At 65.9% G+C, this 57,671-nt stretch carries 44 protein-coding genes (1 of these 44 running past the window's edge); 27 read left to right on the top strand and 17 right to left on the bottom strand.

The window, feature by feature from the left end; all coding sequences use genetic code 11:
• Nucleotides 1–19 precede the first annotated feature (19 nt).
• The 11 genes from oxlT (at nt 20) to AABA86_RS16320 (ending at nt 14,365) form a co-directional block, all read left to right on the top strand.
• The gene (oxlT, locus tag AABA86_RS16270; protein WP_338307519.1) at nt 20–1,354 is read left to right on the top strand and encodes an oxalate/formate MFS antiporter; all 1,335 of its coding nucleotides are present in this window, start codon (nt 20–22) and stop codon (nt 1,352–1,354) included.
• Nucleotides 1,355–1,531: 177 nt separating this feature from the next.
• Nucleotides 1,532–1,960: a CBS domain-containing protein gene (locus tag AABA86_RS16275; protein WP_212248494.1), complete on the top strand. Its 429-nt coding sequence runs from the start codon at nt 1,532–1,534 to the stop codon at nt 1,958–1,960.
• 105 nt (nt 1,961–2,065) lie between these two features.
• Complete coding sequence (locus tag AABA86_RS16280; RefSeq protein ID WP_212248493.1) at nt 2,066–3,085, top strand: 2-dehydropantoate 2-reductase; 1,020 nt, start codon at nt 2,066–2,068, stop codon at nt 3,083–3,085.
• 11 nt (nt 3,086–3,096) lie between these two features.
• Complete coding sequence (locus AABA86_RS16285) at nt 3,097–3,870, top strand: fumarylacetoacetate hydrolase family protein (RefSeq protein WP_445083469.1); 774 nt, start codon at nt 3,097–3,099, stop codon at nt 3,868–3,870.
• A 619-nt stretch (nt 3,871–4,489) separates the two neighbouring features.
• Nucleotides 4,490–5,896 carry a hypothetical protein gene (locus AABA86_RS16290; protein WP_338307521.1) on the top strand — a complete coding sequence of 469 codons (1,407 nt, stop codon included), beginning with the start codon at nt 4,490–4,492 and terminating at the stop codon, nt 5,894–5,896.
• Nucleotides 5,897–6,164: 268 nt separating this feature from the next.
• Nucleotides 6,165–6,362 (top strand): hypothetical protein, encoded by a 198-nt coding sequence (locus AABA86_RS16295; protein ID WP_018315845.1) that lies wholly within the window; start codon nt 6,165–6,167, stop codon nt 6,360–6,362.
• A 57-nt stretch (nt 6,363–6,419) separates the two neighbouring features.
• Nucleotides 6,420–7,070, top strand: coding sequence for a hypothetical protein (locus AABA86_RS16300; protein WP_338307522.1), 651 nt, complete (start codon nt 6,420–6,422; stop codon nt 7,068–7,070).
• Between the two features lie 1,139 nt (nt 7,071–8,209).
• Entirely contained in the window at nt 8,210–9,205 is a 996-nt protein-coding gene (locus AABA86_RS16305; protein ID WP_338307523.1) for an NAD(P)H-dependent flavin oxidoreductase, read from the top strand.
• 25 nt (nt 9,206–9,230) lie between these two features.
• Nucleotides 9,231–10,199, top strand: a complete 969-nt coding sequence (locus tag AABA86_RS16310; protein WP_338307524.1) for a quinone oxidoreductase family protein — start codon at nt 9,231–9,233, stop codon at nt 10,197–10,199.
• Nucleotides 10,200–10,434: 235 nt separating this feature from the next.
• Nucleotides 10,435–11,808 (top strand): cation-efflux pump, encoded by a 1,374-nt coding sequence (locus tag AABA86_RS16315; RefSeq protein ID WP_338307525.1) that lies wholly within the window; start codon nt 10,435–10,437, stop codon nt 11,806–11,808.
• A 226-nt stretch (nt 11,809–12,034) separates the two neighbouring features.
• Complete coding sequence (locus tag AABA86_RS16320) at nt 12,035–14,365, top strand: PAS domain-containing sensor histidine kinase (RefSeq protein ID WP_212248485.1); 2,331 nt, start codon at nt 12,035–12,037, stop codon at nt 14,363–14,365.
• Between the two features lie 3 nt (nt 14,366–14,368).
• Here the strand turns inward: AABA86_RS16320 and AABA86_RS16325 are convergent, their stop codons facing one another.
• Nucleotides 14,369–15,262 carry a LysR family transcriptional regulator gene (locus AABA86_RS16325; protein ID WP_028143020.1) on the bottom strand — a complete coding sequence of 298 codons (894 nt, stop codon included), beginning with the start codon at nt 15,260–15,262 and terminating at the stop codon, nt 14,369–14,371.
• A 224-nt stretch (nt 15,263–15,486) separates the two neighbouring features.
• On the opposite strand from AABA86_RS16325, the gene AABA86_RS16330 reads away from it, so the two are divergent.
• From AABA86_RS16330 to AABA86_RS16350, 5 genes are read left to right on the top strand one after another with little or no spacing between them, the layout of a single operon-like run.
• Entirely contained in the window at nt 15,487–15,963 is a 477-nt protein-coding gene (locus AABA86_RS16330) for a formate dehydrogenase subunit gamma (protein WP_338307526.1), read from the top strand.
• On the top strand, nt 15,960–17,516 hold the full coding sequence (locus AABA86_RS16335; protein WP_338307527.1) for a formate dehydrogenase beta subunit: 1,557 nt from the start codon (nt 15,960–15,962) through the stop codon (nt 17,514–17,516). Before AABA86_RS16330 ends, AABA86_RS16335 begins: the two co-directional genes overlap by 4 nt.
• Before the next feature lie 9 nt (nt 17,517–17,525).
• Nucleotides 17,526–20,399, top strand: a complete 2,874-nt coding sequence (gene fdhF / locus AABA86_RS16340) for a formate dehydrogenase subunit alpha (protein ID WP_338307528.1) — start codon at nt 17,526–17,528, stop codon at nt 20,397–20,399.
• A 4-nt stretch (nt 20,400–20,403) separates the two neighbouring features.
• Entirely contained in the window at nt 20,404–21,231 is an 828-nt protein-coding gene (gene fdhD, locus AABA86_RS16345; protein WP_338307529.1) for a formate dehydrogenase accessory sulfurtransferase FdhD, read from the top strand.
• Complete coding sequence (locus AABA86_RS16350; protein ID WP_212248480.1) at nt 21,221–21,451, top strand: formate dehydrogenase subunit delta; 231 nt, start codon at nt 21,221–21,223, stop codon at nt 21,449–21,451. The genes fdhD and AABA86_RS16350 overlap by 11 nt, the downstream gene beginning before the upstream one ends.
• Here the strand turns inward: AABA86_RS16350 and AABA86_RS16355 are convergent.
• From AABA86_RS16355 to AABA86_RS16420, 14 genes are all read right to left on the bottom strand, one after another.
• Nucleotides 21,426–24,395 carry a bifunctional [glutamine synthetase] adenylyltransferase/[glutamine synthetase]-adenylyl-L-tyrosine phosphorylase gene (locus tag AABA86_RS16355; protein ID WP_338307530.1) on the bottom strand — a complete coding sequence of 990 codons (2,970 nt, stop codon included), beginning with the start codon at nt 24,393–24,395 and terminating at the stop codon, nt 21,426–21,428. The two genes, AABA86_RS16350 and AABA86_RS16355, sit on opposite strands and share 26 nt — an antisense overlap.
• Complete coding sequence (locus tag AABA86_RS16360) at nt 24,392–25,852, bottom strand: sensor histidine kinase (RefSeq protein WP_338307531.1); 1,461 nt, start codon at nt 25,850–25,852, stop codon at nt 24,392–24,394. Before AABA86_RS16360 ends, AABA86_RS16355 begins: the two co-directional genes overlap by 4 nt.
• Nucleotides 25,836–26,516 carry a response regulator transcription factor gene (locus tag AABA86_RS16365; protein ID WP_212248477.1) on the bottom strand — a complete coding sequence of 227 codons (681 nt, stop codon included), beginning with the start codon at nt 26,514–26,516 and terminating at the stop codon, nt 25,836–25,838. Before AABA86_RS16365 ends, AABA86_RS16360 begins: the two co-directional genes overlap by 17 nt.
• Before the next feature lie 274 nt (nt 26,517–26,790).
• Nucleotides 26,791–28,368, bottom strand: coding sequence for a Do family serine endopeptidase (locus AABA86_RS16370; protein ID WP_212248476.1), 1,578 nt, complete (start codon nt 28,366–28,368; stop codon nt 26,791–26,793).
• Between the two features lie 221 nt (nt 28,369–28,589).
• Nucleotides 28,590–29,933 carry a methyl-accepting chemotaxis protein gene (locus AABA86_RS16375; RefSeq protein ID WP_212248475.1) on the bottom strand — a complete coding sequence of 448 codons (1,344 nt, stop codon included), beginning with the start codon at nt 29,931–29,933 and terminating at the stop codon, nt 28,590–28,592.
• 129 nt (nt 29,934–30,062) lie between these two features.
• Entirely contained in the window at nt 30,063–30,545 is a 483-nt protein-coding gene (locus tag AABA86_RS16380) for a cytochrome c-type biogenesis protein (RefSeq protein WP_212248474.1), read from the bottom strand.
• A 4-nt stretch (nt 30,546–30,549) separates the two neighbouring features.
• Nucleotides 30,550–32,532 (bottom strand): heme lyase CcmF/NrfE family subunit, encoded by a 1,983-nt coding sequence (locus AABA86_RS16385; RefSeq protein WP_338307532.1) that lies wholly within the window; start codon nt 32,530–32,532, stop codon nt 30,550–30,552.
• Nucleotides 32,529–33,056: a cytochrome c maturation protein CcmE gene (gene ccmE / locus AABA86_RS16390; RefSeq protein ID WP_028143008.1), complete on the bottom strand. Its 528-nt coding sequence runs from the start codon at nt 33,054–33,056 to the stop codon at nt 32,529–32,531. The genes AABA86_RS16385 and ccmE overlap by 4 nt, the downstream gene beginning before the upstream one ends.
• Nucleotides 33,057–33,093: 37 nt before the next feature.
• On the bottom strand, nt 33,094–34,203 hold the full coding sequence (gene ccmI / locus AABA86_RS16395) for a c-type cytochrome biogenesis protein CcmI (RefSeq protein WP_338307533.1): 1,110 nt from the start codon (nt 34,201–34,203) through the stop codon (nt 33,094–33,096).
• A 131-nt stretch (nt 34,204–34,334) separates the two neighbouring features.
• Entirely contained in the window at nt 34,335–34,604 is a 270-nt protein-coding gene (locus AABA86_RS16400; protein WP_212248470.1) for a hypothetical protein, read from the bottom strand.
• A 100-nt stretch (nt 34,605–34,704) separates the two neighbouring features.
• Complete coding sequence (locus tag AABA86_RS16405) at nt 34,705–36,105, bottom strand: hypothetical protein (RefSeq protein ID WP_338307534.1); 1,401 nt, start codon at nt 36,103–36,105, stop codon at nt 34,705–34,707.
• A 160-nt stretch (nt 36,106–36,265) separates the two neighbouring features.
• Nucleotides 36,266–37,642 carry a sensor histidine kinase gene (locus tag AABA86_RS16410; RefSeq protein ID WP_212248468.1) on the bottom strand — a complete coding sequence of 459 codons (1,377 nt, stop codon included), beginning with the start codon at nt 37,640–37,642 and terminating at the stop codon, nt 36,266–36,268.
• 94 nt (nt 37,643–37,736) lie between these two features.
• Nucleotides 37,737–38,402, bottom strand: a complete 666-nt coding sequence (locus AABA86_RS16415; protein WP_018315821.1) for a response regulator transcription factor — start codon at nt 38,400–38,402, stop codon at nt 37,737–37,739.
• Between the two features lie 232 nt (nt 38,403–38,634).
• The gene (locus tag AABA86_RS16420; protein WP_162848634.1) at nt 38,635–38,790 is read right to left on the bottom strand and encodes a hypothetical protein; all 156 of its coding nucleotides are present in this window, start codon (nt 38,788–38,790) and stop codon (nt 38,635–38,637) included.
• Nucleotides 38,791–39,026: 236 nt separating this feature from the next.
• On the opposite strand from AABA86_RS16420, the gene ku reads away from it, so the two are divergent.
• The 10 genes from ku to AABA86_RS16470 all read left to right on the top strand — a co-directional run bounded on the left by ku (nt 39,027) and on the right by AABA86_RS16470 (nt 53,695).
• Complete coding sequence (ku, locus tag AABA86_RS16425) at nt 39,027–40,022, top strand: non-homologous end joining protein Ku (protein WP_338307535.1); 996 nt, start codon at nt 39,027–39,029, stop codon at nt 40,020–40,022.
• Nucleotides 40,023–40,079: 57 nt separating this feature from the next.
• A complete protein-coding gene (locus tag AABA86_RS16430; RefSeq protein ID WP_212248466.1) occupies nt 40,080–40,316 on the top strand; it encodes a hypothetical protein in 237 nt (78 codons plus the stop codon).
• Nucleotides 40,317–40,605: 289 nt separating this feature from the next.
• Nucleotides 40,606–40,770, top strand: coding sequence for a Flp family type IVb pilin (locus AABA86_RS16435; RefSeq protein WP_212248465.1), 165 nt, complete (start codon nt 40,606–40,608; stop codon nt 40,768–40,770).
• Between the two features lie 215 nt (nt 40,771–40,985).
• Nucleotides 40,986–42,524, top strand: coding sequence for a thymidine phosphorylase family protein (locus AABA86_RS16440; RefSeq protein ID WP_338307536.1), 1,539 nt, complete (start codon nt 40,986–40,988; stop codon nt 42,522–42,524).
• Complete coding sequence (locus AABA86_RS16445; RefSeq protein ID WP_338307537.1) at nt 42,521–43,441, top strand: ribose-phosphate pyrophosphokinase; 921 nt, start codon at nt 42,521–42,523, stop codon at nt 43,439–43,441. Before AABA86_RS16440 ends, AABA86_RS16445 begins: the two co-directional genes overlap by 4 nt.
• Nucleotides 43,438–45,033 (top strand): MBL fold metallo-hydrolase, encoded by a 1,596-nt coding sequence (locus tag AABA86_RS16450; RefSeq protein ID WP_338307538.1) that lies wholly within the window; start codon nt 43,438–43,440, stop codon nt 45,031–45,033. Before AABA86_RS16445 ends, AABA86_RS16450 begins: the two co-directional genes overlap by 4 nt.
• A gap of 902 nt (nt 45,034–45,935) precedes the next feature.
• Complete coding sequence (locus AABA86_RS16455; protein WP_338307539.1) at nt 45,936–46,463, top strand: hypothetical protein; 528 nt, start codon at nt 45,936–45,938, stop codon at nt 46,461–46,463.
• A gap of 201 nt (nt 46,464–46,664) precedes the next feature.
• The gene (locus AABA86_RS16460) at nt 46,665–48,320 is read left to right on the top strand and encodes a thiamine pyrophosphate-requiring protein (RefSeq protein ID WP_338307730.1); all 1,656 of its coding nucleotides are present in this window, start codon (nt 46,665–46,667) and stop codon (nt 48,318–48,320) included.
• Nucleotides 48,321–48,406: 86 nt separating this feature from the next.
• Nucleotides 48,407–51,967, top strand: coding sequence for a GAF domain-containing sensor histidine kinase (locus tag AABA86_RS16465; protein ID WP_338307540.1), 3,561 nt, complete (start codon nt 48,407–48,409; stop codon nt 51,965–51,967).
• 27 nt (nt 51,968–51,994) lie between these two features.
• On the top strand, nt 51,995–53,695 hold the full coding sequence (locus AABA86_RS16470) for an alpha/beta hydrolase (RefSeq protein WP_338307541.1): 1,701 nt from the start codon (nt 51,995–51,997) through the stop codon (nt 53,693–53,695).
• 4 nt (nt 53,696–53,699) lie between these two features.
• Here the strand turns inward: AABA86_RS16470 and AABA86_RS16475 are convergent, their stop codons facing one another.
• Entirely contained in the window at nt 53,700–55,283 is a 1,584-nt protein-coding gene (locus AABA86_RS16475; RefSeq protein WP_212251512.1) for an MDR family MFS transporter, read from the bottom strand.
• A 156-nt stretch (nt 55,284–55,439) separates the two neighbouring features.
• The gene (locus tag AABA86_RS16480; RefSeq protein ID WP_212251510.1) at nt 55,440–55,955 is read right to left on the bottom strand and encodes a YcgN family cysteine cluster protein; all 516 of its coding nucleotides are present in this window, start codon (nt 55,953–55,955) and stop codon (nt 55,440–55,442) included.
• 294 nt (nt 55,956–56,249) lie between these two features.
• Between AABA86_RS16480 and AABA86_RS16485 the strand changes: the two genes are divergently transcribed.
• A protein-coding gene (locus tag AABA86_RS16485; protein ID WP_338307542.1) for a transglycosylase domain-containing protein crosses the window boundary here: on the top strand, nt 56,250–57,671 show its 5' portion. 867 nt of this gene lie beyond the right edge of the window; 1,422 of the gene's 2,289 nt are visible here — the first part of the coding sequence; it begins with the start codon at nt 56,250–56,252; the stop codon falls past the right edge of the window.

The following is a 57,671-nucleotide window of genomic DNA, read 5'->3' on the forward strand; positions in this document are numbered from 1 at the left end:
GCGCGTTGGGAGGTTCTTGATGATTTCCAGCACGGACGGCGCCGTCACGGCCGCGCCTCTTCGCACCGGGTTCCGTTGGCTCCAGCTCGTCATGGGCATCGTCTGCATGGCGATGATCGCCAACCTGCAATATGGCTGGACGCTGTTCGTCGATCCGATCGATGCGGCCCATCACTGGGGACGCGCCGCGATCCAGCTTGCCTTCACGGTCTTCGTCGTCACCGAGACCTGGCTGGTGCCGATCGAGGCCTGGTTCGTCGACAAATACGGCCCGCGCATCGTCGTCATGTTCGGCGGCGTGATGATCGCACTGTCCTGGATTCTCAACTCCTATGCCGACAGCCTCACCTTGCTGTACGCGGCCGCGATCATCGGCGGCATGGGTGCGGGCGCGGTGTACGGCACCTGCGTCGGCAACGCGCTGAAATGGTTTCCCGACCGCCGCGGCCTTGCCGCCGGCGCGACGGCCGCAGGCTTCGGCGCGGGCGCCGCGCTCACCATCGTGCCGATCGCGACCATGATCGCAGCGAGCGGCTATCAGCACGCGTTCTTCACCTTCGGCATCGGCCAGGGCGTGATCGTGTTCGTGCTCGCCTTCTTCATCCAGCCGCCGCGGCTCTCGATCCCGCCGAAGAAGAAGCAGCTCAACCTGCCGCAGACCAAGATCGACTTCACCCCGCCGCAGGTGCTGCGCAGCCCTATTTTCTGGGTGATGTATCTCGTCTTCGTCATGGTCGCATCCGGCGGCCTGATGACCGCGGCGCAGATCGGCCCGATCGCGCACGACTTCAAGATCGCCGATACCCCGGTCACGCTGGCCGGATTCCAGATGGCGGCACTGACCTTCGCGATCTCGCTGGACCGCATCCTCGACGGTTTCGGACGCCCCTTCTTCGGCTGGGTCTCCGACACGATCGGCCGCGAGCACACCATGTTCATCGCCTTCGGCACCGCGGCGCTGATGCTGCTGACGCTGTCGGCTTACGGTCATGTCCCGGTCGTGTTCGTGCTCGCGACCGCGGTGTATTTCGGCGTGTTCGGCGAGATCTACTCGCTGTTCCCCGCGACCTGCGGCGACACCTTCGGCTCGAAATTCGCGACCACCAACAACGGCATGCTCTACACCGCGAAGGGCACCGCCTCCCTGCTCGTCCCGCTCGCCAGCGTGATCTCGGCGACCTACGGCTGGAAGGCCGTGTTCGTGGTCGCGGTCGCCTTGAACGCGACGGCGGCGCTGACGGCATTGTTCGTGATCAAGCCGATGCGCCGTTCCTTCATCCTCGGCAAGGAAGCCGAGAGCGCGGGCACAGCAACCGGCAGGGCCGAGACCACTGCAAAGACCGAGACGGCGTAGCCGCCACTGACATTGCAGGGATCAACAAGGGGGCGCAGCGATGCGCCCCTTTTCTTTTCGTACCCCTCAAACGTCAGCATTGCTGTCGCAAGATTTTTCGGATCACCCAAACCAGCGCTTGACGATTGGCATTATGTATACCACACTTCTCCCAACATTCACCCCAGGGAGGTTGCAATGCTGGTCGGAGACATTCTGCGCAAGAAGACGCCGCGCGTTGTCACGGTGCGGATGAACGAAACGGTGGGTATCGCCGCCAAGCTGATGCGCGCCAACAACATCAGCGCTCTCGTGGTCAAGGACGTGGTCCGCTCCGAGGGTAACACCGCGGTCGGCATGTTCACCGAGCGCGACGTGGTGCGCGCCGTCGCCGAGCACGGCACGAATGCCGTCAACGTCAAGGTCTCGCAGCTCGTCTCGGTGCAGCAGCTGGTGTCCTGCACCTCGAGCGACACGATCGAGCACGTCCGCCATTTGATGAACCGGCATCACATCCGCCATTTGCCTGTCATCGACGATTACAGCCTCGTCTCCGTCATCAGCATGCGCGACATCGCAGCTGCCGTGGACGAAGCCATCAACGGCACGCCGCAAGCCGCAGCCTAAAGCGACGACCCTTCCCCTGTGACTACCGGCCCCGGCTCGGATTCTTCCGAGCCGGACCGGATCTTTCGTCCCAAGTTCCGGCTTCGGCTCCTTCGCGAGGACTTCATGAAGATCTGCATCTACGGCGCCGGCGCGATCGGCGGATATCTCGGGGTTCAGCTTGCGCGCGCAGGCGCCGATGTCAGCCTCATCGCGCGCGGCGCGCACCTTGCCGCAATGCGCGAGCGCGGCCTGACGCTGCTCGCGGGCGAGGAGACGCACATCGTGCATCCGCGCTGCACCGACGATCCCGCCGAGCTCGGCGTGCAGGACTACATCATCATCACGCTGAAGGCGCACTCGATCACCGGTGTGATCGAGAAGATGCAGCCGCTGCTCGGCCCTCACACCCGCATCGTCACCGCCGTCAACGGCATCCCCTATTGGTACTTCTACAAGCACGGCGGCCAATACGAGAATTCGACGCTGGAGAGCATCGACCCCGGCGGGCGGCAGTGGCGCGACATCGGCGCCGAGCGCGCCATCGGCTGCATCGTCTATCCCGCCACCGAGATCGAGGCGCCCGGCGTGATCCGCCACGTCTACGGCAACAACTTCCCGCTCGGCGAGCCCTCCGGCGAGATCACGAGCGACGTGCAGCGCCTTGCCGATCTGTTCGTCGCGGCCGGCCTGAAGGCGCCGGTGCTCGACCGCATCCGCGACGAGATCTGGCTCAAGCTGTGGGGCAATGTCTGCTTCAACCCGATCAGCGCCCTGACCCATGCAACGCTCGACGTGATCTGCACCGATCCGTCCACGCGCGCGCTGTCGCGCGCGATCATGGTGGAGACGCAAGGCATCGCCGAGACCTTCGGCGTCAAATTCCGCGTCGATGTCGAGCGCCGCATCGAGGGCGCCCGCAAGGTCGGCGCGCACAAGACCTCGATGCTGCAGGATCTCGAGCGCGGCCGCCCGATGGAGATCGACCCGCTCGTCACCGTGGTGCAGGAGATGGGCCGCCTCACCGGCATCGCCACGCCCGCGCTCGATTCGGTGCTGGCGATGGTGACCCAGCGCGCCCGCATCGCCGGTCTCTATGACGGCGTCTCGACACCTTCAGATCCCCGCGCACTGGCGGTGGCGTGATGGCGGGCGAGATGAAGCAGTGGCTGCGCTTCCGGAACAATGGCGCGACCGGTTTCGGCACGCTGACGCCACCGGGCATCAGCGTGCACGAGGGCGAAATGTTCGGCCGCCATGCGGCCACCGGCAAGATTCTGGCGCTGTCGGAGGTCGAGCTGCTGGCGCCTTGCGCGCCCAGCAAGATCGTCGCGCTCTGGAATAATTTCCACGCGCTCGCGGCCAAGCTCAACCAGCCCGAGCCGCCGGAGCCGCTTTATCTGCTGAAGGCCACCACCACCATCACGGCGCCCGGCGCCGTGATCCGCCGTCCCTCTTATTACGATGGCAAGACCACCTATGAAGGCGAGCTCGGCATCGTCATCGGCAAGACCTGCGCGCGCGTCTCCCCCAGCGAAGCCAACAGCTGCATCTTCGGCTATACCTGCGTCAACGACATCACCGCCAACGACATCCTGACCAGCGACCCCACCTTCCCGCAATGGGCCCGCGCCAAGGGCATCGACGATTACGGCCCGTTCGGCCCGGTCATCGCAACCGGCCTCGATCCGGCCAAGCTGACCGTCCGCACCATCCTCAACGGCGCAGAGCGGCAGAATTACCCGATCTCCGACATGATCTTCTCGGCGCAGGAGCTGGTCAGCAGGATCTCCCACGACATGACCCTGCTCCCCGGCGACCTCATCGCCGTCGGCACCTCGGTCGGCGTCGGCGTGATGAAGGAGCCCGTGAACACGGTCACCGTCGCGATCGACGGCATCGGCGAGCTCACCAACGAGTTTCGGCTGTAGCTGCAAACACCATCCCGAAGCCCGGATGAGCGAAGCGATATCCGGGACGGCTCTTCGCTGTGGTCCCGCATGTCGCTCCGCTCATGCGGGCGACTGACTTATTCTCGCTGCAGCGCGGCAAAATTGATCCGGCGCAAATTGCGCCGGCACGGCCGCCTTATCCTTCCCGGCAATCCATTTCTGACGCCAGGGAGGACACCATGACGAATGCAAGTAATGCACTTTTGTGGACGGCTCTGTACTTCGCTCTCGCGTTCGGTGCGATCTTCGCGGTCTGGTTCGCCGACAAGATGCGCTCGAACTTCCTCGGGAAATAGCGCACGGCGCCGCAGCCCGGATGAGCCAAGCGACATCCGGGACGACTCTTCGCATGGTCCCGCATGTCGCTCCGCTCATGCGGGCTACTAACGCTGCTCGATCCGTCGTGGCCGGGCATGACGCGTGTGCGGGAACGTCTGTCCGGGAAAACCCGGCACTCCTCGCGCCGTCCACCCATCGGCCAATGCAACCAGCCGTGGATCACGCCGCCCGAAACAGCCCACAAGTCTGCCCGCCCCTTGCGCTCGGTTCCGCTCTTGGCAATCATGGCGAAAATGTGCGCCGGCGTGTGGAATTCACGATGTGGCTGTTTTTCCTGGTTGCCTGGTTCGGCCTGTTGGCCATCGTCGCGGTCGTCGCCCAGCAGGCGTTCGGTCACGACATCAGTCACCTGCCCGCCTGGTTCGCGGGCCTGCCGGTGCCGCAGCGCATCGCGACCGGAATATTCCCCGCCCTCGCGCTGACCCTGATCGGCGCTTCGGCCTGGCGGCTGTCGCGCCAGGATCGCAGCCTGAAGACGCTGCGGGACCGGCTCAAGAAGACCCGCGAGGACGTCGTCGTCGCCCACGCCCTGCAAAACCATCTCGACGCGACCGTCCAGCACCTGATCGAGAGCGACCCAAGGGAGGCGGTCTCCGCGCTGCACGACAAGCTGGGCGAGACCGAGCGGCGCGCGCTGCTCCAGCAGGGCCGCAACCAAGCCACCGACATGCACGACCAGCTCGCCGAAATCCGCAGCCGCCAGCAGCACCTGCGCGACATGGTCGGCAAGGTCGCCGAGCAGCGCCGTGCGGTCGAGCCCGTCTTCACCGAGATCCGCGACCGTCAGAATCAGCTCGAACGCTCCCTGCACGATCTCGAGACCGACGACCGCAAGAACAATCTCGCCGATCGGCAGAGGGACATCGCGCGCGACGTGGCGGCGCTTCTAGGGCGGGTGAACGGCGTCCAGGAGACATTTGCGACCCTCAACCAGTACAAGGAGGATCTGGCGAAATCCCACGCCGAGCTGGTGCCGCTGCGGTCAACCGACGCCGGCATCAACGCCCTGATCGGCGAGCTCAGCCTCAGCCACGAGCGCCTTGCCAAGACCATCGACGAGCTCGAGACCGGCGGCGAGACGCCGCTTCCCACCCGCGTCGAGACGCTGTCGAAGAACAAGATCGAGATCGAGCAGCGCCTCGCCCGCATCGACGACAGCTTCAACATTCTGAAAAGCATCCGGCTCGACTTCGAGGAGCTCGGCCAGCGCCAGGCGCAGCTCGAACGCTCGCTCGCCGATGTCGAGACGGACGCCGACGGCAAGACCCTTGCCGACCGCCAGAACGCGCTGAACGATTTCGTCCTGCAGTCGCGCCAGCGCCTCGGCGCCCTGCAGGAGACGCTGGCGACGCTGAACGCCTTCAAGACGGAGCTGTCGAAGTCGCAGGCCGACCTCGTCCCGTTGAAGGCGCCGGTGTTCGGCATCGAGGCCCTGATCGCGGACGTCGGTGCCACCCGCGATCTCCTCGCCAAAACCGTCGGCGAGATCGAGACGAATGGCGACGTCACCCTCGCCTCGCGCGTCGATGCGCTGACCCAAAGCAAACGCGAGGTCGAAGACCGCCTCGCCCGCATCTTCGACAATTTCAACGCACTCGATGCCTTGCGCAAGGACATCGGTGGCATTTTCGCGACGATCAGGAATAGTTTGAACCGGATCGGGTGAAGGCCTTCTTGTAGGATGGGTAGTGCGCAGCGAAACCCATCACATCTCCTCGCGCAAACGGCCGATGGGGTTCGCTTCGCTCTACCCATCCTGCGAGCTGCGAGCCCTCCGAAACATCCAGACACATCACATCTGCGCGCGTCAGACATATGCCGCCAACATGTCCCCTGCGCGCCGCAACTTGGACGCATTCGGACGTCCATCTCTGAGGCGTGTCTGGGGGCACGGCATGGCCGTGTTTGGACCAAACCTTCTAGGGGTATCAGCTGTGAAGAAGATTGTAATTGCTCTGGGTGCCACGCTTGCTCTGGTGACGGCTGCGAACGCTGCGGACCTGCCGCGCCGCCAGCCGGTACCTGTCTATCCGGCCGAGCAGGCGCCGATCGGCAAGATGCCGATTGGCAAGAGCCCGGTTGGAAAGGCCCCGATCGGCAAGGCGCCGGGCCCGGTCGCTGCGCGCTACTGACGCGCAACAAACCAAGCGCAAAACTGGCGTAAGCGGCCGACAGTCGAGGGGCACAGCGTGACGAACAAACCTGATCGATCGGGACCCTGCATCCTTGCGGGGTTCGCCCTCGCAGCCATGATCGCCTGTACGACGCCCTCGGCCTCGGCCCACGAAGCGAACAAGCGCGTTGCCGATGCCAACGCGCTTGCCACGACCGACACCACATCACGACCTCAGCCGCAATCGGCGCGGCGCTCCGTCGCGCGCGCGGAGAAGGGTCCCTATTACGTCGACTTCCGCGCCCGCACGGCCGCGAGCTGGGGCCACGCCTTCGTCTGGTACGGCAAGACCAGCGAGAAGGCGGTCGAGGTCGCAGGGCTGACGCCGGCCGGCGACACGCTCGCCTACGTGCTCGGCCACGTCACCTTCGTGCCGTCGGAGACCGGCGCGAGCTACGGCGATCTCGATCCGGAATATCTGACCGCGAACTATCGCGTCTACCTGAACGAGGCCGACGCCAAGCGCGTGTTCGCCTACATCAAGAAACTGCAGGCGAACTCGCCGGTCTGGAACGCCGAGACCATGAACTGCACCGGCTTCATCGGCGACATCGCCGAGTACATGGGCTTGAAGGTCCCGTATCGCTGGCAGCGTCCGGAAAACTTCGTCAACCGCCTCAAGGAAATGAACGGCGGCCGCCAGATCGTGCGGCTGTCGGCGGAGTAGCTGTCCGTTCCATACTCGGTGTCATTGCCCGCCTTGTGCGCGCTTGCGCACTGGAGCGGGCAATCCAGTATTCCAGAGGCAGCGAGGCAGGGGCGAGAAGCCGCGGCGTACTGGATGCCCCGCCTTCGCGGGGCATGACGGTCGAGTTTGAAGAAGCACCCTCGCCCGTCGGGCAAAACACCCGGACAAATTCCTCCACCCACCTGTCAAGCCCAGCCACATCAAATATTCCGCTTTACCGAACTTCTGATTTACCGTACAAGCAAGCCACCCTGGCCCGAGACAAGGGGCGGATCGCGATCGTCACGAACCGCGGGCCGGGGTGCGATGGACGCGACGGCGTCGGGCGCGAGCAGCATTGCAGGGCGGGAAACCGTGAGCAAAGCGCTTTCCGCGCATACGACCCGGCGCCGACAGCGTCTTCGCATGGCTTCGGGCGTGAGCACACGCCAGCACTCGAAGTCCCAGCGAAGACGTGCGCGGACGGTCAAGTCGTGTGGTCCTGACGCCCGGGGTCTGTGCGTCAAGTCCTGCGGTGATGTGGCGACCAACCGGTGCGCGCATCAATCACCCGCAAGGCGACGGGGGCAATAGTGCATCGCTCCCCGGGGAGAGCACGAAGTACGCCGTAAACCATCGCGCAGGGAAGGCCGGGCGTTCGGCTCACCTGTGGTCCACCCCGTGTGCATCTTCGTAGCGCACGGACTTACGGGTGCCAGCCGGCGCCCGGCCTTCCCTGCGCCCTTGTCTTTCATGAGGGCAACGCGACGACGCAAAGCTCGGGCGGAAGATGCCGCGAGAGCGCGAAGGTGTGTCCACTGTTTGAAGAACCGGATCGAGGTTATCCGTGCCCCGGACGCAGCGCAGCGTCCCTTCGACGGTGCGCTGCAGAGCCGGGGCCCATCTTTCAGAGCCCTCGCTGAGCATGGGTCCCGGCTCTGCGCAGCAACGTGAAGGACGTTGCAGCGCGTCCGGGACACGAGCCCCCCAAATTATCCGCCCCACGGAATCCTCCCTCTCCCTGCATGCTCGCCCCGCCCCCACCGCACGCCCCGCTGATAGACTTTTGCCACCCCCGGCGGCATCCTTCCGCCATCACCGACAATAGAGCCTGCGGGCCACCGAGGGGGAAACACAGCATGTTGCAGACGCGGTTCACGAAACTCGTCGGCGTCGAGCACCCGATCGTCCAGGGCGGCATGCAATGGGTCGGGCGCGCCGAGCTGGTCGCCGCCGTTGCCAATGCCGGCGCGCTCGGCTTCATCACCGCACTGACCCAGCCGACGCCGGAGGATCTGACCAAGGAGATCGCGCGCTGCCGCGACCTCACCGACAAGCCGTTCGGCGTCAACCTCACCATCCTGCCCGCGATCAAGCCGCCGCCTTATGCCGAATACCGCGCGGCCATCATCGAGAGCGGCATCAAGGTGGTCGAGACCGCCGGCAACAAGCCGCAGGAGCATGTCGACGAGTTCAGGAAGCACGGCGTCAAGGTCGTGCACAAATGCACCAGCGTCCGCCACGCGCTCTCGGCCGAGCGCATGGGCGTCGACGCCATCTCGATCGACGGCTTCGAATGCGCCGGCCATCCCGGCGAGGACGACACGCCCGGCCTGATCCTGATCCCCGCCGCCGCCAACAAGGTCAAGATCCCGATGATCGCCTCGGGCGGCTTTGCCGATGCCCGCGGTCTCGTCGCAGCGCTGGCGCTGGGCGCCGACGGCATCAACATGGGCACGCGCTTCATGGCGACCAGGGAGAGCCCGATCCACCAGTCCATCAAGGAGAAGATCGTCGCCAATGACGAGCGCGAGACCGAGCTGATCTTCCGCACCATGCGCAACACCTCGCGCGTCGCCAAGAACGAGATCTCGACCAAGGTCGTCGCGATGGAGAAGGAAGGCGCGAAGTTCGAGGACATCCGCGAGCTGGTCGCGGGTGCCCGCGGCAAGATGGTCTATGCGACCGGGAATTCCGACGAAGGCATCTGGTCGGCCGGCCAGGTGCAGGGCCTGATCCAGGACATCCCGAGCTGCGCCGAACTCATCTCCCGCATCGTGCGCGAGGCGGAGGCGATCATCCGCAGCCGGCTCGAAGGCATGATCGTTCATCCGAATGCGCAAGCTGCGGAATAGTCACTGCAAGAAGCGAGAGCGATTCATGAAAGCTTACGTCTACGGTCCTGACGGCGCTCGGATTTCCGACGTCGCTCAACCAAAGCCCAAAGGCACGCAGGTGCTGGTCAAGGTCCGCGCCTGCGGCCTCAATCGCGCCGACACCGGCATGCGCAGGGGGCACGCCCACGGCGCGGCCGGCGGCGCCGGCACCGTGCTCGGCATGGAATGGGCCGGCGAGGTCGCCGAGCTCGGGCCGGATGCCAAGGGCGTGAAAATCGGCGACCGCATCATGGGCTCGGGCGGCGCTGCGTTTGCCGAGTACACGCTGGCCGATCACGGCCGGCTGTTCCGCGCACCCTCGAACATGAATTTCGAGGAAGCCGCCACCCTGCCCGTCGCGCTCGCGACCATGCACAACGCCGTCGTCACCGTCGGCGGCGTGCAGGCAGGCCAGAGCGTGCTGATCCAGGGCGCCAGCTCCGGCGTCGGCCTGATGGCGATGCAGATTGCAAAACTCAAGGGCGCCAAGCTCGTGATCGGCTCGTCGACCGATGCCACGCGCCGCGGCCGGCTGAAGGAGTACGGCGCCGACCTCGCCGTTGATTCCTCCGATCCCAAATGGGTCGACGAGGTCCTGAAGGCGACGAACGGCGAAGGCGTCGACCTCATCGTCGACCAGGTCTCGGGCAAGGTCGCGAGCCAGAACCTCGCCGCGACCAAGGTGAAGGGCCGCATCGTCAATGTCGGCCGGCTCGGCGGCACCCATGCCGATTTCAACTTCGACCTGCATGCCGCGCGCCGCATCGACTATATCGGCGTCACCTTCCGCACCCGCACCATCGAGGAAGTCCGCGAGATCTTCGAGGAGGTCAGGAAGGACATCTGGGGCGCGGTGGAATCGCGAAAACTGCAGCTGCCGATCGACAAGGTGTTCGCGTTCGACGACATCGACAAGGCGTTCGAGCACATGGAGGCGAACAAGCATCTCGGGAAGATCGTGGTGACGGTGTGAGGCATACCGCGGTCCCGTAGGGTGGGCAAAGCGGCTTGTCCGCCGTAGCTCGAAGAGCGAAGGCGGAAGCGTGCCCACGATCTGTATCCATCACTGACGAATGGTGGGCACGGCGCTTTGCGCCTCTGCCCACCCTACGAGACTAGGCACGACGCGGATTGCTCCTGCAAATCACTAGCGACTACTCCTGTGGATCATCACTTGATGTCCCGCGCTGGGCTGCTAAATCCCCGCCATGACCTCCCAGCACAGCAAAACCTCGGTCGCCGCGATCTCGATCTTCGCCAGCGGCGGCATGGCGGCGGCCAAGTTCGCGGTCGGCATCGCGATCGGCTCGCTCGCGCTGATCTCCGAGGCCCTGCACTCCTCGATCGACCTGGTCGCAACCATCATCACCTGGGCGGTGGTGCGGGTATCGGACAAGCCGGCGGACGACGAGCACCATTACGGCCATGGCAAGCTGGAGAGCATCTCCGCGCTCGGCGTCACCGCCCTGCTCTACGTGCTCGCCGGCGGCATCCTGGTCGAGTCCTATAGCCGGCTGCGCGAGGGAACCCCGCCGCCGACCATTTCGGCCGTGCCGTTCGTGGTGCTGGTGATCGACATCATCGTCAATTTCTGGCGTGCCCGCGCGCTGCACCGCGCCGCGCGGGAAACCGGGAGCCAGGCGCTTGCGGCCGATGCGCTGCACTTCGCCTCTGATGTCATGGGCTCCTTCGCCGTGATCGCGGGCCTGATCCTCGCCGCCCTCGGCTTCTGGTGGGGCGACGCCGCCGCTGCCGCCGCGGTCGCCGTGATGATCGCCCTGCTCGGCCTGCGCATGGCCGGCTCGACCGTGCAGACGCTGGTCGACCGCGCCCCGCAGGGTGCGCAGGAGAAGGCCACGGCCGCGATCCGCAGCGTCCCGGGCGTGATCGACGTCGGGCGGCTGCGCGTGCGCATGGTCGGCGCGACCACGTTCATCGACACCATCGCCAAGGTGCCGCGGACCTATCCGATCGACCGCGTCGAGGAGATCAAGCGCAGCGCGCAGGCCGCCGTGGACAAGGCGTTCGGCGATGCCGACCTCACCTTCACCGCCGTCCCCGTCGCCCGCGACAACGAGACCGTGCGCGACCGCATCATGGTGATCGCGCATAATTCGGGCCTCGCCGTCCACCACGTCACGGTGCACGATCTCGGCGGCAAGCTGATCGTCAGCATCGACCTCGAGGTCGACGCCGGCATGCAGTTAGAGGCAGCCCATGACGTCGCCAACACGCTGGAGCGGAACATCCAGGAGGAGTTCGGCGCCGACGTCGAGGTCGACGTCCATATCGAGCCGCTGGAGCCGGAACTGCCGTTCGGGGTCGATGCCGCGCCCGAACGCGTCCAGGCCATCGCCGCCGCGCTGACTGAATATGCCGCCGGCAGCGAGATCCACGACATCCACAATGTGCGCGTCCGCAACACCGACGCCGGCGAGATCGTCAACTTCCACTGCCGCGCCGCGCCGTCGATGAGCGTGATCAAGGTGCACGAGCACGTCGACGCCATCGAGCGCGCGCTGCGGCGCGCGTTCCCGAGCGTGAAGCGCGTGATCAGCCACGCCGAACCGCCGCGTGCGTGACGCAGAATGTGCGAGGAGTCACACGTTCTCGTTTCGGACTCGTCACGCACGTGAGTTTGCGGGTACTCCGCGCGCAAACTGCGCATTGGATAAGAATAAATACGCGTTAACGATTCATTGACTCTCGACACCCCGCGAAAACTGGATTCAAATCGCTGTGATTCGGAAGCGATGTGGGGCTGCTTCCGGACTTCAGTTGCAAGCTGGTTTTCAGGGGGCCGAAGGCATGTCGCGTGCAGACGCCGCGAACGCGTGCGTCCAATCCGATTCGATCAAGGGATTGGCGCAATCGATCGCGAAACCTGCCTATCATCGGCTCTTGATTGCAGAGCCGGCGCTTCGTCGCGCCGTGCCGACGCTCATCATCGCGTTCCTGATCACGATCTGCCTCGGCGCGTTCGTGCAGGTCGTCGACCAGACGCGCCAGAAGCGGCTGGTGATCCGGCACGACATCTCGGCGCTGGCCGATCTGCTCGCCGAACGCATCGACCGCCTCACCTCCGTCCGACAGGAGCGGCTCAAGAACATCGAGAGCCTGCCGGCGCTGTTGCCGGATATGATCCCGTCCTGGGGCACGGCCTCGGGCCGCCACGTCATCGTCACCTCGGCCGGCGTCGAGCGTCGTGTCCTCGCCCGCGTCCCGGTCGACAGCGACCCTTCCGGCAACGACCGCCTGCTCGACGCCATCACGACCGCACAATTGCTGGCCGCGCCGACGCGCGACGGCAACGTCTCCGACATGACGCTGCCGAGCGGCAACGCCGCGATGGCGACCTCGCGGCAGATCAAGTCGCTGCCCGGCTTCATCACCGTGATCCAGGAGCGCAACGAGCCGATCTGGGGCTCCGATGCCGCGCTCTCGGTGACGCTGTCGGCGACGACCGGATTCGTCGTCCTGATCCTGGGCTTCGCCTTCCACTGGCAGTCCACCCGCGCCCGCGAAGGCGACCTCATCAACGACGCCGTGCGCGGCCGGATCGACACCGCGCTCAACCGCGGCCGCTGCGGACTGTGGGACTGGGACCTGTCGCGCGGCCGGATCTTCTGGTCGCAATCGATGTTCTCGATGCTGGGCCTCGACGGCCGCAACGAGCTCCTCACCTTCGGCGAGGTCAACGCGCTGGTGAAGTCCGACGACATCGACCTGTTCGCCATTGCCGACCAGCTCATCTCCGAGAAGATCGACCACATCGACCAGACCTTCCGCATGCAGCACGTCGACGGCCATTGGATCTGGCTCCGCGTCCGCTGCGAGAAGACCAGCGGGGCGACCGATTCCAGCGTGCACCTGATCGGGATCGCCGTCGACATCACCGAGCAGAAGAGCCTCGCCGAGAGGACCGTGGAAGCCGACCTCCGCCTGCGCGACGCGATCGAGACCATTCCGGAAGCCTTCGTGCTGTGGGACGCCAGCGACCGCCTCGTGCTCTGCAACTCGCACTTCCAGCGCCTGCACAAGCTGCCCGACAGCGCCGTCATCCCCGGCACCTCCTACGAGACCGTGCTCGAGGTCGGCCGCATGCCGGAGGTGCGCACGCGCCACAACGAGACCGCGGCCCAAGGCCCGGGCGCGCGGACCTTCGAAGCGCAGCTCGACGACGGCAGCTGGCTGCACATCAGCGAGCGCCGCACCAAGGACGGCGGCTACGTCTCGGTCGGCACCGACATCACCCGCATCAAGGAGCACGAGCAGAAGCTGGTCGACAACGATCTGCGCCTGCGCGCCACCGTCATCGACCTGAAGCGCTCGCAGGCGGCGCTGGAGCGCCAGGCGGTCGAGCTCGCCGACCTCGCCGAGAAGTACCAGCGCGAGAAGACCCGGGCCGAGGAAGCCAACCAGACCAAGTCGAAATTCCTCGCCAATATGAGCCACGAGCTGCGCACGCCGCTGAATGCCATCATCGGCTTCTCCGAGATCATGGGCTCGGGCATGTTCGGCGAGCTCGGCAGCGAAAAGTACCAGGAATATTGCCAGGACATCCTGACCAGCGGCCACTATCTGCTCGAGGTCATCAACGACATCCTCGACATGTCCAAGATCGAGGCAGGCCGCATGAAGCTCGACATGGAAGAGCTCGACCTGGCGCAGACGCTCGCGGAATCCTTGCGGGTCGTCACCGGCCGGGCCCAGGACAAGCACCTGACGCTCGACGCCGACATCGCAAAATCCATCTCCGTCGTCGCCGACCGCCGCGCCACCAAGCAGATCATCGTCAACCTGCTGTCCAACGCGGTGAAGTTCACGCCGGACGGCGGACGCATCGTGGTGCGCAGCCGGCAGCTCGACGACCGGATCGTGCTGATGATCGCCGACACCGGCATCGGTATCGCACCACATTCGCTGGCGCGGCTCGGCCGCCCGTTCGAGCAGGTGGAGAGCCAGCTCACCAAGACCTATCACGGCTCGGGCCTTGGCCTCGCGATCGCCCGCTCGCTGGCGCAGCTCCATGGCGGCTCGATGCGGCTGCGCTCCAAGCTCGAGGTCGGCACCGTCGTGCGCGTGACCCTGCCACGCGACGCGATCAAGGCGGCGTCCGGGATATCGGCTGCGGCTTGATCCCTACAGCTGCAGCGACGGCGCAACTTCCCGCGCGACATTGACCAGCGCTGCAATCAGCGGCGTCATCGGATCGCGTTGCGGGATCACCATGCCGATGCTGTAATTGACATCGGGATCGGTGATCGGGATCGAGCGCACCGTGTCGGACAGACCGAGCGTCTCGGCAAGCTTGGCCGGCATCACGCTCGCCCAGCGTCCCGTCTTCACATGCGTGAACAGCACCAGCAGCGAATTCGAGGTCAGTGTCGGCGTCGCCTCCGCGCCGACGGAGCGTAAGGCGCGGTCGATGATGCGGCGGTTCTGCATGTCGGGCGTCAGCAGGCACAGCGGCACCTGCCCGACCTCGGTCCAGGTCACCGTCTCGCGGTCGCCGAACATGCCGTCCGGCGCAGTCAGAAGACGGTAGCTCTCGTTGTAGAGCGGAATGGTGCGCACCTTGCCGATCGGCTCGTTCTCGATATAGGTCAGCCCCGCATCGACCTCGAGATTTTCCAAAAGCCCCAGCACCTCGGACGAGGTGGTGGACTGGATGCGGAAGCGCACCTCGGGATGCCGGGCGCGAAACGGCGTCGTCAGCGCCGCGACCATGCCGAGCACGGTCGGGATCGCGGCGATGCGGATCTCGCCGGAGAGCTGATGCTTCAGCCCGTTGATCTCGTCACGCATCGCGCGGGCATCGCCCACGATCCGCCGCGCCCAATCCAGCGCCCGTTCGCCTTCGGGGGTGAACCCCTGGAAACGGGAGCCGCGCTGCACCAGCATCACGCCGAGGATCTCCTCGAGTTGCTTGAGCCCGGTCGACATCGTCGGTTGCGTCACGCCGCAAACCTCCGCCGCGCGTCCGAAATGCCGCTCCTTCGCCAGCGCCAGCAATAGTTCAAGTTTGTCGATCAACCGAGCGTCCCCTCGAATTCTGTCGTGGCATGCAAGCTAGCATGCCGGGCCTGCACCAACACGCAAAAACCGGCAGCCGATACAACTTTCATTATCAATTCGTATCGATCGATTGCGCTTGCCAATCGATCCGAATTCGCAATCGCAGCACGGGACAGCTTTATTGATCTTCGAATGATTCCAACTAGTTTGCGCCGAGGGAACGCTCAGGTTGAGAACGAAGAATGACAGCGACTTACGAACCTTGGGACGAAACGCGCAGCGCCGAGATCATCGCCGAACATGCCAACCAAGAGGGTGCGACGCTGGTCATCCTGCACGCGCTGCAGGAGGCGTTCGGCTACGTGCCGGAGGCCGCCATTCCCATGGTGGCGCAAGCGCTCAATCTGTCGCGCGCCGAGGTCCACGGCGTATTCACGTTCTATCATGATTTCCGCCACAAGCCCGCCGGCCGCCACGTGCTGAAGCTCTGCCGCGCGGAAGCCTGCCAGGCTGCGGGCGGCGATGCATTGGCGGCGCGCGCCGAAGCAAAGCTCGGCGTGTCGCTCGGCAGCACCACGGCCGACGATCGCGTCACGCTGGAGCCGATCTACTGCCTCGGCCTGTGCGCGACCGCACCGTCCGCGATGCTCGACGGCCGCCTGATCGGCAGGCTCGATCAGAAGCGTCTCGATGCGTTGATTGTGGAGGCACAGCGATGAGCTTGCGTCTGTTCGTCTCACGCGACGCCGGCGCAATCGCCGTCGGCGCCGACGACGTTGCTCTGGCGCTGGAGCAGGCTGCGGCCAAGCGCGGCGTGGCGATCGAGATCGTCAGGACCGGCTCGCGCGGCATGTATTGGCTTGAACCGCTGGTCGAGGTGGCGACGCCGCAGGGCCGCATCGCGTTCGGCCCGGTCACGGAAGCCGATGTCCCCTCCCTGCTCGATGCACTCGCAAACAATACGCCGCATCTGTTGCGGTTGGGGGCAACCGACGAGATTCCCTGGCTGAAGCGCCAGACCCGCCTCACCTTCGCCCGCTGCGGCGTGATCGACCCGCGCTCGCTCGACGACTACCGCGCCCATGGCGGCTACAAGGGGCTGGAGCGCGCGCTGTCGCTCGGCACTGAGGCGATCCTGAACGAAGTCACGGCATCGGGCTTGCGCGGCCGCGGCGGCGCGGGCTTCCCGACCGGGATCAAGTGGAAGACGGTCGCGCAGGCCAAGGCCGACCGCAAGTTCATCGTCTGCAACGCCGACGAAGGCGACAGCGGCACCTTCGCCGACCGCATGATCATGGAAGGCGATCCCTTCCTGGTGATCGAGGGCATGACCATCGCCGGCATCACCGTCGGCGCGACCAACGGCTACATCTACACCCGCAGCGAATATCCGCATGCCATCGAGGCGATGAATGCCGCCATCCTGGCGGCGCGGCGCGGCGGCTATCTCGGAAGCAATGTCGGCGGCTCGACCTACAGCTTCGATCTTGAAGTGCGCGTCGGTGCCGGCGCCTATGTCTGCGGCGAGGAGACCGCGCTGCTGGAAAGCCTCGAAGGCCGCCGCGGCGTCGTGCGGGCCAAGCCGCCGCTGCCGGCGCATTACGGCCTGTTCGGCAAGCCGACCGCCATCAACAACATCCTGTCGCTGGCCGCCATCCCTTTCATCCTTGCCGAGGGCGCCAAGACCTACGCGGATTACGGCATGGGCCGCTCGCGCGGCACGATGCCGATCCAGCTGGCCGGCAATCTGCGCTACGGTGGCCTGTTCGAGACCGCCTTCGGCGTGACGCTCGGCGAGCTCGTCGACGACATCGGCGGCGGTACGTTCACGGGCCGGCCGGTCCGCGCCGTGCAGGTCGGCGGCCCGCTCGGCGCCTATTTCCCGCGGGCGCTGTTCGACACGCCGTTCGACTACGAGGCCTTCGCCGCGCGCGATGGCCTGATCGGCCATGGCGGTATCGTCGTGTTCGACGACAGCGTCGACATGCGCAGGCAGGCGCGCTTCGCGATGGAGTTCTGCGCGATCGAATCCTGCGGCAAGTGCACGCCCTGCCGGATCGGCTCGACCCGCGGCGTCGAGACCATCGAGAAGATCATCAACGGCGAGCGCGTCGGCGAAAACCTCGCGCTGGTCGAAGACCTCTGCAACACCATGAAATTCGGCTCGCTCTGCGCGCTCGGCGGCTTCACGCCCTACCCTGTGCTGAGCGCATTGAAGCACTTCCGGGAGGATTTTGTCCCGGCACCGACCACGCTTCAGGCCGCGGAATAGGAGAACGAAATGTCTCTGATCGAAGAAATCGACTTCGGCACGCCGGCTTCCAAATCGGAAACGATGGTGACGCTGACCATCGACGGCAATGAGGTCACGGTGCCCGAGGGCACCTCGATCATGCGGGCCGCGATGGACGCGGGCCACCAGATCCCAAAACTCTGCGCCACCGACATGGTTGACGCCTACGGCTCCTGCCGTCTCTGCCTCGTCGAGATCGAGGGCCGCGCCGGCACGCCGGCCTCCTGCACCACGCCCGTCATGAACGGCCTCGTCGTGCACACCCAGAGCGATCGGCTGAAGAAGCTGCGCAAGGGCGTGATGGAGCTCTACATCTCCGACCATCCGCTCGACTGCCTCACCTGCGGCGCCAACGGCGACTGCGAGTTGCAGGATATGGCGGGCGCCGTCGGCCTGCGCGACGTGCGCTACGGCTATGACGGCGAGAACCACGTCTTCGCCAAATCGGACGGCTGCTCCAACGACAATTGGATGCCGAAGGACGAGTCCAACCCCTATTTCACCTACGATCCGTCCAAGTGCATCGTCTGCTCGCGCTGCGTGCGCGCCTGCGAGGAGGTGCAAGGCACCTTCGCACTGACCATCTCCGGCCGCGGCTTCGACAGCCGGGTCTCGCCGGGCATGAGCGAGAGCTTCCTCGGCTCCGAATGCGTCTCCTGCGGCGCCTGCGTGCAGGCCTGCCCGACTGCGACGCTGACGGAAAAGTCGGTGATCGAGATCGGCCAGCCCGAGCACTCCGTCGTCACCACCTGCGCCTATTGCGGCGTCGGCTGCGCCTTCAAGGCGGAGATGCGTGGCGAGGAAGTGGTGCGCATGGTGCCCTACAAGGACGGCAAGGCCAATCGCGGCCATTCCTGCGTCAAGGGCCGCTTCGCCTGGGGCTATACCAACCATCAAGAGCGCATTCTCAAGCCGATGATCCGCGAGCGGATCGAGGATCCCTGGAAGGAAGTGTCCTGGGATGAGGCGTTCTCGTTTGCCGCCACCAGGATGCGCGGCATCCAGAAGACCTACGGCCGCGACGCCATCGGCGGCATCACCTCGTCCCGCTGCACCAACGAGGAAACCTATCTGGTGCAGAAGCTGATCCGCGCCGGCTTCGGCAACAACAACGTCGACACCTGCGCCCGCGTCTGCCATTCGCCGACCGGCTATGGCCTCGCCACCACCTTCGGCACCTCGGCCGGCACGCAGGACTTCGACTCCGTCGAGGACACCGACGTCGTCGTGGTCATCGGCGCCAACCCGGCCTCCGCCCATCCGGTGTTCGCCTCGCGGCTGAAGAAGCGGCTGCGCCAGGGCGCCAAGCTGATCGTGATCGATCCGCGCCGCACCGAGATGGTGGAATCGCCGCATGTGAAGGCGCTGCACCTGCCCCTGATGCCCGGCACCAACGTGGCGGTCATGACCGCGCTGGCGCATGTGATCGTCACCGAAGGCCTCGCCAACGAAGCCTTCGTGCGCGAGCGCTGCGACTGGAGCGAGTTCGAGGAGTGGGCGGCGTTCGTCGCGCAGCCCAAGAACAGCCCGGAAGCCACCGCCATCCTCACCGGCGTCAACCCGAAGGATCTGCGCGAAGCCGCCCGCACCTACGCCACCGGCGGCAACGGAGCGATCTATTACGGCCTCGGCGTCACCGAGCACAGCCAGGGCTCGACCACCGTGATCGCGATCGCGAACCTTGCGATGGTCACTGGCAATATCGGCCGTCCCGGCGTCGGCGTGAACCCGCTGCGCGGCCAGAACAACGTGCAGGGCTCCTGCGACATGGGCTCGTTCCCGCACGAACTGCCCGGCTACCGCCACATCTCCGGCGAGGCAGTCCGCGACCAGTTCGAGGCGCTGTGGAACGTCAAGCTCAACCCCGAGCCGGGCCTGCGCATTCCCAACATGTTCGATGCCGCGGTCGAAGGCACGTTCATGGGGATCTACGTGCAGGGCGAGGACATCCTCCAGTCCGATCCCAACACCAAGCACGTGGTGGCTGCACTGTCCGCGATGGAATGCGTCATCGTCCACGATCTCTTCCTCAACGAGACCGCGAACTACGCCCACGTCTTCCTGCCCGGCTCGAGCTTCCTCGAGAAGGACGGCACCTTCACCAACGCCGAGCGCCGCATCCAGCGCGTGCGCAAGGTGATGACGCCGAAGAACGGCATGGCCGACTGGGAGGTCACCATCGGCCTTGCCAAGGCAATGGGCTTCGAGATGAACTACAACCACCCGTCCGAGATCATGGACGAGATCGCGGCGCTGACGCCGACCTTCGCCGGAGTCTCCTACGCCAAGCTCGACGAGCTTGGCTCGGTGCAGTGGCCTTGCAACGAGAAGGCGCCGGAGGGTACGCCGGTGATGCATATCGACGGCTTCGTCCGCGGCAAGGGCAAGTTCGTCGTCACCGAATATGTCGCCACCGACGAGCGTACCGGCCCACGCTATCCGCTGCTGCTCACCACGGGCCGTATCCTCAGCCAGTACAATGTCGGCGCGCAGACAAGGCGCACCGAGAACGTGGTGTGGCACGCCGAGGACCGGTTGGAGATTCATCCGCACGATGCCGAGCAGCGCGGCGTGCGCGACGACGACTGGGTGCGGCTGAAGAGCCGTGCCGGCGAGACCACGCTGCGTGCGGAGATCACCGACCGCGTCGCGCCCGGCGTCGTCTACACCACCTTCCATCACCCGGACACGCAGGCCAACGTCATCACCACCGACTATTCGGACTGGGCGACCAACTGCCCCGAATACAAGGTCACGGCGGTCGAGGTCTCGCCCTCGAACGGCCCGTCCGACTGGCAGAAGGCCTATGACGCGCAGGCGCGGCAGTCCCGCCGCATCGCGCCAGCCGAGGCAGCGGAGTAACCGCATGCATGTAGCTGTCCAGGCGATTGATCGCGGAATCTGGCGCAACGGTGTCGCGTCCGAAGGAACGCGGTTCATTCCGGAGGAGACGCCGCTGGCGCTGACCTATAATGGCGGCACCTATGCCGTCATGATGGGGACGCCGCAGAACCTGGAAGATTTTGCCGTCGGCTTCAGCCTGAGCGAAGGCATCATCAAGTCGGTCGATGACATCAAATCGCTCGACATTGTTCGCCTCGACGACGGCATCGAACTACGGATGTGGCTGACGTCGGAAGATGCGGCACTCATCAGCGAGCGCCGTCGCCACGTCGCGGGACCTACCGGCTGCGGCATTTGCGGTATCGAGTCCATCGCTGAAGCCGTGCGCCCCGCGGCGGTCGTGCCGCAGGGACAGAGCTTCACGCCCGAGCAGATCATGGCGGCGATGCAGGCGATCGCGCCGCTGCAATCGATCAATCTGCAGACCCGCGCGGTTCACGCCGCCGCGTTCTGGTCTACTACCGGCCACATCGTCGCGCTGCGCGAGGATGTCGGCCGCCACAATGCGCTGGACAAGCTCGCGGGCGCGCTGGCGCGCAGCCGCACGGATACGCGCAGCGGCATGGTGCTGCTGACGAGCCGCGTCTCGGTCGAGATGGTTCAGAAGGCGGCCGCAATCGGCGCGCCGATGATGGTCGCGGTGTCCGCGCCCACCGCGCTCGCAGTGCGCACGGCGGAGGCCGCCGGCATCACGCTGATCGCCATTGCCCGCCAGGACGGGTTCGAAGTGTTTTCGCATGGTGACCGGGTCGCCGCTCGCCATGCCACGGAGGTTGCCGATGTCGCCTGACCGCCTGATCTACATGGCCAACCAGATCGGCAAGTTCTTCGAGAGCCAGGGCCACGGCAAGGCCGTGCCGGGGATTGCCGAGCACATCAAGAAGTTCTGGGATCCCCGGATGAAGCGCGCGATCTTCGCCCATCTCGATGCCGGCGGCGCGGGCCTGGAGCCTGACGTCCGCGAGGCGCTCGCCTCGCTGAAGGCTACGTCCCTTCCAGCAGCGCCCTGAACACGCGCCGTACCTCGCTCTGCGTCTCCTTCACACGCGCCTCCAGCGACGAGAAGTCCGGGGCGTCGCCGGCGCGCGCCATGACGCGCTGCAGATCGGTGCCGGCGGTTTCCGGCTTGAAGCGGTCGCTGACGCAAAGCCGCAGGATCTGCGTCAAATCGTGATAGAGCCGGGCTGCGGCACGCAATATCTCGGTCTCCGATTGCGGGAGGACGCCGAGCCTGCATGCATTGTCCAGCACCTGCATCGTGCCGACGTCGAGAATCTCAGGCTTGTCGTGCGCGTGCACGAGCTGGAGATATTGCGCGATGAAGTCGATGTCGACCATGCCGCCGGCGGCATGCTTGAGATCCCAGCAATCGGCCTCGCCCTTCTCCTGGGCGATGGCGCGCCGCATGTCGGCGACATCGTTGGCGGTGATGGCGGAATCGCGGCGACGGGTCAGGACATCACGGATGACGCGTTCGATCCGCATCCGGAATTCGGGCGAAGCCGACACCACGCGCGCCCGCGTCAGCGCCATGTGCTCCCAGGTCCAGGCCTCGTTGGCCTGGTAGTCCGCGAATGAGACGAGGCTCGAGGCGACGGGACCGGCGCGTCCCGAGGGACGCAGCCGCATGTCGATGTCGTAGAGCACGCCGTAATTGGTGCGCGTCGTGAACGCGCTGATCAGGCGCTGGGTGAAACGCGCAAAATAATGCGCGCCCTGCAGCGATTTCGGCCCATCGGAGTCCGGATTGTCGCTGTCGAAATCGTAGAGCAGGATCAGGTCGAGATCTGACGAGGCCGTCATCTCGCGGCTGCCGAGCCGGCCCATCGCGATGATCGCGGTCTCCTGTCCCTTGATCCGGCCGTGCTGGGCCGCGAAGCGGTCGGCAACGAGGCCGTGCACTGTATGGACGATGCCTTCGGCGACGTCGGCAAAGGCCGTGCTGGCCTGCTGCGCCGAGACGGTGCCGGAAAGAATCCGCGTGCCGATCAGGAACAGGCTCTCCTGCCCGAACAGGCGCAGGCGATCGAGGAACTCTTCGTATGAACCGGCGTCCTGCACGGTCGCAGCTAACCGTCCCGACAATTCCTGCCTGTCCGGCATGGCACCGAAGAAGCGCGGATCGATCAGGCCGTCCATCAGTTGCGGCTGTCGCGCCAGCATCTCGCCGAGCCGCGGCGCAGCGCCGAGCACCAGCGCCACCAGCGCGACGAGCTCGCGGTTCTGGCCGAGCAGCGTGATCAGCCGGCCGCCGCGCTGCAGCGCCCCCAGGAATTGATCGAACGCCACCACGGCGCGATCCGACTCCTCGGCATGGGCGAGGCCGTCGATCAGGGCCGGCACGAACTCGACGAAGGCACTGCGCGTCGCCTCATTGCGGAACACGCGGTAATCGCCGGTGATCCAGTCGCGTACCGTCTGCGCGACCGCGGCCGGCTTCTTGAACCCGAGCGCCGCCAGATGCTGGAGCAGGCGCGGATCGTCGGGGCCCGCACTGTAGTCGAGCGCAGGCAGCTTGGCCGTGCCGGTCGGATCGTCGCCCTCGAACAGTTTTTCATAGTGCCCCTGCACGATCTTGAGCTGTCGCAGCAGGTCGCTCGCAAAGGCCTCGCGATCCGCATAGCCGAAGAAGCGCGCAAAGCGCTCGACCGCGTCCTTGTCCTCGGGCAGCGCGTGGGTCTGCTCGTCGGCGATCATCTGGAGGCGATGCTCGACCCGGCGCAGGAATTCGTACGCAATGGTCAGCTCGTCGCGCGCAGCAAGGGTGATCCAGTTGCTGGACGCGAGAATATCGAGCGCCCTCAGCGTCGGCCGCACCCGCAATTCCGGATGGCGGCCGCCGGCGATCAATTGCTGGGTCTGCGCAAAGAACTCGATCTCGCGGATGCCGCCGCGGCCGACCTTGACGTTGTGCCCTTCCACTGCGACCTCGCTCTGGCCGCGATAGGTCTGCATCTGCCGCTTCATGTCGTGGACGTCGGCGAGCGCGGCGAAGTCGAGATGCTTGCGCCAGACGAACGGCGCGATCTCTGCCAGCAGCGCTTCGCCCGCTTTGGCATCGCCGGCGCAGGCGCGCGCCTTGATCATCGCGGCGCGTTCCCAGGTGCGCCCTTCCCGCTCATAATAGTTCAGCGCAGCATCCCTGGAGATCGCGACCTGCGTCGAGGATGGATCTGGTCGCAGGCGCAGATCGACGCGGAAGACGTAGCCGTCATAGGTGCGCTGCTGCAGGATGCGCGCCATGCCCTGCGTGACCCGGACGAAGAACGGCTGCGGCTCGATATCGGGCGCGAGCGTCGTGGCATCAGGATCGAAGAACACGATGAGGTCGATATCGCTGGAATAGTTCAGCTCGCCCGCGCCCATCTTGCCCATGGCCAGCACGATCAGCCCGCAGCCCTCCTCGGGCGCCTCGAGATTGGGCGGCGAGATCTTGCCACGTGCGGCTTCCTGCCGCAGCAGGTATTGGAGCGCCGCCTGCACCGAGGACACCGCGACATCGGTCAGCGCCGCCGTCACCCGCATCACCGGCCAGACCCCGCCAATGTCGCACAAGGCGGTCAGGAGCGCGGCCTCGGCCTTCATGCGGCGAAGCAGCCGCATCACCTCGGCCTCGTCAGGGGCCGCGAGCACCGCGCCCCTCGCCTCCGCGATCAGGGCCGTCAGATGCGCATCCGGATCGCACTCCAGCAGCCGGATCAGGCGCAAGGCATCGGCGCGCACCAGATCAAACAGATAGGGCGAGAATTCCGCGATGCCGGCCAGGATATCCCGCGCAAAGGGATGCGCCAGCAGCGCTTCGAGGCGCGCCGATTGGGCCGGCTCGAGCTCGGACAGCCAGCTTTCGAGACGTCGTTCATCGGTTGTGGAAGCGGCAATATGGGGAGCCTCCGCGAAGCGCGCGGCCAGCCTCTCACCATGCTTGTCCGCGTTTCCCGGCGCGGAGTGGTTCATGCCACCTTCTGTGGCACATCCGGTATTGGCGGAGCAACCCTGTCCCCGGCCCCGGCGCGCGCGGGCAGCACCAGCGTGGCGACGAGGCCGGGCTGGGCGTCGCCCAACCTCAACTCGCCGCCGTGCAATGTCGCGACAGCGGAGGCGAGACTGAGGCCAAGGCCGGAGCCCGGCAGCGTGCGGCTCGCTTCCAGCCGCACGAAACGCTCGACGGCGTGCTTGCGATCGGCCTCGGGGATGCCGGGACCGCGATCGGTGACGCTGAGCAGCACCTGGTCGCCCTCGCGCCTGGCCTCGATCGTGATCTGCCCGGAGTCCATGCTGACCACGGTTCCACCGGTCTGTGCGACCGGCTTGCCGTATTTGATCGCATTCTCGACAAGATTGGCGAGCGCTTGGCTGATCAATTCGCGGTTGGCGTGAACCGGCGTGGGCTCGCACCTGACCTTCAGGGTCATGCCGTCGTCCTCGGCGAGCGGCTCGTAGAGCTCGTGGATGCCGCCTGCCACCTCGGCGGCGTCGAAATCGTCCATATTGCCGCGCGCCTGCCCGGACTCCGCGCGCGCGATCATCAGCAGCGCGTTGAAGGTGCGGATCAGCCCGTCGGATTCCTCGATGGTCCGCTCCAGCGCGGCGCGGTAGTCGGCTTCGCAGCCCGATTTCGCCAACGCCTCCTCGGCGCGGTTGCGCAGGCGCGTCAGCGGCGTCTTGAGATCATGGGCGATGTTGTCGGAGACCTCCTTCAAGCCAGCCATCAGCGCCTCGATCCGCTCCAGCATGGCATTGAGGTTTTCGGCGAGGCGGTCGAGCTCGTCGCCGCTACGCCCCACGGGAAGGCGCCCGCTGAGATCGCCGGTCATGATGCGCTGCGCGGTTCCGGTCATCGCGTCGATGCGCCGGAGCACGCGTCGCGCGACGAAGATGCCGCCGCCGAGACCGAGCACGACGACGATCAGGATCGACCATTGCGCCGCCTTGGCGACGATGCCGAACAGGCGACGCCGCTCGGCGAGGTCGCGGCCGATCAGGAGCCGGAAGCCGTTTTCCAATTCGGTGACGCGCACGAGCGCACGATGGTCGCGGTCATCGGCGTCCTCGATCCGCCGGTAGGCCGTCTCCGACCAGCCGCGGGTCGCCATCACGCCCGGCGCCAGCGAGCCGACATTGCCGGCGATCGCCTGCCCGGTCGGCGTGGTCACGAGATAGAGGTTGGCGCCCGGCCGCAGCGCCCGATATTCGATCGCGAGCACCAGGCCGCGCAGGCCGCGGCGGCCGTAGATTTCGGAGATCTCCGAGGTCTCGGCATTGACCGTCTGCGTGATTTCCTCGGTGATCAGCCGCCGCGTATTCCAGGCGAAATAGGCCAGCAGCGAGGCCGCGAACATCGCGAACAGCAGCAGATAGACCAGCGTCAGCCGGAATGCCGTGGTGCGGACGAGTTTACCGAATGCCGTCACGGATCATGTACCCGGCGCCGCGGATCGTGTGCAGCAGCGGCCGCTCGAAGCCCTTGTCGATCTTGGAGCGCAGCCGCGAAATATGCACGTCGATCACGTTGGTCTGCGGATCAAAGTGATAGTCCCAGACGTTCTCCAAGAGCATCGTGCGCGTCACCACCTGGCCGGCATGCTTCATCAGATATTCGAGCAGGCGGAATTCGCGCGGCTGCAGCGTCAGTTCGTCCTTGCCGCGGGCGACGCGGTGGGAGAGCCGGTCGAGCTCGAGATCGCCGACGCGGTAGAGCGTGTCCTCGGCAGGACCCCCGCGGCGGCGCGACAGCACCTCGACCCGGGCGAGCAGCTCGGCGAAGGAATAGGGCTTTGGCAGATAGTCGTCGCCGCCGGCGCGCAGGCCCTTGATGCGGTCGTCGACCTGTCCAAGAGCGGACAGAATCAGCACCGGCGTGGCGTTGTCCTGGTCGCGCAGCGCACCGATCAGCGACAGACCGTCGCGCTTGGGCAGCATGCGGTCGACCACCAGCACGTCGTAATCGCCGTTCTCGGCCATGGCGAGGCCTTCCTCGCCGTCGGCGGCGTGGTCGGCAATGTGTCCGACTTCGCGAAACGCCTTCACGAGGTAGTCGGCGGATTCGCGGTCGTCTTCAATGATGAGGAGGCGCATCGTGCGTTCGGCGGCGGTCAAGGAGGTCAACCTTCTCTAAACATGGCGCGAGCGGCAATCGCATGCAAGCCGAGCGAGAGACGCTGGCATTGAGAAAAAGGCGGGCGGTGAAGCTGGGGGGACTTCACCGCCCTAGGCCTTCCGACGGAGGGGGGCGTAATTCCACCGGAAGGTAGAGAGGGGAAGCGAACGTTGCGCTGCTTCCCCGAAGGGCGCCGTCGGCGGGGGCGACTGATGCCGGCGACACCCTTCATCTCGTAGGCCTCCTGAAGCCTCAGCCCTTGGCGAGGGGCACCGCGACGAAGCGCGACTGGCCGCCGCTCTTCACGCGCATCAGGACGCTGTTCTTGTTGTCGGTCCGCGCCGTGTTGATGGCGTCGCGGACTTCGCCGGCGGTGGCCACGCTCTTGCCGCCGACTTCGAGAATCACGTCGCCTTCCTTGAAGCCGCGCTCGGCCGCGGCGCTCTTCGGATCGACCTCGGTGACCACGACGCCTTCCTTGCCGGCGCCGGCCACCGAATTGGCGGGGGCAACGGTCATGCCGAGCTTGGGCACGTCGGTGCCCTTGCTCGCACCCTTGCCGCTGTCATTGTCGTTGTCGGCCTTGGCCTCGACCGTGTTGGGCAGCTGGCCGAGCGTCATGTTCACGACCTTGTCCTGCCCCTTGTGCAGCACGTTGAGCTTCACGGTCGCGCCGGGAGCCATGCCGCCGATGGTGCGGGCAAGCTCGCGCGCGTCCTTGACGGATTCGCCGTTGACCGCGGTGATCACGTCGCCGGACTCGATGCCGGCCTTCGCGGCCGGACCGTTCGCTTGCGGCTCCGCCACCAGCGCGCCTTCGGCCTTCTTCATGCCGAGGCTGTCGGCGATGTCCGAGGTGACAGGCTGAATCTGCACGCCGATCCAGCCGCGGCTGACCGAGCCCTTGTCCTTGAGCTGGGCGACCACGCTCTTGACGGTGCTCGCCGGAATCGAGAACGCGATGCCGACGCTGCCGCCGGAGGGCGAGTAGATCGCGGTGTTGACGCCCATCACCTCGCCGTTGGTGTCGAAAGCGGGACCGCCGGAATTGCCCTTGTTCACGGGCGCGTCGATCTGGATGAAATCGTCATACGGACCGTTGCCGATGTCGCGGCCGCTCGCCGAGACGATGCCGGCGGTCACGGTGCCGCCGAGACCGAAGGGATTGCCGACCGCGAGCACCCAGTCGCCGATCCGCGGCTTGGCGTCGGCGAGCTTGGCGAACGGGAAGTTCGAGCTGCCCTCGACCTTGATCAAAGCGAGGTCGGTGCGCTGGTCGGTGCCGATCACCTTGGCGGTGTAGGTCTTGCCGTCGTCGGTGGTGACCTCGACCTTGTCGGCGCCGTCGACCACGTGGTTGTTGGTCACGGCAAAGCCGTCGGCCGAGATGAAGAAGCCGGAGCCCTGCCCCTGCACGACGCGGCCACGGCCGCCTTTCAGGCCCGGGAAACCATCCGGACCGCCGAAGCGGCGGAAGAAGCGCTCCATCGGCGAGCCCGGCTGGAACGGCGCGGAGGAATCATCGCCGTCGTCGTTGCTCGCGGTCTTCTCCTTGATGTTGACCTTCACCGAGATCACCGACGGCTTCACACGCTCGACGATGTCGGCGAAACCGACCGGGCGTTCGACCTTGCGGACCTCGTTGTTGACCTGCGCATGCGCCGGGGTCGAGAACAGGTCGGCTGGCGAGGTCGAGGGGCTGAAGCCATAGACGGCCGCGCCGAGACCGGCAACGACCGAGGCCATCAACGCGATCTTGCGCGCGGAGAACACCGACCGGCGCGGCTGCCGGTAGGACGGAAGGTTCGAGAGGTCGGGACGGTCGGTCATGCAGAGATCTCCAGGGCCTTGAAATCCATTTGGTGCCTGACGGCGGCACCTTACGGTCCTGAAGATGGGGGCTCCCGCCTTACCGCGCGCTGGCGGCGGGGTTAAACTTTTGTAATGAAGGGCTAGGTGCGATGCGGCAGTTTAGCGCACACCGAAAATTGTGGTCCCACAGGAACTTAACCGAGTTCCCGTGACGGCGTCGCAGGCCCGCCTTGGCGCGCTCAGCTTGCCCTGACGCTGACGATGAACTCGTCGACTTCGCGCTTCAAGGTCGCGGCCTGCTGCGACAGGTCGACCGCGGAATCCCGTGCCTCGGCGGCCATGCGGCCGGTCTCCGCGGAGGTCGAGGTGATCTGGACGATATGGTTGGAGACGTCGAGGGTTCCGTGCGCGGCGTTCTGGGCGCTGCGCGTGATCTCCTGCGTGGCGTTGCGCTGCTGGGCGGTGTCGACCTCGATGCCGGACATGATGGACGAGATCTCCGATAGCGTTTTGGAAATGCCGTCGATCGCGCCGCGCGTCTCCGCGGTGATGCCCTGAATGCTGGCGACATGCGAGGTGATCTCCTCCGTCGCCTTGCTGGTCTGATGCGCCAGATTCTTCACCTCGGAGGCGACCACCGCAAACCCCTTGCCGGCCTCGCCTGCCCGCGCCGCCTCGATGGTGGCGTTCAGCGCCAGGAGATTGGTCTGCGATGCGATCGCCTGCACGAGCTGCACGACCTCGCCAATTTTGTCGGCGGCATCCGACAGCGTGTGGATGGTGTCGCGGCTCTTCTCCGCCTGGGACGCCGCGCCCTCGGCGCGCTGGGTCGCATCGGTGACGCGGCGGCTGATCGTGCCGATCGAGTTCGTCATCTCCTCGGCGGAACCTGCGACCGTCTGCACGCTGGCGCTGGCCTGGCTGGCCGCGCTTGCGACCGCATTGGCCTTGGTGCTGGTGTCGTTCGCTGTCCGCGACAGCGTCTCGGCGTTGCTCTTCAGATGCACGGCCGATGAGGCCACGCTGTCGACGACGCTGGCGACGAGATCGTTGAAGCGCTTGATCCGGTCGTCCAGGAATTTCGACCGCTCGGCCTGGTGCTGGGCTTCACGCAGCTGCTGTTCGGTGAGGTGGCGCCGCTCGAGCCCGTTGGTCTTGAAGACCTCCAGCGCACCGGCGAGCAGGCCGATCTCGTTGGTGCGGCCGAGCCCCGGAACTGAGGTCTGGAATTTCTGGTCCGCGACCTCGCGCATGGCATGCACGATCGCGGCCAGCGGACTGAGGATGCCGTTGCGCACGGCGAACCAGGTGGTGAGGCAGATCGCGACGGCGACCACGGCGATCACGCCGCACGCAATCAGGAAGTAGGAGAACGCGGTCTGCGCCTGCTGGTAGATCTGCATGGCATGGTCGCGCACGGGGCCGCTCAGCGCGGCGAAATCCGACGACAGGCTGGTGATCTCGTTGTTGAGATAGAGCACCGCGATGAATCCGGTGCCGCCGCCGATGCCCAGCAGAAACAATAATGCAGCGACCACGGCGCCGACCAGGAAGCGGATCGTCAGATTGCTGTTCGCGAACATCAGGGGGACTCAGAGTCTGGAATCGAAGCTCGCGCCAAGCTTCCAGACAAAGGTCAAAATAACATGAACCGCGCGGGCGGCGGCCGGCGGCCTACGTAGGATCACGTAACCAGGACGGCGTCGCGGTCGCTAGGAGGATTTGGCCTCGTCCGACATCAAGGCCGCGAGCCGCGCCTTTTCGTCGGGCGTGAGCGGCGGCGCCGGTACGTCTGCACCGCTGCGCGCGCGACGCCGGATTTGCAGCCACAGCGCCAGGCCACCGCCGATCAGAAGCAACGGCCCGAGCAGCCATAGCAGCAGGGTCTGGCGCTCGAAGCGTGGTTTCAGCAGCACGAACTCGCCATAGCGCGCGACCAGGAAGTCGAGCACCTGCGAGTTGCTGTCGCCGGCGCCGATGCGCTCGCGCACCAGGAGCCGCAAATCGCGCGCCAGCGGCGCATCGGAATCGTCGATCGACTGGTTCTGGCAGACCATGCAGCGCAGCTCCCGCGACAGCTCCCGCGCGCGGGCTTCCTTGGCGGGATCCGGCATGATCTCGTCGGGCTGCACGGCGTGGGCGGCGGGCAAAGCCAGCAGCATCAGCAGGACGAACGCGGCCATCATCCGGCGCATCGGATCACTCCGCCGGCTGGAGGCGCTGCTTGGCCCGCGCCGGCTTCGGCGCGCCAACCCGCAGGCGCCGGTCGGACAGCGACAGCACGCCGCCGAACGCCATCAGCACCGGTCCCCACCAGATCATGAGCACCATCGGCTTGTAGTAGATGCGCACGGCGATGGCGCCCTCGGCATTGGCCTCGCCGAGCGAAATGTAGAGCTGGCTCGCACCGCGCGTCAGCAGCGCGGCCTCGGTGGTCGACGAGCCGCGGGTGGTGAAGCTGCGCTTGGAGGGCGTCATGACGCTGAGCGGCTTGCCATCGAGGCTGACGTTGAACTCGGCGATCATCTCGCGGTAGTTCGGGCCTTGACGCTGCAGCAATCCGTCGAGCTTCACGTCGAAGCCGGCGATGTGGGCGACGTCGTTCTGCTTCATGGTCGCGATATATTCGCTGTTCCAGGTGGTCTCGCAGACGATCCCGATCAGCGCGACGCCGAGGCCGGCATGCGCGAACGCCGTGCCCCAGGCCGAGCGCGGTAGGCCGCGCGCCCGGTGCAGCACCGTTGCGAACGGCAGCCGGACGAGCCCGGTCCGCTCGACGATATCGGTGACCGCGCCGCCGATGACGAAGATGCCAAGCCCGATCGCGAGCGGCGCCAGCGTGCTGCCCCCGCTCGCCCAGCCCCAGGCGATGGCGACGGCGACGAGCCCGGCAACGCCTGCCGCGAGCAGGCGCTGCGTCACGCCGAGCAGATCGCCGCGCTTCCAGGCCAGCATCGGTCCGAACGGCACCGCGAGCAGCAACAGGGTAAACAGCGGCGCGAAGGTGAGGTTGTAGAAGGGCGCGCCGACCGACATCTTGAAGTCCGCGAGCATTTCCATCGCCAGCGGATAGAGCGTGCCGAACAGCACGACCGCGCAGGCGACCGTGAGCAGCAGATTGTTCAGCACCAGCGCACCCTCGCGCGAGATCGGCGCGAACAGGCCGCCCTGCTTCAACGACGTGGCGCGACCCGCGAACAGCGACAGGCTGCCACCAATGAACAGGCAGAGGATCAGCAGGATGAACACGCCGCGGGTGGGATCGGTGGCGAAGGCGTGCACCGAGGTGATGACGCCCGAGCGCACCAGGAAGGTGCCGAGCAGCGACAGCGAGAAGGTCAGGATCGACAACAGGATGGTCCAGACCTTCAGCGCGTTGCGCTTCTCCATCACCAGGGCCGAATGCAGCAGCGCAGTGCCTGAGAGCCACGGCATCAGCGAGGCGTTCTCAACCGGATCCCAGAACCACCAGCCGCCCCAGCCGAGCTCGTAATAGGCCCAGTACGAACCCATGGCGATGCCGAGCGTCAGGAAGATCCAGGCCACCAGCGTCCACGGCCGCACCCAGCGCGCCCAGGCCGCGTCGATCCGGCCCTCCATCAGCGCCGCGATCGCGAAGGAGAACGAGATCGAGAAGCCGACATAGCCGAGATAGAGCATCGGCGGATGTACGGCGAGGCCGATATCCTGGAGCACCGGATTGAGATCGCGTCCCTCGATCGGCGGGGTGGCGATACGCAGGAACGGGTTCGACGTCACGAGGATGAACAGATAGAAGGCGCTGGCGACCCATGCCTGCACGGCAAGCACGTGCGCGCGCAGCGACAGCGGCAGATTGTTGCCGAACGCTGCGACCAGCCCGCCGAACAGCGCGAGGATCGACACCCACAACAGCATCGAGCCTTCATGATTTCCCCACACGCCGGTGATCTTGTAGAGCAGCGGCTTCATCGAGTGGGAGTTTTCGTAGACGTTCGCGACGGAGAAGTCCGAGTTCACGTGCAGCATCACGAGAGCTACGAACGAGGCACCGACGAACAGGAGCTGCGCCAGCGCCGTGGAGCGCGCCACGTTCATCAGCGCGACATCGTTCAGGCGCGCGCCGATCAGGGGCACGATTGACTGGATCAGTGCGAGCCCAAGCGCCAGCACCAGCGCGTAATGTCCGGATTCTGCGATCACCGCATTGCTCCCTGCGGATTGCCCTGTGCGGTCGTCGCCGCGGGCTTGCCCGCATCGGACGTCTTGCCGCTATCAGAAGGCTTGCCGCCGTAATCGTCCTTCCAGTGCCCCTGCTTCTTCAGGGCATCGGCAACGTCCTTGGGCATGTAGGTCTCGTCGTGCTTGGCCAGCACGGTATCAGCCTTGAACACGCCATGGGCGTCAAGCGCGCCCTCGGCGACGACGCCCTGCCCTTCGCGGAACAGGTCGGGCAGGATGCCCTTATAGGCCACCGGCAGCTTGGCGTTGCCGTCGGCGACCTCGAAGGTCACCGCGAGATTGTCGCCGCGCTGGAGCGAGCCGGGCTGCACCAGCCCGCCGAGGCGAAACCGCTTGCCGGGCTCGACGTGCTTCTCGGCGACCATGGTCGGCGTCGAGAAGAATACGATGGAGTCGCGAAGTGCGTTGAGCACCAGCGCGGCCGCGAGCGCGAGCACGGCGAGCGAGCCGCCGATGATGGTCATACGTCGCTGCTTGCGCGTCATGGCGTATCCGTTCTCCGCTGCTCTCGTCCGGGCATCGTCATCCGCCGAGCCCGAGAGTCCTGAGGCCTTCGTTGAGCTGGCGCAGCCGCTCGGCGTCGCTGGCAACCGCCTGCCGGGCATCGGCCGATGCCCCGGCCGCCTTGTCCCGCTCGCCCATCACGAGATAGGCGCGCACCAGGCGCAGCCATCCATCGACGTCCTCGCCGTTCTGCTTCAACCGGGTAGCCAGACGATCGACCATGCCGCGCACCATCGCGTTGCGATCGCCTTCGGCCATATCCTTGGAAGCGGCGATCGTCTCGTCCGACAGCGCCGGCATCGTCCCACCACCGACCCGCACCAGCGAGGACTGCACCAGGGCACGCCACGGCGCATCCGCGGGCGCTTTCGCAAGCAGCGCGCGCCAGATCGTGGCTGCGTCGTCCTTGCGGCCGTCCTGCTCGGCGGCGAGGCCGAGGAAATAGTTCGCCTTGGGATCGTCCGCGTTCAGGGCATGCGCACGCTCGAACTCCGCCTTGGCCTCGACGGTCACCACACCGCCAGCCGCAGCCGAGATCGCTTCGCCGAGATCGGACCGGCGCTCCGCGCTCTCGCCATTGTAGGTGAGCGAGTTGCGATAGGCGCGCACGGCATCGTCGAAACGGCCGAGCCGCTCCAGCACCGGCGCGAGCACGTTCCAGCCGCGCCCGTCGGTCGGATTCTTCTCCAGATGCTGCTGGACCTGCACGACGAGATTCTCGAGCGACTGCGCCACGCCGGACCCGGATCCGCGCTCGCGCTGCACTAAAGGAAAGTCCTGAAGCCGGGGCGAGCCGAGCGGCATGTAGACGCCGATCGCAACGAGCGGCAGGCCAGCGAGCGCCAGCACGGCCGCCGCCCGGCGCCATTTGAGATTCGATTTCGGCGCCACGACGGGCTCGCTGGCGGCTGCGGCGAGCAGCCTGCGGCTGATCTCGACGCGCGCAGCCTCAGCGTCCGGCGCGGGAATCAAGCCTGCGGCGAGATCACGCTCGATCTCGGCCAACTGGTCCTTGTAAACCGCGACCTCGCTGCCCTGGTCTTGCGCGCGTCCATTGCGGCCAAGCGGCCAGAGCACGGCGAAAATCGCCGCGACCGTCATCAGCGCGAACACGAACCATAGCGTCATCTGGCAAGCTTCCGGCAGCGCACGAACCGCGCCCATAGGTGGCTTTACACCACGGCTGGACGATGCGGCAATTGACAATTGTCAATTTGGCGCGACCGCGCACGGTCTCGAAACGGTGAAAATCCAACGGCTTAGCCGATATCGAAGTCCGTACTTTGCGCGGCGTCCTCACCGTGCCCGTTGAAGGCCCTCAGGAAGTATGTTCCCGGCTTGATCGCATCGGGCAGTCTGATCCGCAGCGCTCCGACCGGAACCGGGGATGCGACCCTCGTGATTGTCTCGGAGAGTTGCCGACCGCTTGCCTTCTCGACCAGCACCACTTTGGCGCCGACCATCAGTCTTTGATACTTGGCAACAATGACGCGGTTCTCGATTTCGATGGAGCTGATAACGGGTTTCATGCGCCCACAAATAGAAGTTCCCCGGACTTGCACGGGGACCGTACGGTGAGCCACCGGCACCGTCAACCACAAATTGTGATCACGAAAATATGCGCTTGGATCAGCTTGCGCGCGACGATTTGCGCTCGCCGGTCGCTGCGTTCTCCGCGGCCCGGCTCATCAACGAGGCGTAATCATCGCCAAACAGCACCTGGCAGAAGCGAATCGCGGCCTGCACCTGCTGCTGCCTGTAGGTGCGCACCTTGTGATCGGCGGCACGCAGCGACTGCACCAGTTGCTCGGTCGAGCGTTCGACATATTGCTGGAGGTCGGAATAGGTGCGCAGCGTCACCTCGTTGATCGCAAGCTCGCTGGCATAATTGCGGCAGGTCGCAACGAAATCGATCAGCGCCGCCGTTTCCTCCACCTCGGTGCTGTCGATCCGCGCCCCCGGCGGAATGTCTTTCTCGGGGCGCTGGCGCAGGATGCGGCGAACGCGGCCGGGAACGCTGTCGATCTCGGATTGCAGCGCATTGGAGATGTCGGCCCGGATCGAGGTCAATTGCTTGCCCCAGGCGGAATCGTTGCGCAGGTCGAGCTCGGTGCGCAGGCCGCGCACGCCGTCGTGCAGCGCCTTGAGGTTGCCGGCAACGTTGTCGAAATGGCCGCGCTTGATGTCCATGCGCAGGGTGGCGGCAACACAGGACAGATCGTGCAGCGCGATCGTGACGGCAACGCCGTAAGGCGTCGCCGCGACGCGGATCTCGTCGTCGGACGCGGCAATCTTGATGGCGAGGCGGATGATCTGCCACGGCGCGGTCATCCGCTGCACGACGATCGACAGCGCGAAGGGCAGCATTTGCGGCGTTTGCAGGACCGGAATGTTGAGCGCCGACGTTACCGAGGCGATCTGGGGATCGCCGAAGGCGCGCAAGGTGCGCGGCAGCTTCTCGTTCAGGCCGGCGATGGCCTCCCGGACCTGAAGCACCCCTCCGATCGAATAGAGGTCCTCGATCACGTTGGGCGGGCCGACCCGGGCGAGCGCGCGCGACTTGTCGCCGCCGCCCGGACCGGTCAGCTCGAAAATGGCATCCGCAGCCACCGCCTGGAGCTTCTGCGCCAGGGCCTCGACCTGCCCCGCGCTATCGGCGGGCATGCGCGCCAGCGCGGCCTCGAATTCGTTCAGCTTGTCCGGCGCGCCGTCGCGGCCGAGCCATTGCCAGATCGGCTGGAGCGAGGTGCGGCGGATCTGGCCGACCCGCAGCGGAACGCCGGCCTCGATCAGGAACGGTTCCAGCGCCTGGAACAGCAGCCGCGACAGATCGTCCGTGCGCGGCGGCGGGGCTTCATCGGCTTCCGACTTGCGGACGATCTTGCGCAGCTGCTCGAGCACGAGGGTCGCCACCGCCGTGTCCTGGCCGCGCTCCAGCGCGCGCTCGAACTCCCGCATCAGCAGCGCCTGCGCCTGCGGCGGGAGCTGCGCGAGATATTCCCTCAGCCGCTCGATCGATGTCTGGCTCATGCGCCCGGGTAATGCACGGTAAAATGGCGGACATGGGATGGGTCCGGCGCGATCATAGGAGGCGCCCACTTAAGAAGCCGTTTAGGAAGTCGGACCGAATCCCGCCGGTTTGCCGCGGCCGGGCGTCGGCGAGGAGGAATAAGCTCGTCGGAACAATGGATTATACACCCGGAAGGACCAGTTCGGCGCGCAGGCCGCCGGTTGGCGCACCACCGAGCGAGAGGCTGCCGCCATAGAGCGCGGCGAGATCGGTCACGATCGACAGTCCCAGCCCCGAGCCGGGCTTGGACTCGTCGAGCCGCTGGCCGCGCCGCGAGACCTGCGCACGCTCGGCTTCCGACAGGCCGCGGCCGTCGTCATCAACGACGATCCGCAGCCGCGGGCCCACCCCGGCCTGGTGCGGCGCTTCCACGAGGACCTCGATGAAGACGCGCGAGGCCGCCCATTTGCAGGCATTGTCGACGAGATTGCCGACCATCTCCTCCAGATCCTGGCGCTCGCCGCGAAATTTTGCCGACGGGTCGGCCTTGGCTTCGACCATGATGCCACGGTCGCGATGGATCTTCTCCATGGTCCGCCGCAATGCCTCGATGGCCGGCGCCACCTCCGTCACGGTCGCGACCACCGAGACCCGCGCCGCGATGCGCGCACGCTCCAGATGATGGGCGACCTGGTCGCGCATCACGTCCGCCTGCTCCATCACCTTGGCCGCGAACGGATCGGCGATGTGGGCGCCGGCCTCGTTGACGATGACCGAGAGCGGCGTCTTGATCGCATGGGCGAGATTGCCGACATGGGTGCGCGCCCGCTCGACGATCTCGCGATTGGCATCGATCAGCGCGTTGGTCTCGCGCGCCAGCGGCGCGATCTCGACCGGGAATTCGCCCTCGAGCCGCTCCGCCCGCCCGGAGCGGATGTCGGCGATCGATTCGGAGATGCGCTTGAGCGGTGCGAGGCCAAAGCGGACCTGGAACACCGTCGTCAGCAGCAGCACGACGCCGAGCGCGGTGAAGGTGCCGCCGAGATAGTAGTCGAAGCTGCGCGTTTCGTCGAAAATCTCGGTGTCGTCACCGGCGACGCTGACGAGAAACTTGCCGTCGGCACCGAGATCCACGGGACGCTCGACCATGCGCAGATTCTGCCCCTCGGGCCCGTCGACATAGGCCAGCCGGATGCCGGCGGCGGTGAGATCGGTGCCCTGCTCTTCCAGCTTCGGCAGCTTCTTGTCCCAGAGCGAGCGCGAGGAACGCACCTCCGGCTTTTCGGTGTCGGTCCGCGTGATCTGCCAGTACCAGCCCGACAGCGGCAGCTCGAACAGCGGCTCGCCCAGCGACTGGAACTGGCGGTCCGGCGGCTCGTCGGGGGTCGCGACCTCGGCGATGAGGGTGCGGAGATAGAGATTGAGCCGGCGGTCGAAGGCGCGCTCGGTGGCGTTCTTGTAGACCGACGACAGCACCACGCCGGTGATGGCCAGGATCACCACAAGCCAGGCGGTCGCCGACAGGAACAGGCGGGTCGCAAGCGAACTAGCGGCCATCGGAATGATCCGGGAAGGCGCAGGGTGGCGGGCGTCAGAACTCATGTCCCGGACCAAGGCCCCTGTCAGGCTGCCCGTCAAGCCCCGGAACGCGTCAGGCAGCCGGCGGGGTCAGGAGATAGCCGAGGCCGCGGACGGTCTGGATGATGTCGACGTCGAGCTTCTTGCGGATGCGGCCGACGAACACCTCGATCGTGTTCGAGTCGCGGTCGAAATCCTGGTCGTAGAGATGCTCGACCAGCTCGGTGCGCGAGACCACCCGGCCGGAATGGTGCATCAGGTAGGCCAGAAGCCGATATTCATGCGAGGTCATCTTGACGGGATTGCCTGACACGCTGACCCGGCCGGTCCTGGTGTCGAGCGTGACGGGGCCGCAGCTGAGCTCGCTCTGGGCATGACCGGTGGAGCGGCGCAGCAGCGCGCGGATGCGTGCCAGCACCTCCTCCAGATGGAACGGCTTTGCGACATAGTCGTCGGCGCCGGCATCGAAGCCCTGCACCTTGTCGCTCCAGCGGTCACGTGCGGTGAGGATCAGGACCGGCATGGTGCGGCCGTTGCGGCGCCAGGCTTCCAGCACCGAGATGCCGTCCTTCTTCGGCAGGCCGATGTCGAGCACGACGGCATCGTACGGCTCGTTGTCGCCGAGATAGTGCCCTTCCTCCCCGTCGAAGGCGCGGTCGACGACATAGCCGGCGTCCGTCAGTGCCTTGGTGAGCTGGCGATTGAGATCGGGGTCGTCCTCAACAACGAGCAGGCGCACGCTTTCTCTCCAGACATAGGCCGCATCAACACCACACCAGATGAGCAATTCCGGCGTGAACTGAATATGAACGCCGGGAACTGCCTGCGTTACTTTTTGGTCATATACGATGTGTCGGCAGCCAACGCGACTGCGCCCGCCATGCGACCGGACGAACCGGCAGCATGGCGGGCGCAATGTGCCGCGTTCCGCGGCAGGCCGGAAGGTCCGCCCTTCCCGTGAATTCGTACCCTCAGGTCCGGAAGAACACGAACCAGATCACGGCGAGGATCAGGATCGCAAGCCCGGTCGAGATGGCGAGCAATGCGGCAACTGACGGCCCAGGTTCGCCCTGGCGCGCCTCGGTTGGTGTTTCGACGATCTGTTGCTGCTCTCGCGTGGTGGCCATGATGCCCTCAATCTCTGCGTGTCGCCCCCGATGACCGCGACCTCATCGCAGCCGTATGTCCGGAGCCAACGCCCGATCAGATATGATGTTCCGGCTCTTGGCGTCCGATCGGGACGCAACCCGACGCCCAGCGGCCGGTTAACGCAATTGGCGGATTCAGCGACCGGCCTTGCTATGATTCGCTGTTCCCCGATGGTATCCTGGGACGTTGTCCTCTGTTGCGTTTGGAGTAGCCCATGGCCCCCCGCGCCAATTGGAAGGGTTTTCTGCGTTTGTCGCTCGTGACCTGTCCGGTCGCGCTTTATCCGGCCACTTCGGATACAGAGAAGGTCTCCTTCAACCAGATCAACCGCAAGACCGGCCACCGGATCAAGTACCTCAAGGTCGACGCCGAGACCGGCGACGAGGTGACGTCCGAGGACATCGTCAAGGGCTACAAGGTCGACACCGACACCTATATCGAGGTCACCAAGGACGAGCTCGACGACATCGCGCTCGACTCGACCCACACGATCGATATCGACGAGTTCGTGCCGAAGTCCGACATCGACAACCGCTATCTGATCCGCCCCTATTATCTCGTGCCCGACGGCAAGGTCGGCCATGACGCCTATGCGGTGATCCGCGAGACCATCCGCAGCATGGACAAGGTCGCGATCGGCCGCGTCGTGCTGACCAACCGCGAGCACATCATCGCGCTGGAGCCGCTCGAGAGCGGGCTGATGGGCACGCTGCTGCGCTACCCTTACGAGGTCCGCAGCGAGACCGAATATTTCGACGACATCCAGGACGTGAAGCTGACCAGGGACATGCTCGACCTCGCCAAGCACATCGTTGAGAAGAAGTCCGGCACCTTCGAGCCCGAGCTGTTCGAGGACCATTACGAGACCGCGCTGATCGATCTCATCAACAAGAAGCGCAGCGGCGCCCCGATCACCGCCAAGGCCGCGCCGAAGAGCGGCGGCAACGTCATCAACCTGATGGACGCGCTGAAGAAGAGCATCGCCAACGAGAAGGACGTCAGCCCCGCGGCGAAGGTCGCCAAGGAGACCGCGAAAGCCAAGAAGCCGAAGAAGCGCGTCGCGGGCCAGCGCGAGATGCTGCTGCCGATCGCCGGCAAGGGCGGCAAGGACGCTGCTGCGAAGACGGCGACCAGGGAAGCGACCAGGGAGACTTCGAAGAAGGCCGACAAGCCGGTGCGGGCGCCGGCGCGAGCGAAAAAAGCCGGCTAGACGCATCCCCCCGCGATCGCGCCGTGATGCCACACCTCGCCGATCTGGCGGCCTGACATGCCCTGGTCGACGGCGTTCGACGATCCCGTTCGCGTCAGTGACAAGCGCGAGCTGCTGACGCTTCAGGAGGCGGCCGACTACATCATGCGGCTGCCCGAGGACGCCCAACACGAGCCGCGCTGGCAGACCGCCGTCGAGACCTTGATCAAGGCGGCCGAGACCGGCGGCGGCTGGGTGATGTTCGCCCGCATCGCCATGTTGCGGGCGCTGAATGCGGACGACCGGCGCGGATGAGCGCCATGGTGTCCTTGCCGGCCCGTTGACGAACAGGCTCAACAATCGGTTAAGCAGCCGCACGATCGCGCCCTGACGGGCACGGCGCCGGCGCGGCCCAGCGGAGGCCTGCGGATATGAATCCATTTGAACGGATCGATGGAACCTTAATTTAATGAATGCCGTCGTATGAGCAGTGGCGCGCTCGCCCGGGCTTAACACTTTTGGCGCGCATAAAGACTTATTCGATCTTTTTGCAAGTCCGATGACGACGCGGCCATACGTTGGATCGGATGAACGGGAGTTGGCAATGCGTTTGCTTAGGTCCTTCCTTGCCGATGAGAATGGTGCAACCGCGATCGAGTACGGCTTGATCGCCGCCGGGATCGCGCTCGCAATCGTGACCGTCGTGAACAACACGGGCGGCGCGCTCCTCAACAACAAGTTTGTCGCGATCAGCACGGGGATAAAGTAACCCGCTCCCCGATTTGGCCGGCCAACATCGGCGATGTCGCCACGGCATTCGGCTTCCCCTGTCATTTCCAGACCGACGCGCCTGCAGCAGCGCGCCTGCGTGACGGCCCGCCGCAGCCCACCCATGTCCCTCGCGCGCGCCATGATCTGGGTCAACAGCATCAGGACGGCCGCGTCTAAGCATGGAAGCCGTGTTTCATCCCTGCCGGCCTGTCCATGCATCCAGACCTTCCGCACTCCCAACTGAAGATCCGCCGCGTCCGGCTCGATACCGGCCGCGAGAACGTCGTCGTCGTCTCCAGGCAGTCGAAGGCGCTGCGCGCCGAGATCTTCCGCGGCTTCAGCCGCGTCGAGCTGCGTCAGGGCGGCAAGGTCCTGCTGGCGACGTTGCTGATCACGGACGACGATACGCTGGTGGCCCCGGACGAGATCGGACTCTCTGAACCCGCGTTCCGGCGCTTCGCGCAAGGCGCCGGCACGCTGGTCACGGTCAGGCCAGCCGCGCCTCCGGAGAGCCTGGAAGCGGTGCGCGCGAAGATCCGCGGGCGAACCCTGAGCCAGGCCGAGATCGGCGCGATCATCGACGACCTCGCGCATTATCGCTACTCCGACATGGAGATCGCCGCCTTCCTGATCGGTTCGGCGAGCTTCATCACCAGCGACGAGCTGCTCGCCCTCACCGGCGCGATGGCGCAGGCCGGCACGCAATTGGTGTGGCCGACCCCCGTCGTCGTCGACAAGCATTGCATCGGCGGCATCCCCGGCAATCGCACCTCGATGGTCGTGGTGCCGATCGTCGCCGCCCATGGCCTGCCGATCCCGAAGACCTCCTCGCGCGCCATCACCTCGCCTGCCGGCACCGCCGACACGATGGAGGTGCTGGCGCGGGTGAATGTCGGCGTCGAGGAGATGAAGGCGATCGTCTCGAGCTGCAACGGCTGCCTGATCTGGGGCGGGCACGTGAACCTGTCGCCGGCCGACGACGTCCTGATCTCGGTCGAGCGTCCGCTGAGCCTCGATACCCGCGAGCAGATGGTCGCCTCCATCATGTCCAAGAAGATCGCGGCGGGCTCGACGCATCTGTTGATCGACATTCCGGTCGGGCCGACCGCGAAGGTCAGCAATGGCGTCGAGGCGATGCGGCTGCGCAAGCTGTTCGAATTCGTCGGCGACCGCTTCGGCCGCACGGTCGAGGTGATCACTACCGACGGAAGCCAGCCGATCGGCAACGGCATCGGGCCGGTTCTGGAGGCCAATGACGTCATGGCGGTGCTCGGCAACGACAAGGATGCGCCGCGCGATCTGCGCGAGAAATCGCTGCGCCTCGCCGCCCATCTCCTGGAATACGATCCGAAGCTGCGCGGCGGCGCCGGCTATGCCAGGGCGCGCGAACTGCTCGACAGCGGCGCGGCGTTGAAGCAGATGCAGAAGATCATCGACGCCCAGGGTCCGTCGACATGCCGCAGCGAACTCGGATCTCTCAGCTTCGACGTCAAGGCGGCGCATGACGGCATCGTGTCCGCGATCGACTGCCTGCGTCTGAACCGCCTCGCCCGCACCGCCGGCGCGCCGCTCGACAAGGGCGCCGGCATACGCCTGTTCAAGAAGATCGGCGATCGCGTCGAGCAGGGCGAGCCCCTCTATCGCGTCTACACGTTCGACCGCCCCGAGCATGATCTGGCCGCCGATGCCGCCACTGAGGAGACCGGTTACGTCGTCAACGGTCATGACGCCCTGCAAGGCAAGACGGCGTGAGCACGATCGCGCTCCAGACCTTGCCCGGCGGCAGCGATGCGGCAAAGCGCCTCGCAGCGCGGCTTGGGCTTGCCTGCAGCGAAATCGCCGTGCATCGTTTTCCCGACGGCGAGCTGCGCGTCGCCGTCGCGCCGGCGACCGACACCACGATCCTCTATGCTTCGCTCGATCAACCCAACGACAAGCTGATCACCCTGCTCTTCGCTGCGGAGGCGCTGCGACGAAACGGCGCGAAGCGGCTGGTGCTGGTCGCGCCCTATCTCTGCTACATGCGGCAGGATGCTGCATTTCATCCGGGCGAAGCCATCAGCCAGCGTGCCATGGGCAGTCTGCTTGCGACGACCGTGGACCGTATCGTCACCGTCGATGCGCATTTGCACCGCACCCCAGACATCAGGTCGGTCTTTCCAGGCATCGAAGCGGAGAACCTGTCCGCCATGCCTGCCATCGCGAACGCGCTGGCCACGGGCGGCATCGACCCCGCGACCGTGGTGATCGGGCCCGACATGGAGTCCGAGCCCTGGGTCAGGGACATCGCGAGCCGGCTGCGCCTGCAGCACACGGTGGCGCGAAAGACCCGGCACGGCGATCGTTCCGTGGCGATCAGCTTTGCCGATCCCGGCCTGCTCGCGGGACGGCCGGCGCTGCTGGTGGACGACATCGTCTCCTCCGGAACGACGCTGATGGCCGCGGCGAAGGCCCTGACGGCGATGGGCGCGACCGCCGTCGATGCGGTCATCACGCACGCGCTGTTTCCACCCGCGATGACCGTCGCATTCGCCAGCGCCGGCATCCGGTCGATCCGATCGACCGACAGCGTCCCGCATCCGACCAACGCGATTTCCCTCGCCGAGAGTCTTGCGGCCGCCTTGCGGTCCGAACTGACCACGACACTTCCTCCGGAGACGACGCCATGAGCATCACCGTTCGATTCTGCGGCGCCGCCCGCACCGTGACCGGTTCGAGCTACCTGTTCCAGACCGCGACCGGCCGCTTCCTGGTCGATTGCGGCCTGTTCCAGGGCCAGAAGACGCTGAAGGAGCTCAACTACGGCGCCTTTCCGTTCCGCCCCGCCGATATCGATGCCGTGCTGCTCACGCATGCCCATATCGACCATAGCGGTCTCTTGCCGAAGCTCGTGCGCGCGGGATTCGAGGGACCGATCCTGGCGACGCGCGGCACGATCGACCTCTGCTCCTACATGCTGCCCGACGCCGGCAGCATCCAGGAATCGGAAGTCACGCAGCTCAACCGGCGCAACGCCTCGCGCGGGCGCAAGGAGGTTCAGCCGATCTACACGCAGGCCGATGCCATTGCATCGCTGCAATCGTTTCGCGCCGTCGACTACGAACGCTGGACCGACGTGATCCCGGGCGTCCGCGCGCGCTACTGGAACGCCGGCCATCTGCTCGGCTCGGCCTCGATCGAGCTCGAAATCGCCGGGCAAGGCGCGACGCGTCCGCTGCGCGTGCTGCTCTCCGGAGACGTCGGGCCGGAGGCGAAGCTGCTGCAGCCCGATCCCGAGGCGCCGAGCGATTTCGACTACGTCATCTCGGAATCGACCTATGGCGACCGCGTGCGCGAGGCCACGACACCTGCGCTCCGCCGCACGCACCTCGCGGCCGAGGTGCGCGATGCCGCGGCGGCCGGCGGCGCGCTGTTGATGCCGGCCTTCGCGGTCGAACGGACCCAGGAGCTGATCGTCGATCTCGTCGACCTGATGGAGCACGGCGAGATTCCGACGGCACCGATCTTCCTCGACTCTCCGCTCGCGATCCGCGCCACCGAGGTGTTTCGCCGCCATGCCGAGAGCCTCGACCCATCCGTCGGTGCCGCGCGCCTGCTCAACTCGCCGCATCTCAAATTCACCGAGACCGCGGACGAGAGCAAGGCGATCATGCGCCTGTCCGGATTCCATATCATCATCGCGGCCAGCGGCATGTGCGACGCCGGCCGCATCCGCCATCATCTGAAGCGCTGGCTGTGGAACGAGCGCGCGACGGTGCTGCTCGCCGGCTTCCAGGCCAACGGCACGCTCGGCCGCTTCCTCCAGAACGGGGCCAAGGCCGTGCGGATCCAGGGCGAGGAGATCAAGGTCGCGGCCCGCATCCGCATGATCGACGAATATTCCGGCCATGCCGACGCCGCCGGCATCGCCAGCTGGATCGCGGCACGCCGGCCCATTTCCCGCGGGCTGTTCCTGGTCCATGGTGAGGAAGGCGCGATTGCGGGGCTCGCCGAACGCGTCGCCGAGCGGATCATTCCGGCGGCCCGGGTCTACCAGCCGTTGCTCGACGACATCTACGAGCTCGCCGCTGCCGAACCGCGCGTGGTCGACGTCGATCACCGCCGGCGGCTCGCACCGGAGGCCGTGACCCGTCTCGACTGGCACAACGAGATGTCGGAGCTCATGCTCGACATCAACGACAGGGTTGGGGCAGCCGCCGACGACCGCGCCCGCGGCGTCATCATCAGGAGGCTGCGCCGCGCGCTGGAGGAGAAGGTGTAGCGGGACATGACGGCGCTGAAACGCGCCTCTCTCTTGTCCCGGACGCGCTGCAGCGTTCTTACGCTGCTGCGCAGAGCCGGGACCCAGACGGCTGCACATTCCGCTGAGGCATGGGCCCCGGCTCTGCAGCGCACCACACCGCGGAAACGCGGCGCGCTGCGCTGCGTCCGGGGCACGAGACCGCTGTTTTTGCGATAGACATGGCTGCTCATCCTCGCGGCTCATTTTGCCCGAGCTTTGCTAACTTCTTCCGCCTCTTGCAAAAGCAAGGGCGCAGGGAAGGCCGGGCGCCGGCTGGCACCCGAAGTCCCGCGTGTGCGAAAGAAGCGCGCACGGGGTGGACGACAGGTGATGCCGGTCGCCCGGCCTTCCCTGCGCGATGGTTTTCACGGTGTCCTTCGTGCTCTCCTCGGGGAGCGATGCACTATTGCCCCCGTCGGCTTGCGGATTTCAGATGCGCGCACCGGTTGGCCGCCACATCTCCGCAAGACTTGACGCACAGACCCCGGGCGTCAGGACCACACGACTTCTCCGTCCGCGCACATCCCGATCCGCATTCCCGACGGCTGGCGTGCGCTCGCCGTCGAGGCCGGACAAGGACGCTGTCAGCGCCGTGTCGTATCGCGCCTGCCGCTGCTCACGGGTTTCCCCGCCCTGCAGCCACCATCACGCGCCGACGCCGTCGCGGCCACCGCATCCCGGCCCGCGTCCCGTGACGATCGCGAAACGCCCCTTGTGGCGGGCGGGATGCCGCGACTTGTACGGCAAAACCGAACTTCTGTAAATTCGAATATTTTTGCGCGGAGCTCTCGACCCACCGCTGGTGTGTTTTGCCCGACAGGCAACACAAGCGATCGTAGCCCCCGATGCCGCGGAGCCGAATTCGAGCGCCGCTCCCACAGATGCATTTTCCCCGGATCCGGCTACGGAACTTTGACCGCCATGTGAGTCCTGATAGTCTTCAGCACGGCGTGGCTCGACGAACCATGCTGTCAATCGATGGACCGGAGCTGTTGAAGATGCGGATCAGAAGCGTGACGCTCTTGGCACTCAGCCTCTTGCTTGCCGGCGTCTGGTCTCAGGACAGCGCGAGGGGACAGACCGCGCCGCCGGTTTCGCTTGCTCCGCCCAAGGCATCGCCGCCGCGGGCGAATGCCAAAAATTCCCCGGCAGCGTCGGACAGGATGGTACCGACACCTGCGACTGGCGGACTTCCACAAGCGCCGAATTCTGCCGCCGACTACGACGGCTTCAGCGTTGGCCGCGACGACAATGACATTCCGGATCGGATGACGCGATCCACGACGTCGCGCGCGGCAAGGGGCTCCACGCCCAATCCGGATACGCAAGGCAACACGGCTCAGCAATTGATCGATCAGGAAGATGAGGCGTTGAAGCGCAAGCTGATGATCTGCCGAAACTGCAAGTAGGACGGAGCTTCCCGTCGCCCGGAGGGAGCGAAAGCGAAATCCGGGGCCGGCGCCAGCGGGTGCAGTTATCCCGGATTGCGCTTCGCTCCCTCCGGGCTACGGCAGCGCGCTGCATAGCTGACCTACCGCCTCCTTCGCGTCCCCGCACTTTACCCTCCCCCGATTTCCTGATCCTCTCCCCCCAACGCCGGACCAACCGGCCTGCCCCGGGAGAGAGACGCCATGAAGCTCGGCACCGCCATTGCGGAAATCATGAGGCGCGAGGGGATCGAGATCCTCTGCGGCTATCCGGTCAACCATCTGATCGAGCATGCGGCCAAGGCCGAGATCCGCCCCGTGATGGTGCGGCAGGAGCGCGTCGGCATCCACATGGCGGACGCGATCTCGCGGGTGACGTCGGGCCGCAGCATCGGCGCGTTCTGCATGCAGCATGGACCCGGCGCGGAGAATGCGATGGGCGGCGTCGCTCAGTGCTTTGGCGAATCCGTTCCCGTGCTGGTGCTGCCGATGGGCTATCAGCGCCGGCTTGCGCATATCGAGCCGAACTTCAATTCCAGCGAGGCGATGAAGCCGTTCGCGAAATCGTCCGAGCCGATCATCCTGGCGGCCGAGGTCGCCAACATCTTCCGCCGCGCCTTCACCAAGCTGAAGAACGGCCGCGGCGGCCCCGTGATCGTCGAGATCCCCTCCGACATGTGGAACGAGGAGGTGCCGGAGCCGCTCGACTACACGCCGGTGCTGCGCACCCGCTACGGCGCCGACCCCGTGCACGTGAAGGAGGCAGCCAGCCTGCTCGTCAATGCCAGGCGTGCTGTGATCTATGCCGGCCAGGGCGTGCATTACGCGCAGGCTTGGCCGCAATTGAAGCGGCTCGCGGAGCGGCTGGCGATCCCGGTGACCACCAGCTTAGGGGGCAAATCCTCGTTCCCGGAAACGCATCCGCTCTCGCTCGGCTCGGGCGGGCTCGCCGTGCCGCGCGCGGTGCCGAAATTCCTCGCCGAGGCCGACGTCATCTTCGGCGTCGGCTGCTCGTTCACCGAGACCAATTTCGGCATCGCGATGCCGAAGGGCAAGACGATCATTCATTCAACGCTCGATCCCAACCATCTCAACAAGGATGTGGAGGCCAGGATCGGTCTCGTCGGCGACGCCGGCCTCGTGCTCGACGCGCTGCTGGAGGAGATCGGCAAGACCGTCACCACCGATCGTGACGCTTCAGCGGTCGCGGCCGAGATCGCGGCCTCGCACAAGGAGTGGCTGGCGAAATGGATGCCGAAGCTCACCAGCAATGACGCCCCCTTGAGCCCCTATCGCGTGCTATGGGACCTGCAACACACCGTCGACATCGACAACACCATCATCACGCACGATGCCGGCAGTCCGCGCGACCAGCTCTCCCCGTTCTGGAAATCGACAAAACCCCTCACCTATCTCGGCTGGGGCAAGACGACGCAACTCGGCTACGGCCTTGGCCTTGCCATGGGCGCCAAGCTCGCAAAGCCCGACAAGCTCTGCATCAATGTCTGGGGCGATGCGGCGATCGGCTTCACCGGCATGGATTTCGAGACCGCGGTGCGCGAGCGCATCCCGATCATGTCGATCCTGCTCAACAATTTCTCGATGGCGATCGAATTGAAGGTGATGCCGGTCTCGACCGAAAAATATCGCTCGACCGACATTTCCGGCGACTATGCCGCAATGGCGCGCGCCTTCGGCGGCTATGGCGAGCGGGTGACGAGGCCGGAGGACATCGTCCCAGCGATCAAGCGCGGCATCCAGAAGACGCAGGAGGGCATCCCGGTGCTGCTGGAGTTCATCACCAGCAAGGAGACGGAGGTGTCGCGGCCGGGGACGTGAGACGGGCCGGACGCTGGCTCCGGCCGCAGGGAATGTGATAATCCGCCCCGGTGCCGCGCCTGTCGCGGCATCAAGCCGGATCGCAAATGACCAACCCTTCCCACGACGTCGCCGATGAGCTCGCAGCCGAGAACGCGCAGCTGCGCAGTGAGCTCGCGACTGCGCGGGATCGCCAAAGCGCCAGCGCGGAGATCCTGCGCACCATCGCGGCCTCGCCCTCCGATGCCCGACCGGTGTTCGAGGCGATCGCGTCGAGTTCCAAGCGCTTGCTGGACGGCTTCTCCGCCACCGTGCTCCAGTTCATCGGCGACGAGCTGCACCTCGTGGCCTACACGCCGACCAGCCCGGAGGCGGACGCGGGGCTCAGTGCGTCGTTCCCGCGCAAGATCGCTGAGTTTCCGACCTTTGCGCTGGTGCGTGGCGGCGAGACGATCCAGTTTCCCGACAGCGAAGCCGCTGACGTGCCGCAGCTGAACCGCGATCTGGCGCGGCTGCGCGGCTTCCGCAGCGTGCTGTTCATGCCGCTGATGAACAGGGGCACGCCGGTCGGCATGATCAGCGTCACCCGCGCCGAGCCGGGCGCGTTCGCCCCCGACCTCGTGCAGCTGCTCCAGACCTTTGCAGACCAGGCCGTGATCGCGATCGAGAATGCGCGCCTGTTCAACGAGACGCGCGAGGCGCTGGAGCACCAGACCGCCACGGCGGACATTTTGAAGGTGATGGCGGCCTCGCCCTCGGACGTGCAGCCGGTATTCGAGGCCATTGCGGCCAACGCCAACCGGCTGATCGGCGGCTTCTCCACGGCTGTGCTGCGCTATGTCGAGGGCGCTGCGCATCTTGCCGCGTTCACGCCGACCGATCCGGCCGGCGATCGCGTGCTCCAGGCCTCGTTCCCGGTGCCGTTCGCGCAGTTCCCGCCCTACCATCTCGTGGCCAAGGGTGCGGCGGCGCAACTGCCCGACACCGAGCTCGAGCCGGCCGCGCGCGACATCGCGCGCGCCCGCGGCTATCGCAGCATGCTGTTCGCGCCGCTGATGAGCGAGGGCGAAGCCATCGGCGTCATCATCGCAACGCGCCGTGCCACCGGCGCCTTCGCCGAACATCATGTGCGGCTGCTGCAGACCTTCGCCGATCAGGCGGTGATCGCGATCAAGAATGTCAGCCTGTTCAATGCGACGCGGGAGGCGCTGGAGCGTCAGACCGCGACCGCCGACATCCTCAAGGTGATCGCGGCTTCGCCTGCCGACGTCACGCCGGTGTTCCAGGCCATCTCCGACAGCGCCAAGGCGCTGATCGGCGGACATTCCTCCGCCGTCACCCGCGTCATCGACGGCCTGCTGCACCTGGCGGCCTTCACCACTGACAACGAGGCCGGCAACGCGGATCTGCTCAGCTCATTCCCGGCGCCGCTGTCGGCATCCGGCATTCACAGCCGGGTGGCGACGAGCGGAAAGTTCGCATTCCGCAGCGACATGCAGAACGAAGGCGACCTCACGGACGCCATGAAGGAGCTGGCGCGCACCAGAGGCTATCGCAGCATCCTCGTGATCCCGATGCTGCGCGACGGTGTTGCGATCGGCACCATTGGCGTGACGCGGCCTGAGGCCGGTCCCTTCCCGGACAAGGCGATCGCCCTGCTCCAGACCTTTGCCGACCAGGCCGTGATCGCCATCGAGAACACGCGGCTGTTCAACGAGGTGCAGGCGCGGACGCACGAGCTTGCGGAGTCACTGGAGCAGCAGACTGCGACATCGGAGGTACTCAGCGTCATCAGCCGATCGGCCGGCGATCTCGCGCCGGTATTCGAGGCGATGCTCAGCAAGGCAATGCAGCTCTGCGGCGCCAGTTTCGGCGTGCTCAATACCTACGACGGCACGCAGTTCCGCACAGCCGCCACTTACGGCCTGCCCCCTGCCTACGATGAATTCCGGCGCAAGGCGCCCCTCAACTATGGTCCGGCGACTGCGCCGGCGCGTCTTTTGAAGGGCGAACCGTTCGTCGAAATCGTCGACCTGCTGGAGTCGGACGTCTATCGCAGCGGCGAGCCGAACCGTCGGGCGCTGGTCGATCTCGGCGGCGCCCGCTGCCTGCTCGCGGTGCCGCTGCTCCAGGACGAGCGCGTGGTCGGCAACGTCATGATCTTCAGGCAGGAGAACCGACCCTTCTCGGAGAAGCAGATCACCTTGCTGAAGCAGTTCGCGGCGCAAGCCGTGATCGCCATCGAGAACGCGCGGCTGCTCAGCGAATTGCGTCAGCGCACCGAGAATCTGACCGAGGCGCTGCAACAACAGACGGCGACTGCCGACGTGCTCAAGGTTATCAGCCGCTCGGCGTTCGACTTGCAGGCCGTGCTCGATACGCTGGTCGAATCGGCGGCGCGACTGTGCGAAGCCGACATGGCGGCGATTACCCGCAAATCCGGCAGCACCTATTTCCGGGCGGGCTCCTACGGCTTTCCAGCCAAATTCGTCGAATATGTAAGAGATCTGCCGGTCCGGGCAGACAGGCGTACCATCACCGGCAGAACGTTGCTCGGCGACAAGGTGGTCCATGTCACCGATGTGCTCGAAGACCCCGATTACTTCTTTGAAGGCCAGGAATTGAGCGGCAATCCGCGCAGCTTCCTGGGTGTGCCCTTGCTGCGCGAAGGCAGCACCGTTGGCGCCATCGTTCTCGCCCGTCGCGCGATCCGGCCGTTTAGCGAAAAGCAGATCGAACTCGTTACCAGTTTCGCCGACCAAGCCGTCATCGCGATCGAGAATGTGCGCCTGTTCGACGAAGTACAGGCCCGTACCAGCGAACTTGCGAAGTCGCTCGAAGATCTGCGCGGCGCGCAGGACCGGCTGATCCAGACCGAGAAGCTCGCCTCCCTCGGCCAGCTCACCGCCGGCATCGCGCATGAGATCAAGAACCCGCTCAACTTCGTCAACAATTTTGCCTCGCTGTCCGCCGAGCTGACCGACGAACTGAACGAAGTGCTCGCGCCCGTGACGCTCGCCGGTGATGTCCGCAGCGAAGTCGACGAGCTCACAGGGCTTCTCAAGGACAATCTCGCGAAGATCGTGCAGCACGGACGGCGCGCCGATTCCATCGTCAAGAACATGCTGCTGCATTCCCGCGAGGGCGGCGGCGAGCACCGGCTGAGCGACGTCAATGCGCTGGTCGAGGAGAGCCTCAACCTCGCCTATCACGGCGCGCGTGCCGAGCAAGCGAAGTTCGACGTCAGGCTGATGCGCGACCTGGATCCGGCGGCAGGCTCAGCCGAATTGTTCCCGCAGGAGATCACGCGGGTGCTCCTGAACCTGATTACGAACGGTTTCTACGCCGTGGCCAAGCGCAAGACAGAGGTCGGCTCGGCCGGTTACGAGCCGGCTTTGATCGCCACGACCCGCGACCGGGGCGAGAGCATAGAAATCCGCATCCGCGACAACGGCACCGGCATTCCGGACGAGGTGAAGGAGAAGATGTTCAATCCGTTCTTCACCACCAAGCCGGCCGGCGAAGGCACCGGCCTCGGATTGTCGATGAGCCACGACATCGTCGTGAAGCAGCATGGCGGCACCATCGACGTCGCGACCACGCCCGGCGAGTTCACCGAATTCACGATTCTTCTGCCACGCAAGAGCAGCTTTTCAGACAAGCCCTGAGGACAATTTCGCCCGGGAGACGTTTTGATGAATCTGGCGCGGCTCGTTCGGCGACAACTCCTCTCGCTATCCGGCATTGGCCTCGTGCTCGGTGCGCTGTTCTTCGCGGCTGCACTGACGCCGACGCTGATCCCGAGGAGCTATCTCACGCAAGGTGTCCTCGCCGGCGGCTGCTTTGCGATCGGCTATTTCGCCGGCGTGCTGTGGCGGCAGCTGTGGCACTATCTCGAGCTGCCCGAGCCTTCGGCGCGCGCCAGATCGATTGCGAATGCGCTGGCGGCAGCCGCCTGCCTGCTCGTCGTCATCGTGTTCCTGTGGCGCGCAGCCGAATGGCAGAACTCGATCCGCGCCGTGATGAAGATGGCGCCGGTCGAGACCGCGCATCCGCTCAAGGTCTGCGTCATCGCCCTGATCACGTTCGTCGTGCTGCTGGTGCTGGGGCGGCTGTTCGCGCTCCTCGCCCGCTTCCTCGCCACGCACACGAGGCGCGTCATTCCGCGGAAACTCGCCAACGTCATCGGCGTACTCGCCGCAGGTCTGCTGTTCTGGTCGATCGCCAGCAATGTCCTGATCAACACGGCGTTTCGCGCACTCGATTCATCCTTCCGCGAGCTCGACGCCTTGCACGAGCCCGAGCGCCCGCAACCAACCGCCTCCGATCGGACAGGAGGCCCGGCGTCGCTGGTGAAGTGGAACGAGCTCGGACGTACGGGACGCAGGTTCATCGCCTCGGGTCCGACCGCAACCGAGATCAGCGCCATCAGCGGAAGGCCAGCGCGGGACCCGGTCCGGGTCTATGTGGGCCTCGCCGGCGGCGCCACCGCGCAGGCGCGCGCCAGGCTTGCGCTCGAGGAGCTCAAGCGCCAGCACGGTTTCGAACGCAAGATCCTGATCGTCGTCACGCCGACCGGCACCGGCTGGATCGATCCGTCCGCGATGGATACGGTCGAATATCTCCACCATGGCGATGTCGCCAGCGTCGCGATGCAATATTCCTATCTCAACAGCCCGATGTCGCTGTTGTTTCAGCCCGAATACGGCGCGGAGGCGGCGCGCGCGCTGTTCGCGGAGATCTACGGTTTCTGGACGACGCTGCCGAGGGACAAGCGGCCGAAGCTGTATCTGCACGGGCTCAGCCTCGGCGCCATGAACTCGGAGAAATCCGCGGAACTGTTCGAGATGATCGGCGATCCCATTGCCGGCGCGCTGTGGAGCGGGGCGCCGTTCGAGAGCCGCCTCTGGCGCTCGATCACTGCGAACCGCAATCCGGGATCGCCGGCGTGGCTGCCGGAATTCCGCGACAACCGCTTCGTGCGCTTCATGAACCAGAACGGACCGACGGTCCCGGCAGACGCGCCGTGGGGTCCGATGCGCGTCGTCTACCTGCAATATGCCAGCGACGCGATCACGTTCTTCGCCTATCGCGATGCCTACCAGGCCCCGGCCTGGATGAGCGCGCCGCGCGGGCCGGACGTGTCACCGGAGCTGCGATGGTATCCGATCGTGACGATGCTCCAGCTCGCGCTCGACATGGCGGTTGCGACCAATACGCCGATGGGCTTTGGCCACGTCTATGCGCCCGAGCATTATGTCGATGCCTGGATCGCGGTGACCGATGTCCATGACTGGTCCGCCGAGGCGCTGGCACAGCTCAAAGAGCAGCTTGCGGCGAAAGCCCGGACGACGAGCGCAGGCAATATCGACGACGATTCCGATCGCGGCGGCTAAGCGCCTACTCCGCCAGCTCGACGGGTTGCTTCGCCGAAGGGCCGGCGAGCGGCCGCTCCTCCATCGCGATCAGGCACAGCGCGGCGGTGGTCATCAGCGCGGTGGCGGCGCCGAACACGTAGCGGAACGCGTGGCGCATGTCCTCGGTGGGAATAGCGACGGCGCCGGCGGCGTGGTGCTCGCCGGCGAGCGGAACGTCGATGCCCAGCGCGATCAGCAGGATCGCCGCGAACGCGGCGACCGTGAACGAGGACATCAGCGAGCGGAAGAAGTTCATCGCGCCGGTGATGGTGCCGACCTGCGGACGCGCCACCGAGTTCTGCAGCGAGACCACGCAGACCGGGAAGGTGGTGCCGAGCCCGAGCGCGAACGCCGCCATCAGCGTGAGCAAGCCCCACAGCGGCAAGGTGGTGAGCGTGAGGCCGAGGCCGCACAGCGCGGCCCAGGACGTGCCGATGATCGCGACGCGCTTGTAGTGCTTGGCGCGGGCCATGGTGCGGCCGGCGACGGCGGCGCCGACGGTCGAGACCGCCGCGAGCGGGATCAGCGCAAGCCCCGCCTCGCTGGCGCTCAAATGGTAGACCGACTCGTAATAAAGCGGCAGCTGCACGGTGAGGCCGGTGATCGCCCCGAGCCCGCAGCCGCCGGCGGTCAGCGCGAACGGCGCCACCGATCCGGTCAGCAGCTTCAACGGCAGGAACGGCTCGTCGGCCCGCCGGGCGTGCCAGACGAAGCTGACGGCGAGCGCGACGGCGCCGCCCACCATCGCCAGCACGGTCGGCGACAGCCAGGGATAGCGCGTACCGCCCCAGGTCAGCACCAGCATGAAGACGACGGCGGACGCCATCAGCAGCACGCCGCCGAGCCAGTCGACCTTGCGCTTGCGGTGGAACACCGGGATCTTCTTCATCTTCGGCAGCAGCATCACGATGGCGGCGGCCGCGAGCGGCAAGTTGATCCAGAAGATCATCGACCAGTGCAGATGCTCGGCGAACACGCCGCCGATGACCGGACCCAGAATGCCGCCGACCATCCAGACGCTGGAGAAATAGGCCTGGTACTGGCCGCGCTCGCGCGGGGAGACGACGTCGGAGATCACCGTCTGCACGACCGGCATGATGCCGCCGCCGCCGAGCCCCTGAAGGCCGCGCGCCAAAATCAGCATCGGCATGTTCGGCGCGATCGCGCACAGCACCGAGCCCGCCACGAACAGGCTGAGCGAGATGATGATCATGACGCGGCGGCCGTAGATGTCGCTCAAGGTGCCGAATACCGGCGCGACCGCGGTCGAGGCGAGCAGATAGGCGGTGATGACCCAGGAGAGATTGGAGACGTCCTGGAACTGGCGCCCGATGGTCGGCAGCGCGGTCGCCACGATGGTCTGGTCGAGCGCTGCCAGGAACATCGTCAGCATCAGGCTGATGACGATGGTGCGGACCTCGTCCTGTGACAGCGGCACCGGCGGCGCGATCGACGGCGCGTCATCGACGCTGATGACTTCGCTCGGAAGTCGGGACAGCTCCTCGGCGATATCGTCAGGCAAAGTCTGGATGTCGGCAGAACTGCTCTGCCGGTCGAACTTGTTCATCTCGCTCGGATGCCGTGTGGCGGCACAACGCCGCAAAGGATTCGTTCTATGCAGCCCAATGTAGACAGCAAAGTTTGTCCCGGGCAGGCACCGCGGCGCATGGGTGCATCCCGCCCCCGGGCCATCCCGAACACGTGATCCCGTTTATCCGGCAGCTCAGTCCTTCGGACGTCGCTTCAGGCGGGCCCGCTTCGGCAGCAGCGCGGGCCATTGCACGATGTGGTCCTCGAGCTCCTCGTCCGGGATATCCTCTTCGCTGCCTTCGACCCGGCCGCGCACGGAGACGCCGGCGTCATGCACGGTGTTGGGATCACCGGAGACCAGCGGATGCCACCAATAGAGATCGCGCCCCTCGGCGACGAGCTTGTAGCCGCAGCTCGGCGGCAGCCAGTTCAGGGTGCGGACATTGGCCGGGGTCAGGCGGACGCAGTCCGGAACCTTGTCGGAGCGATTCGGATAGTCCTTGCAGGCGCAGCTCATCCCATCGAGCAGCTTGCAGCCGATATGGGTGAAATAGATCTGCCCGGTGTCCTCGTCCTCGAGCTTGTTCAGGCAGCAACGCCCGCAGCCGTCGCACAGGCTTTCCCATTCGCCCGCCGACATCTCTTCCAACGTCTTGGTTTTCCAGAAGAATCCTTCCTGGCCTGAAGGTCGTTTGGGAACTGCGGTCATGCGCCTCAACAAAAGTTCGAAAGAGCTACGGCTCAAGCCATCTAGGGCGTGCGGCCGGGGTGGTGCAAGCAACGCGCCTTTGAGGCCCGTAATGAACCGGGGTCAATTAGGCCTGTTGTTCAAAATCGCGAGCCTGACCATTGGTTTATGGGCCCCGCTCGGCTAGAAGGAACAGCAAGTCCCTCGGATGCTGGCCGGGCGCCTTGGGTTTGCCGCAACATTCCCTCAAGACGTCTCGATGCCGCCCCCGGCCGGGTGCTTGAACGCTTTCGAACCAAGCCTCAAGGGTTCTAGGTGCGCCAGATCATACCACCGCATTGGAAGGCCAGGGTCCGGAATTTCTTCCTGGACCTCGATGCGCGCATCGACTCCTCGCTGTTCTCCTCGGCCAAGGGCATCCGCGAGCTCTACGAGCGCTACTCGACCTTCATGGACCGCTTCTATGTCGGACGCTGGAAGCGCTGGGTGTTCATCGAGCCGCTGTCGGAAGCCGCGACCCTCGGCCTCGGCGGCCTGGTCGTGATGCTCACCCTCGCCATCCCCGCCTTCCGCGAGACCGCGGACGAGGACTGGCTGAAGAAGTCCGATCTCGCGGTGAGCTTCCTCGACCGCTACGGCACCCCGATCGGCAGCCGCGGCATCAAGCACAACGACTCGATCCCGCTGGAAGATTTTCCGGACGTGTTGATCAAGGCGACGCTGGCGACCGAAGACCGCCGCTTCTACGAGCATTTCGGCATCGACATCGCCGGCACCGCACGCGCGCTCGTGACCAACGCGCAAGCCGGCGGCGTCCGCCAGGGCGGCTCCTCGATCACCCAGCAGCTCGCCAAGAACCTGTTCCTGAGCAACGAGCGCACGATCGAACGCAAGGTCAACGAGGCCTTCCTCGCGGTCTGGCTGGAATGGCGCCTGACCAAGAACGAGATTCTCAAGCTCTACCTCGACCGCGCCTATATGGGCGGCGGCACTTTCGGCGTCGACGGCGCGGCGCATTTCTACTTCAACAAATCCGCACGCGACGTGACGCTTTCGGAAGCGGCGATGCTCGCCGGCCTGTTCAAGGCGCCGACGAAATACGCCCCGCACATCAACCTGCCGGCCGCGCGCGCCCGCGCCAACGTCGTGCTCGACAACCTCGTCGACGCCGGCTTCATGACCGAGGGCCAGGTGTTCGGCGCCCGCCGCAACCCGGCCTTCGCGGTCGATCGCCGCGACGAGGCTTCGCCGAACTACTATCTCGATTACGCCTTCGACGAGATGCGCAAGCTGGTCGACACCTTCCCGAAGTCGTACACCGAGCGCGTCTTCGTGGTGCGGCTCGCGATCGACACCAACGTGCAGAAGGCGGCGGAAGACGCGGTCGAGAACCAGCTGCGCCAGTTCGGCCGCGATTATCATGCAACGCAGGCGGCGACCGTCGTGTCCGATCTCGACGGCGGCATCCGCGCCATGGTCGGCGGCCGCGACTACGGCGCCAGCCAGTTCAACCGCGCCACCGACGCCTATCGCCAGCCGGGTTCGTCGTTCAAGCCTTACGTCTACACCACCGCGCTGCTGAACGGCTTTACGCCGAACTCGATCGTGGTCGACGGCCCGGTCTGCATCGGCAATTGGTGCCCGCAGAATTATGGCCATTCCTATTCCGGTTCGGTGACGCTGACGCAGGCGATCACGCGCTCGATCAACGTCGTGCCGGTCAAGCTGTCGATCGCG

Source organism: Bradyrhizobium sp. TM233 (genome assembly GCF_036247965.1).
Taxonomy (GTDB): domain Bacteria; phylum Pseudomonadota; class Alphaproteobacteria; order Rhizobiales; family Xanthobacteraceae; genus Bradyrhizobium; species Bradyrhizobium ottawaense.

Bases quoted from the DNA above. Each gene is read 5' to 3' on its own strand.
- oxlT (WP_338307519.1), top strand. From the start codon at position 20: ATGATTTCCAGCACGGACGGCGCCGTCACGGCCGCGCCTCTTCGCACC.
- AABA86_RS16275 (WP_212248494.1), top strand. From the start codon at position 1,532: ATGCTGGTCGGAGACATTCTGCGCAAGAAGACGCCGCGCGTTGTCACG.
- AABA86_RS16280 (WP_212248493.1), top strand. From the start codon at position 2,066: ATGAAGATCTGCATCTACGGCGCCGGCGCGATCGGCGGATATCTCGGG.
- AABA86_RS16285 (WP_445083469.1), top strand. From the start codon at position 3,097: ATGAAGCAGTGGCTGCGCTTCCGGAACAATGGCGCGACCGGTTTCGGC.
- AABA86_RS16290 (WP_338307521.1), top strand. From the start codon at position 4,490: ATGTGGCTGTTTTTCCTGGTTGCCTGGTTCGGCCTGTTGGCCATCGTC.
- AABA86_RS16305 (WP_338307523.1), top strand. From the start codon at position 8,210: ATGTTGCAGACGCGGTTCACGAAACTCGTCGGCGTCGAGCACCCGATC.
- AABA86_RS16310 (WP_338307524.1), top strand. From the start codon at position 9,231: ATGAAAGCTTACGTCTACGGTCCTGACGGCGCTCGGATTTCCGACGTC.
- AABA86_RS16315 (WP_338307525.1), top strand. From the start codon at position 10,435: ATGACCTCCCAGCACAGCAAAACCTCGGTCGCCGCGATCTCGATCTTC.
- AABA86_RS16320 (WP_212248485.1), top strand. From the start codon at position 12,035: ATGTCGCGTGCAGACGCCGCGAACGCGTGCGTCCAATCCGATTCGATC.
- AABA86_RS16330 (WP_338307526.1), top strand. From the start codon at position 15,487: ATGACAGCGACTTACGAACCTTGGGACGAAACGCGCAGCGCCGAGATC.
- AABA86_RS16335 (WP_338307527.1), top strand. From the start codon at position 15,960: ATGAGCTTGCGTCTGTTCGTCTCACGCGACGCCGGCGCAATCGCCGTC.
- fdhF (WP_338307528.1), top strand. From the start codon at position 17,526: ATGTCTCTGATCGAAGAAATCGACTTCGGCACGCCGGCTTCCAAATCG.
- fdhD (WP_338307529.1), top strand. From the start codon at position 20,404: ATGCATGTAGCTGTCCAGGCGATTGATCGCGGAATCTGGCGCAACGGT.
- AABA86_RS16350 (WP_212248480.1), top strand. From the start codon at position 21,221: ATGTCGCCTGACCGCCTGATCTACATGGCCAACCAGATCGGCAAGTTC.
- AABA86_RS16355 (WP_338307530.1), bottom strand. From the start codon at position 24,395: ATGAACCACTCCGCGCCGGGAAACGCGGACAAGCATGGTGAGAGGCTG.
- AABA86_RS16365 (WP_212248477.1), bottom strand. From the start codon at position 26,516: ATGCGCCTCCTCATCATTGAAGACGACCGCGAATCCGCCGACTACCTC.
- AABA86_RS16370 (WP_212248476.1), bottom strand. From the start codon at position 28,368: ATGACCGACCGTCCCGACCTCTCGAACCTTCCGTCCTACCGGCAGCCG.
- AABA86_RS16375 (WP_212248475.1), bottom strand. From the start codon at position 29,933: ATGTTCGCGAACAGCAATCTGACGATCCGCTTCCTGGTCGGCGCCGTG.
- AABA86_RS16380 (WP_212248474.1), bottom strand. From the start codon at position 30,545: ATGCGCCGGATGATGGCCGCGTTCGTCCTGCTGATGCTGCTGGCTTTG.
- ccmE (WP_028143008.1), bottom strand. From the start codon at position 33,056: ATGACGCGCAAGCAGCGACGTATGACCATCATCGGCGGCTCGCTCGCC.
- ccmI (WP_338307533.1), bottom strand. From the start codon at position 34,203: ATGACGCTATGGTTCGTGTTCGCGCTGATGACGGTCGCGGCGATTTTC.
- AABA86_RS16400 (WP_212248470.1), bottom strand. From the start codon at position 34,604: ATGAAACCCGTTATCAGCTCCATCGAAATCGAGAACCGCGTCATTGTT.
- AABA86_RS16405 (WP_338307534.1), bottom strand. From the start codon at position 36,105: ATGAGCCAGACATCGATCGAGCGGCTGAGGGAATATCTCGCGCAGCTC.
- AABA86_RS16410 (WP_212248468.1), bottom strand. From the start codon at position 37,642: ATGGCCGCTAGTTCGCTTGCGACCCGCCTGTTCCTGTCGGCGACCGCC.
- AABA86_RS16420 (WP_162848634.1), bottom strand. From the start codon at position 38,790: ATGGCCACCACGCGAGAGCAGCAACAGATCGTCGAAACACCAACCGAG.
- ku (WP_338307535.1), top strand. From the start codon at position 39,027: ATGGCCCCCCGCGCCAATTGGAAGGGTTTTCTGCGTTTGTCGCTCGTG.
- AABA86_RS16430 (WP_212248466.1), top strand. From the start codon at position 40,080: ATGCCCTGGTCGACGGCGTTCGACGATCCCGTTCGCGTCAGTGACAAG.
- AABA86_RS16435 (WP_212248465.1), top strand. From the start codon at position 40,606: ATGCGTTTGCTTAGGTCCTTCCTTGCCGATGAGAATGGTGCAACCGCG.
- AABA86_RS16440 (WP_338307536.1), top strand. From the start codon at position 40,986: ATGCATCCAGACCTTCCGCACTCCCAACTGAAGATCCGCCGCGTCCGG.
- AABA86_RS16450 (WP_338307538.1), top strand. From the start codon at position 43,438: ATGAGCATCACCGTTCGATTCTGCGGCGCCGCCCGCACCGTGACCGGT.
- AABA86_RS16455 (WP_338307539.1), top strand. From the start codon at position 45,936: ATGCATTTTCCCCGGATCCGGCTACGGAACTTTGACCGCCATGTGAGT.
- AABA86_RS16465 (WP_338307540.1), top strand. From the start codon at position 48,407: ATGACCAACCCTTCCCACGACGTCGCCGATGAGCTCGCAGCCGAGAAC.
- AABA86_RS16470 (WP_338307541.1), top strand. From the start codon at position 51,995: ATGAATCTGGCGCGGCTCGTTCGGCGACAACTCCTCTCGCTATCCGGC.
- AABA86_RS16475 (WP_212251512.1), bottom strand. From the start codon at position 55,283: ATGAACAAGTTCGACCGGCAGAGCAGTTCTGCCGACATCCAGACTTTG.
- AABA86_RS16480 (WP_212251510.1), bottom strand. From the start codon at position 55,955: ATGACCGCAGTTCCCAAACGACCTTCAGGCCAGGAAGGATTCTTCTGG.